This is a genomic window from Streptomyces sp. NPDC048636 (assembly GCF_040650655.1).
GTDB lineage: Bacteria > Actinomycetota > Actinomycetes > Streptomycetales > Streptomycetaceae > Streptomyces.
This window is the reverse complement of sequence record NZ_JBEZHR010000019.1, coordinates 57,672-115,342: the sequence shown is the minus strand read 5'-3', so window position 1 is coordinate 115,342 and position 57,671 is coordinate 57,672. Positions and strand designations below refer to the sequence as shown.

44 protein-coding genes and 1 pseudogene (2 of these 45 cut by a window edge) are annotated in these 57,671 nt (G+C 73.4%); 28 read left to right on the top strand and 17 right to left on the bottom strand.

The annotated features are described in order from the left end of the window. Nucleotides 1–1,016, top strand: the 3' portion of a protein-coding gene (locus tag AB0C66_RS33120) for a TerD family protein (RefSeq protein WP_362447302.1). Its footprint begins 349 nt before the window's first position; the window shows 1,016 of its 1,365 coding nt (coding positions 350–1,365); its start codon lies beyond the left edge, outside the window; its stop codon occupies nucleotides 1,014–1,016. A gap of 23 nt (nucleotides 1,017–1,039) precedes the next feature. Here the strand turns inward: AB0C66_RS33120 and AB0C66_RS33115 are convergent, their stop codons facing one another. Continuing rightward, entirely contained in the window at nucleotides 1,040–2,239 is a 1,200-nt protein-coding gene (locus AB0C66_RS33115; RefSeq protein WP_362447299.1) for a glycosyltransferase, read from the bottom strand. A gap of 80 nt (nucleotides 2,240–2,319) precedes the next feature. Between AB0C66_RS33115 and AB0C66_RS33110 the strand changes: the two genes are divergently transcribed. Together AB0C66_RS33110 and AB0C66_RS33105 are read left to right on the top strand one after the other, a co-directional pair. Further along, nucleotides 2,320–3,117, top strand: coding sequence for an aspartate/glutamate racemase family protein (locus AB0C66_RS33110; RefSeq protein ID WP_362447219.1), 798 nt, complete (start codon nucleotides 2,320–2,322; stop codon nucleotides 3,115–3,117). Between the two features lie 75 nt (nucleotides 3,118–3,192). Continuing rightward, nucleotides 3,193–3,756: a hypothetical protein gene (locus tag AB0C66_RS33105; protein WP_362447216.1), complete on the top strand. Its 564-nt coding sequence runs from the start codon at nucleotides 3,193–3,195 to the stop codon at nucleotides 3,754–3,756. 81 nt (nucleotides 3,757–3,837) lie between these two features. On the opposite strand, the gene AB0C66_RS33100 is transcribed toward AB0C66_RS33105, so the two are convergent. Beyond that, on the bottom strand, nucleotides 3,838–4,860 hold the full coding sequence (locus tag AB0C66_RS33100; RefSeq protein ID WP_362447213.1) for an O-antigen ligase family protein: 1,023 nt from the start codon (nucleotides 4,858–4,860) through the stop codon (nucleotides 3,838–3,840). Nucleotides 4,861–5,058: 198 nt separating this feature from the next. Between AB0C66_RS33100 and AB0C66_RS33095 the strand changes: the two genes are divergently transcribed. The 3 genes from AB0C66_RS33095 (at nucleotide 5,059) to AB0C66_RS33085 (ending at nucleotide 8,555) form a co-directional block, all read left to right on the top strand. Next, on the top strand, nucleotides 5,059–5,547 hold the full coding sequence (locus AB0C66_RS33095) for an NUDIX domain-containing protein (RefSeq protein ID WP_362447210.1): 489 nt from the start codon (nucleotides 5,059–5,061) through the stop codon (nucleotides 5,545–5,547). 114 nt (nucleotides 5,548–5,661) lie between these two features. Beyond that, nucleotides 5,662–6,459, top strand: coding sequence for a 3-hydroxybutyrate dehydrogenase (locus AB0C66_RS33090; RefSeq protein ID WP_362447207.1), 798 nt, complete (start codon nucleotides 5,662–5,664; stop codon nucleotides 6,457–6,459). A gap of 116 nt (nucleotides 6,460–6,575) precedes the next feature. Further along, complete coding sequence (locus AB0C66_RS33085) at nucleotides 6,576–8,555, top strand: GAF domain-containing protein (protein WP_362447204.1); 1,980 nt, start codon at nucleotides 6,576–6,578, stop codon at nucleotides 8,553–8,555. Between the two features lie 78 nt (nucleotides 8,556–8,633). Here AB0C66_RS33085 and AB0C66_RS33080 read toward each other — a convergent pair whose 3' ends face one another. The 8 genes from AB0C66_RS33080 to dhaK all read right to left on the bottom strand — a co-directional run bounded on the left by AB0C66_RS33080 (nucleotide 8,634) and on the right by dhaK (nucleotide 17,143). Further along, nucleotides 8,634–10,088, bottom strand: coding sequence for an MFS transporter (locus AB0C66_RS33080; protein ID WP_362447296.1), 1,455 nt, complete (start codon nucleotides 10,086–10,088; stop codon nucleotides 8,634–8,636). A 122-nt stretch (nucleotides 10,089–10,210) separates the two neighbouring features. Next, nucleotides 10,211–10,894, bottom strand: a complete 684-nt coding sequence (locus AB0C66_RS33075) for a helix-turn-helix domain-containing protein (RefSeq protein WP_362447201.1) — start codon at nucleotides 10,892–10,894, stop codon at nucleotides 10,211–10,213. A 204-nt stretch (nucleotides 10,895–11,098) separates the two neighbouring features. Continuing rightward, on the bottom strand, nucleotides 11,099–12,457 hold the full coding sequence (locus AB0C66_RS33070; protein ID WP_362447199.1) for a cytochrome P450: 1,359 nt from the start codon (nucleotides 12,455–12,457) through the stop codon (nucleotides 11,099–11,101). A gap of 23 nt (nucleotides 12,458–12,480) precedes the next feature. Beyond that, nucleotides 12,481–13,404, bottom strand: coding sequence for a terpene synthase family protein (locus tag AB0C66_RS33065; RefSeq protein ID WP_362447196.1), 924 nt, complete (start codon nucleotides 13,402–13,404; stop codon nucleotides 12,481–12,483). Further along, nucleotides 13,401–14,480: a polyprenyl synthetase family protein gene (locus AB0C66_RS33060; protein WP_362447193.1), complete on the bottom strand. Its 1,080-nt coding sequence runs from the start codon at nucleotides 14,478–14,480 to the stop codon at nucleotides 13,401–13,403. The genes AB0C66_RS33065 and AB0C66_RS33060 overlap by 4 nt, the downstream gene beginning before the upstream one ends. 564 nt (nucleotides 14,481–15,044) lie before the next feature. Beyond that, the gene (gene dhaM / locus AB0C66_RS33055; RefSeq protein ID WP_362447190.1) at nucleotides 15,045–15,461 is read right to left on the bottom strand and encodes a dihydroxyacetone kinase phosphoryl donor subunit DhaM; all 417 of its coding nucleotides are present in this window, start codon (nucleotides 15,459–15,461) and stop codon (nucleotides 15,045–15,047) included. Beyond that, nucleotides 15,458–16,090 (bottom strand): dihydroxyacetone kinase subunit DhaL, encoded by a 633-nt coding sequence (gene dhaL / locus AB0C66_RS33050; RefSeq protein ID WP_362447187.1) that lies wholly within the window; start codon nucleotides 16,088–16,090, stop codon nucleotides 15,458–15,460. Before dhaL ends, dhaM begins: the two co-directional genes overlap by 4 nt. 60 nt (nucleotides 16,091–16,150) lie before the next feature. Further along, entirely contained in the window at nucleotides 16,151–17,143 is a 993-nt protein-coding gene (gene dhaK / locus AB0C66_RS33045; RefSeq protein WP_362447184.1) for a dihydroxyacetone kinase subunit DhaK, read from the bottom strand. Between the two features lie 142 nt (nucleotides 17,144–17,285). Between dhaK and AB0C66_RS33040 the strand changes: the two genes are divergently transcribed. From AB0C66_RS33040 to AB0C66_RS33005, 8 genes and pseudogenes are all read left to right on the top strand, one after another. After that, nucleotides 17,286–19,574, top strand: coding sequence for a pyridoxamine 5'-phosphate oxidase family protein (locus tag AB0C66_RS33040; protein ID WP_362447179.1), 2,289 nt, complete (start codon nucleotides 17,286–17,288; stop codon nucleotides 19,572–19,574). A gap of 438 nt (nucleotides 19,575–20,012) precedes the next feature. Continuing rightward, nucleotides 20,013–21,191: an acyl-CoA dehydrogenase family protein gene (locus tag AB0C66_RS33035; protein WP_362447176.1), complete on the top strand. Its 1,179-nt coding sequence runs from the start codon at nucleotides 20,013–20,015 to the stop codon at nucleotides 21,189–21,191. 69 nt (nucleotides 21,192–21,260) lie between these two features. Further along, entirely contained in the window at nucleotides 21,261–22,277 is a 1,017-nt protein-coding gene (locus tag AB0C66_RS33030; RefSeq protein ID WP_362447173.1) for an oxygenase MpaB family protein, read from the top strand. After that, nucleotides 22,259–24,526: a serine/threonine-protein kinase gene (locus AB0C66_RS33025; protein ID WP_362447170.1), complete on the top strand. Its 2,268-nt coding sequence runs from the start codon at nucleotides 22,259–22,261 to the stop codon at nucleotides 24,524–24,526. Before AB0C66_RS33030 ends, AB0C66_RS33025 begins: the two co-directional genes overlap by 19 nt. Nucleotides 24,527–24,635: 109 nt before the next feature. After that, complete coding sequence (locus AB0C66_RS33020; RefSeq protein WP_362447167.1) at nucleotides 24,636–25,739, top strand: nitronate monooxygenase family protein; 1,104 nt, start codon at nucleotides 24,636–24,638, stop codon at nucleotides 25,737–25,739. Between the two features lie 30 nt (nucleotides 25,740–25,769). Next, entirely contained in the window at nucleotides 25,770–27,329 is a 1,560-nt protein-coding gene (locus tag AB0C66_RS33015) for an acyl-CoA synthetase (RefSeq protein ID WP_362447164.1), read from the top strand. A gap of 30 nt (nucleotides 27,330–27,359) precedes the next feature. Beyond that, a complete protein-coding gene (locus AB0C66_RS33010) occupies nucleotides 27,360–28,049 on the top strand; it encodes an alpha/beta hydrolase (RefSeq protein WP_362447161.1) in 690 nt (229 codons plus the stop codon). A 106-nt stretch (nucleotides 28,050–28,155) separates the two neighbouring features. Further along, nucleotides 28,156–28,317: pseudogene (locus AB0C66_RS33005) on the top strand (chorismate mutase); the annotation flags it as partial. Nucleotides 28,318–28,399: 82 nt separating this feature from the next. Here AB0C66_RS33005 and AB0C66_RS33000 read toward each other — a convergent pair. Continuing rightward, nucleotides 28,400–30,022, bottom strand: a complete 1,623-nt coding sequence (locus AB0C66_RS33000) for an acyl-CoA synthetase (protein WP_362447158.1) — start codon at nucleotides 30,020–30,022, stop codon at nucleotides 28,400–28,402. Nucleotides 30,023–30,184: 162 nt separating this feature from the next. Here AB0C66_RS33000 and AB0C66_RS32995 point away from each other — a divergent pair, with 162 nt between their 5' ends. From AB0C66_RS32995 to AB0C66_RS32975, 5 genes are all read left to right on the top strand, one after another. Continuing rightward, nucleotides 30,185–30,991 carry a crotonase/enoyl-CoA hydratase family protein gene (locus AB0C66_RS32995; protein ID WP_362447155.1) on the top strand — a complete coding sequence of 269 codons (807 nt, stop codon included), beginning with the start codon at nucleotides 30,185–30,187 and terminating at the stop codon, nucleotides 30,989–30,991. A 74-nt stretch (nucleotides 30,992–31,065) separates the two neighbouring features. Further along, nucleotides 31,066–32,034, top strand: a complete 969-nt coding sequence (locus tag AB0C66_RS32990; RefSeq protein WP_362447153.1) for an OB-fold domain-containing protein — start codon at nucleotides 31,066–31,068, stop codon at nucleotides 32,032–32,034. Continuing rightward, nucleotides 32,035–33,096, top strand: a complete 1,062-nt coding sequence (locus AB0C66_RS32985) for a thiolase domain-containing protein (protein ID WP_362447151.1) — start codon at nucleotides 32,035–32,037, stop codon at nucleotides 33,094–33,096. Next, entirely contained in the window at nucleotides 33,093–34,259 is a 1,167-nt protein-coding gene (locus tag AB0C66_RS32980; RefSeq protein WP_362447148.1) for a thiolase domain-containing protein, read from the top strand. Before AB0C66_RS32985 ends, AB0C66_RS32980 begins: the two co-directional genes overlap by 4 nt. Before the next feature lie 82 nt (nucleotides 34,260–34,341). Next, the gene (locus AB0C66_RS32975; RefSeq protein WP_362447146.1) at nucleotides 34,342–34,587 is read left to right on the top strand and encodes a DUF397 domain-containing protein; all 246 of its coding nucleotides are present in this window, start codon (nucleotides 34,342–34,344) and stop codon (nucleotides 34,585–34,587) included. A gap of 109 nt (nucleotides 34,588–34,696) precedes the next feature. Here AB0C66_RS32975 and AB0C66_RS32970 read toward each other — a convergent pair whose 3' ends face one another. Next, complete coding sequence (locus tag AB0C66_RS32970) at nucleotides 34,697–35,851, bottom strand: isoafricanol synthase (RefSeq protein ID WP_362447143.1); 1,155 nt, start codon at nucleotides 35,849–35,851, stop codon at nucleotides 34,697–34,699. A 250-nt stretch (nucleotides 35,852–36,101) separates the two neighbouring features. Between AB0C66_RS32970 and AB0C66_RS32965 the strand changes: the two genes are divergently transcribed. Then, nucleotides 36,102–39,023, top strand: coding sequence for an AAA family ATPase (locus AB0C66_RS32965; RefSeq protein WP_362447140.1), 2,922 nt, complete (start codon nucleotides 36,102–36,104; stop codon nucleotides 39,021–39,023). Between the two features lie 139 nt (nucleotides 39,024–39,162). Next, nucleotides 39,163–39,663, top strand: a complete 501-nt coding sequence (locus tag AB0C66_RS32960) for a hypothetical protein (RefSeq protein ID WP_362447137.1) — start codon at nucleotides 39,163–39,165, stop codon at nucleotides 39,661–39,663. Nucleotides 39,664–39,725: 62 nt separating this feature from the next. Here the strand turns inward: AB0C66_RS32960 and AB0C66_RS32955 are convergent, their stop codons facing one another. Together AB0C66_RS32955 and AB0C66_RS32950 are read right to left on the bottom strand one after the other, a co-directional pair. Beyond that, entirely contained in the window at nucleotides 39,726–41,747 is a 2,022-nt protein-coding gene (locus AB0C66_RS32955; RefSeq protein WP_362447134.1) for a peptidoglycan recognition family protein, read from the bottom strand. Between the two features lie 151 nt (nucleotides 41,748–41,898). Continuing rightward, nucleotides 41,899–43,002: an aminoglycoside phosphotransferase family protein gene (locus AB0C66_RS32950; protein WP_362447131.1), complete on the bottom strand. Its 1,104-nt coding sequence runs from the start codon at nucleotides 43,000–43,002 to the stop codon at nucleotides 41,899–41,901. Nucleotides 43,003–43,247: 245 nt separating this feature from the next. On the opposite strand from AB0C66_RS32950, the gene AB0C66_RS32945 reads away from it, so the two are divergent. After that, entirely contained in the window at nucleotides 43,248–44,771 is a 1,524-nt protein-coding gene (locus tag AB0C66_RS32945) for a hypothetical protein (protein ID WP_362447129.1), read from the top strand. Nucleotides 44,772–44,813: 42 nt separating this feature from the next. On the opposite strand, the gene AB0C66_RS32940 is transcribed toward AB0C66_RS32945, so the two are convergent. Beyond that, nucleotides 44,814–46,328 carry a SpoIIE family protein phosphatase gene (locus tag AB0C66_RS32940; RefSeq protein ID WP_362447126.1) on the bottom strand — a complete coding sequence of 505 codons (1,515 nt, stop codon included), beginning with the start codon at nucleotides 46,326–46,328 and terminating at the stop codon, nucleotides 44,814–44,816. 308 nt (nucleotides 46,329–46,636) lie between these two features. On the opposite strand from AB0C66_RS32940, the gene AB0C66_RS32935 reads away from it, so the two are divergent. The 6 genes from AB0C66_RS32935 (at nucleotide 46,637) to AB0C66_RS32910 (ending at nucleotide 56,605) form a co-directional block, all read left to right on the top strand. Beyond that, complete coding sequence (locus AB0C66_RS32935; RefSeq protein WP_362447123.1) at nucleotides 46,637–48,061, top strand: HEAT repeat domain-containing protein; 1,425 nt, start codon at nucleotides 46,637–46,639, stop codon at nucleotides 48,059–48,061. Nucleotides 48,062–48,414: 353 nt separating this feature from the next. Then, the gene (locus AB0C66_RS32930) at nucleotides 48,415–49,581 is read left to right on the top strand and encodes a glycosyltransferase family 1 protein (protein ID WP_362447119.1); all 1,167 of its coding nucleotides are present in this window, start codon (nucleotides 48,415–48,417) and stop codon (nucleotides 49,579–49,581) included. Continuing rightward, a complete protein-coding gene (locus AB0C66_RS32925; protein ID WP_362447116.1) occupies nucleotides 49,578–50,924 on the top strand; it encodes a glycosyltransferase in 1,347 nt (448 codons plus the stop codon). Before AB0C66_RS32930 ends, AB0C66_RS32925 begins: the two co-directional genes overlap by 4 nt. Nucleotides 50,925–51,130: 206 nt before the next feature. Beyond that, the gene (locus tag AB0C66_RS32920) at nucleotides 51,131–52,423 is read left to right on the top strand and encodes an SGNH/GDSL hydrolase family protein (RefSeq protein WP_362447113.1); all 1,293 of its coding nucleotides are present in this window, start codon (nucleotides 51,131–51,133) and stop codon (nucleotides 52,421–52,423) included. Next, nucleotides 52,420–56,022 carry a hydantoinase B/oxoprolinase family protein gene (locus tag AB0C66_RS32915; protein WP_362447110.1) on the top strand — a complete coding sequence of 1,201 codons (3,603 nt, stop codon included), beginning with the start codon at nucleotides 52,420–52,422 and terminating at the stop codon, nucleotides 56,020–56,022. Before AB0C66_RS32920 ends, AB0C66_RS32915 begins: the two co-directional genes overlap by 4 nt. 280 nt (nucleotides 56,023–56,302) lie before the next feature. Then, on the top strand, nucleotides 56,303–56,605 hold the full coding sequence (locus AB0C66_RS32910) for a WhiB family transcriptional regulator (RefSeq protein ID WP_362447107.1): 303 nt from the start codon (nucleotides 56,303–56,305) through the stop codon (nucleotides 56,603–56,605). A 14-nt stretch (nucleotides 56,606–56,619) separates the two neighbouring features. Here AB0C66_RS32910 and AB0C66_RS32905 read toward each other — a convergent pair whose 3' ends face one another. Next, nucleotides 56,620–57,513: a biotin-dependent carboxyltransferase family protein gene (locus AB0C66_RS32905; protein ID WP_362447104.1), complete on the bottom strand. Its 894-nt coding sequence runs from the start codon at nucleotides 57,511–57,513 to the stop codon at nucleotides 56,620–56,622. After that, a protein-coding gene (pxpB, locus tag AB0C66_RS32900) for a 5-oxoprolinase subunit PxpB (protein ID WP_362447101.1) crosses the window boundary here: on the bottom strand, nucleotides 57,510–57,671 show its 3' portion. 504 nt of this gene lie beyond the right edge of the window; 162 of the gene's 666 nt are visible here — the last part of the coding sequence; its start codon lies beyond the right edge, outside the window; its stop codon occupies nucleotides 57,510–57,512. Before pxpB ends, AB0C66_RS32905 begins: the two co-directional genes overlap by 4 nt.

The following is a 57,671-nucleotide window of genomic DNA, read 5'->3' as shown; positions in this document are numbered from 1 at the left end:
GTGCGGAGCTCGCCCGCTTCGACAGCCAGGACGCCTCCGTCGAGACGGCCTTCGTCCTCGGCGAGCTCTACCGCAGGCAGGGCACCTGGAAGTTCCGGGCCGTGGGCCAGGGCTATGGCAGCGGGCTCGCGGGGCTCGCCACCGACTACGGGATCAGCGTCGACGAACCCCAGCAGGCCGCCGCCCCGGCCCCCGCGGCGCCCCCGGCCCCGCCCGCGTCCCCGTACGCCGCGCCCCCGGTGCCGCCCGCGCCGCCGTCCGGCCCGCCTGCCGGTGGCTACCCGCCGCCCCCGCCGCCCGGCGGCGGCGCCCCGGCCTTCCCGCCGCCCGCGCCCCCGGCGCCGCCCGCTCCGGGCCCCGCGACCCCCGGGGCGCCGGTGAACCTCCGCAAGGTCACGCTGACCAAGGAGGCGCCCTCGGTCTCGCTCACCAAGCAGGGCGGCACCGGCGGCGCGATGCGGGTCAACCTCAACTGGCAGGTGCACAAGCAGTTCAAGGGATGGGGCGCCAAGCTGGGCAAGGCCATCGCCATGCACGGCGACCTCGACCTGGACCTCGGCTGCCTCTTCGAGCTGTCCGACGGCAGCAAGGGTGTGGTGCAGGCGCTCGGCAACTCCTTCGGCTCGCTGCACCAGCCGCCGTTCATCCACCTCGACGCGGACGACCGCACCGGCTCCCGGTCGGCGGGCGAGAACCTCACCATCAACCTCGACCACAAGGACGTGTTCCGCCGCATCCTGGTCTTCGTGACCATCTACGAGGGCGCGCGCAGCTTCGCCAACCTCAACGCCACGGTCACCCTCCAGCCGCAGTTCGGCGCGCCCGTCGACTTCTCGCTCGACGAGTGCACCGTCCCGTCCCCGGTCTGCGCCCTCGCCCTGATCACCAACACCGGTGGTGATCTCATCGTCCAGCGCGAGGCCCGCTATCTGGTGCCGGAGCGCGGGGTCAGCCCGCAGCGCACCCTGGACTACGCCTACGGATGGGGCATGAACTGGACGCCCGGCCGTAAATGAGCCGTTCGCGGGCGGCGGCGCCGTCAGGGCGCGGCGCTGGGACGGGCGTACGTGCGCCCCTTCCAGGCCGCGCCCCGCCCGCGGTAGTGCCGCAGCGCCGAGTCCACGGTCATCAGCAGATAGAGAAAGGCCGTCAGGGGCAGCAGCGGCGCCAGCCACAGGGTCTGCCGGTAGTAGCGCAGCATCGGCACATACGTCCCGGCCATCAGCGCCCACGCCGCCGCGCCCACCGCGAGGAGGACGGCGTTCCCGGTCAGCACCCCGGCGCAGACGGCGGCGGGCGGTCCGAGGTACACCACCGCCAGCCCGCCGACCGTCGCCGCCAGCAGCAGCGGATTGTGGCGCAGCTGGGCGTACGCGCTGCGCGCCACCATCCGCCAGAGTTCGCCGAGCCCCGGGTACGGCCGGACGCTGTCGACCCGTTCGGCCAGCCCCAGCCAGATGGCGCCGCCGGACCGCTTGACCGCGCGGGCCAGTGCCACATCGTCGATGACGGCCTGCCGGATCGCCTCCGGGATCCCGGCCCGCTCGGCCGCCTCCCGGCGCAGCAGTACACAGCCGCCCGCGGCCGCCGCGGTACGCGCCCCCTTCCGGTTCACCCACCTGAAGGGGTACAGCTGACAGAAGAAGTAGACGAACGCGGGCACGATCAGCCGTTCCCATCCGGTCGTCACCCGCAGCCGGGCCATCTGGGAGACCAGGTCCAGCCGGGCCGTGGTGGCCGCCCGCACCAGCTCCCGCAGCGAATCCGGCTCATGGGCGATATCCGCGTCCGTCAGCAGCAGATACTCGGCGGCACCGGCCCCGGCCCGCTCCCGCGCCGCGGCGAGCGCCATCCCCTGGCGTACCGCCCACAGTTTGCCGGTCCAGCCGGGCGCCGGTTCACCGGGGGAGCCGACGGTCAGCGGCAGTCCGCCGTACCGGTCGGCCAGTTCACGGGCGAGTTTGCCGGTGCCGTCCGAACTCCCGTCGTCGATCAGGAAGATCTCGGCCGGTCCCGGGTAGTCCTGGGCCAGCAGCGAGGGCAGGCTCACCGGAAGCACGGCGGACTCGTCCCGGGCGGGCACCACGACGGCCACTGAGGGCCAGTAGCCCGCTTCCCCGGCGGAGGCTTTGGACTCCGGCGGGCCGGTGCGGGGCAGCCGGACGTCGGTACGCCAGAAGAACCCCTGGCCCAGCAGCAGCCACAGCCAAGCGGCCAGCGCCGCGGCGGCGATCCACATCAGCTCGCTCACCCGCCGCAGTCTGCCCCAAGCGGTGCCCGGACGCCGGGCCGACGGGACCGATCCATTAAAGTGACCGGGTGAAGATCGCGCTTATGGACTCCGGACTCGGCCTGTTGGCCACCGCCGCCGCGGTGCACCGTCTGCGGCCCGACGCCGATCTCGTCCTCTCCTCCGACCCCGACGGCATGCCGTGGGGGCCGCGCACTCCCGAGGACGTCACCGAGCACGCGCTGGCCTGTGCCCGCGCCGCCGCGGCCCACCGCCCCGATGTGCTGATCGTCGCCTGCAACACCGCGACCGTCCACGCGCTGCCCGCGCTGCGCGCCGAGCTGGAGCCCGCGCTGCCGGTCATCGGCACGGTGCCCGCGATCAAGCCCGCGGCGGCCGTGGGCGGTCCGATCGCCATCTGGGCCACGCCCGCCACCACCGGCAGTCCTTACCAGGAGAACCTGATCCGGGAGTTCGCGGCCGGGGTCGAGGTGACCCCGGTGGCCTGCCCGGGGCTCGCCGACGCCGTCCAGTACGCCGACTCCGCCGCCATCGACGAGGCGGTGGCGGTCGCCGCGGAGCGCACCCCGCGCGAGGTGACGACCGTGGTCCTCGGCTGCACCCACTACGAGTTGGTCGCCGACCGCATCCGGACGGCCGTGCAGCAGCCGGACGCCCCCTCCCTCGTCCTCCTCGGATCCGCCGGGGCCGTCGCCGCCCAGGCACTGCGCCGGATCGGCGCCGATCCGCTGCCGACCGACCGGCCCGCCCCGGCGCGCGGTGGGCTCACCGTCCTGCTCAGCGGCCGCGAGGAGGAGCTGCCCCGGGAGGCGCTGGCGTACCCCGAGGGCACGCTGCTGGCGCCCGTCAGCACAGTCCGCGGCTGATCGAAAACCCGCTCTCACCGGCGGAAACGGTGTGATCTGGTGCCGTGGTAGCGGAACGTGAGTACCCTGCCATCTATGAGGCACCACCACCAGCAGCACGGGAAGCAGACCCTGTCCGGGGAGCCGCCCGCGGTCTGGACCGGGCGTGCGCACAACCGTGTGCAGTGGGTGCTGGCCGCCGCGGGCGCCGCGTGTCTGGCGCTCGGTGTCGACCTCGCCGTCGCGTCCCCCTGGGGCTCCGGTATCGCCCCGCTGCTGATGTCGGTGATCGGCTGTGTCGCCGCCGGACTGCTGATGCTGTTCGGCACCATCGCCTTCGTCCATGTGGCGGTCCGGATCGACGCGGAGACGCTGGAGATCCGCTGCGGCCATATGGGGCTGCCACGGCGCCGCATCCCGCTGAGCGATGTGGTCCACGTCGATGTCGCGTCCCGGGTCACGCCCTGCCAGTGGGGCGGCTGGGGCTACCGCTGGCGGCCCGAGAAGGGTACGGCGGTGGTGGTGCGGCGCGGTGAGGGCCTGGTGGTCCGCCTCGGGGACGGACGCGTCTTCACGGTGACGGTGGACGAGGCGGAGACGGCGGTGTGGGTGATCCGCCAGCGGCTGCGCATGATCGCGAAGCCGCCTTCACAGGTCTGACGCCCGCCGGCGTGCGCACCCTGGCCCGCTCCTGGTCCTTCCCGGGCGACTGTCCGGCCGTCCTGACCCCGTCCTGACCCGCTACGGAGGCGGCGCCGGGGCATGGTCCACGCGGCTTGCCGTGGCCAGTCCGGCGAGCAGTCCCGCACCCGCCGTCACCTGCGGAAAGCTCAGCGCGTTGCCCAAGGACGCCTCGACGGCCAGGGCCGTCAGCGCCGCCGCGGCCGTGAGCACGACCGGGGTGGACCGGGGTGAGCGCCACAGCGCGTAGAGCATCCAGCCGAAGGCCGCGCCCAGCAGGGCCACCCCCGGCAGCCCCTCACCGGCGGCCTGCTGCAAGGGGGCCGAATGCGGGGTGGTCCGCGGATCCGGCGCCGCCATGGCGGTGGGGCTCAGCTCGGTGAAGCGGTCCGGGCCCGCCCCGCGTACCGGGTTCTCCCCGGCGATCCGGGCGGCGTCCTGCCACAGCCCCACCCGGTGCTCGGTCAGCTGCGCCCGCAGCGCGGGCGGCAGTCCGCCCGGGACGGCGTTGGTCGCCACCGCCCAGCAGCCACCGACGGTGACCGCGGCGACAAGACCCAGACCGGCCAGACCCAGCAGCCGGTGCCGCAGCCGGGCGGCGGTGACCGCGCACAGCAGGACGGCGGCGGCCGCCGCCCCGCCCGCCGTTTTGCCGCCCACCACGGCAGTGACCGTGATCGCCAGGGCCAGCAGCCAGAGAGCCGAGCGCAGCAGGACCGGCCGCGCCGCCCAGGCCGCACAGCAGGCCGCACCGGTGGCCAGGGTCCACTGCGCGGCGGCCGCGCCCTCGTGGCCGGGCAGCCCCTCCAGCGTGGTGCAGGCCAGACCGAACCCCGCGAGCGCGGCGCCCGTCGTGGCCGCGACCGGCAGCAGCGATCCGGCGATCCGGCCGCACGCGTATCCGGCGGCCACCGCCAGCACGGCGAGCAGCACCCCCTCGGGGCGGGCCATCCGTCCCATGGACGCGATGAGTGCCCATACGGCGCAGCCACCCAGGACCGCCGCGCCCGCGATATCGGATGTACTGCCGCGGGCCGGTCTCTCCTGCCCCTGCACGACCGGTCCCAGCACTGAAGACGTCATTCCGCCGACCCCCCGTCGTAACGGCACCGCCGCCGCGGCCGGAGACCGGGCGCGGGCCATCACACCGGGAACGGTAGCGCTTGTACTGAGGTATGTGTATATCGTGCGCAGAAACCATGTGTCAGTGGTGAAGCGGACACCGTACGCGGGGGTGTGACCGCCGGGGCGTCGCCCCCGTTCGCCCGATACCCTCGGCCCATGGCGATCCCCGACTTCATCCGTGACCTCCGGGCCACCGCGGGCCGACAGCTGCTGTATCTGCCGGGCGTGAGCGCGGTCGTCTTCGACGACGAGGGCCGGGTGCTGCTGGGCCGCCGCGCCGACAACGGCCGCTGGGTGATCATCTGCGGTATCCCCGAGCCCGGCGAACAGCCCGCCGAAGCCGTGGTGCGCGAGGTGTGGGAGGAGACCGCGGTGCGCTGTGTGCCCGAGCGGATCGTTCTCGTCCGCACCCTGGCTCCGGTGACCTATCCCAACGGCGACCAGTGCCAGTTCGTGGATGTCTGCTTCCGCTGCCGGGCGGTGGGCGGCGAGGCGCGGGTGAACGACGACGAGTCGCTCGAGGTCGGCTGGTTCTCGCTCGACGCGCTGCCCCCGATGGAGGACTTCTCCATGACCCGGATCAAGCAGGCGCTGGGTGACGGACCGACCTGGTTCGAGCCCGTCGCCGCGGAGCGACCGGAGTAGTGACCGGAGCGATCGGGGCGACCGGGGCGATCGGGGCGATCCCCATCGGCGGGCGCCGAAGTATGTGGCCCCGCCACATCGGTCCGGGCGCGGACGCTGTCTAACCTGCCGCGTATGAGCGCCGCCACCCCCTCAGCTCCGCCACCCGCCGTTCTCGATCTGACCGGGCGTACCGCCCTGGTCACCGGCGCCGCCGGGGGCATCGGCCGGGCGTGCGCGCTCCGGCTGGCCGCCGCGGGCGCCACCGTGCGCGCCGTCGACCTGGACGCCGAGGGGCTGGCCCGGCTGGTGGCCGCCGCCCCCGCCGGGCCCGGCACCGTCGAGGCGTGGGCCCTGGACCTGACCGACCTCGACGCCGCGGAACGGTCCGCCGCGGGCAGCGACATCCTGGTCAACAACGCCGGGCTCCAGCTCGTCCGCCCCATCGAGGACTTTCCGCCCGAGGTCTTCTCCCGGGTGCTCACGGTGATGCTGGAGGCCCCGTTCCGGCTGGTGCGGGGCGCGCTGCCGCATATGTACGGACAGGGCTGGGGCCGTATCGTCAACATCTCCTCCGTGCACGGCCTGCGCGCCTCCCCGTACAAGGTGGCGTATGTGGCCGCCAAACACGGGCTCGAGGGGCTGTCCAAGGTGGCCGCCCTGGAGGGCGCCGCCCACGGGGTGACCTCCAACTGCGTCAACCCCGGCTATGTGCGCACCCCACTGGTCGAGCGGCAGATCGCCGACCAGGCCGAGGCCCATGGGATCTCCCCGGAGCGCGTGGTCAGCGAGGTGCTGCTCGCCGACGCGGCGGTCAAGCGGCTCGTCGAACCGGAGGAGGTCGCCGAGGCCGTCGCCTATCTGTGCGGGCCGCACACCTCCTTCGTCACCGGCGCCTCGCTCACCATGGACGGCGGATGGACCGCCCACTGAGCGGACGTCCGCCCACCGGGCTCCCGTCCGCAGCGCTCCCCTCCCGGCCGCCGGAGGGCCGTCCGGTACGTCCACCCGCTGGCGCGGCCGCACCCGGCGGGAGTATCCCTGTGACCATGGCCGACGATCAGCCGGAGAACCCGTACCTGGAACTGCTGGCGCGTGGCGCGCCCGCCGAGGCGTATGAGCGCCCGGTGCTGCGGGCCCGCGCCGACAAGGCCCCGGCCGAGCGGCTGGCGGCCCTGGAGCGTGCCAAGCTGCTGGCCCTCCGCGTCCGCGGTGAGCTGGAGGGACGGCGCCGCCGCGAGGCCGAGCTGTCCGCGCTCTTCGAGACCGCGCACGACCTCGCAGGGCTGCGCGATCTGGACGCGGTGCTCCAGGCCATCGTCCAGCGCGCCCGCTCGCTGCTGGGTACCGAGGTCGCCTATCTGACGCTCCACGACCCGACCGCCGGGGACACCTATATGCGGGTCACCGACGGTTCGGTCTCTGCCCGCTTCCAGCAGCTGCGGCTGGCCATGGGGGAGGGACTCGGCGGGCTGGTGGCCCAGACCGCCCGCCCCTATGTGACCGACAGCTACTTCGACGACCCGCGTTTCCAGCACACCCACTCCATCGACGCGGGGGTCAAGGACGAGGGGCTGGTCGCCATCCTCGGGGTGCCGCTGCTGCTCGGCAGCGGTGTCATCGGGGTGCTGTTCGCCGCCGACCGCCGGGCCCGGGTCTTCGAACGGGAGCAGATCTCGCTGCTCGCCTCGTTCGCCGCCCACGCGGCCGTGGCGATCGACACGGCCAATCTGCTGGCCGAGACCCGTACGGCGCTGGCCGAGCTGGAGGCCGCCAACGAGATCATCCGGGACCGCAGCGGGGTCATCGAGCGGGCCTCCGACGTCCATGACCGGCTGACCGAACTGGTGCTGCGCGGCGGCGGGGTGCACGATGTCGCCGACGCGGTGGCCGAAGTGCTCAGCGGGACGGTGGAGTTCACCGAGGCCGACCGGGCGCCCGCGGCCGCCGTGGACCGGTCACGGACCGACGGCCACGCGGTCCGGTACGGCGAGGACTGGATCGCCGCCGTCTCCGCGGGCGGCGAACTGCTCGGCGCGCTGGTGCTGCACGGCCATCCCGGGCTCGACCCGGTGGACCAGCGCACCCTGGAACGGGCCGCGATGGTCACCTCGCTGCTCCTGCTCGCCCGGCGCTCGGCGGGCGAGGCCGAACAGCGGGTGCGCGGTGAACTGCTGGACGACCTGCTCGACGCCCCCGACCGCGAGCCGCGGCTGCTGCGCGAGCGTGCCATCCGGCTGCGGGCGGATCTGGACGCGCCCCATGTGGTCCTCGCCGCGGGCCTCGACACGCCCGCCGCGCCCGCCGCGTCCGGTACATCCGGTACATCCGGTACATCCGGTACATCCGGTACGGATCCGGGCGGTGACGCGCCCGCCGACGAGGCCGCCGACCGGCAGCGCCTGGTGTCCGCCGCCTCCCATCTGGCCGCCACCGGGCACGGTCTGGCCGCCGCCCGCGACGGCGGCACCGTGCTGCTGCTGCCCCTGGCCGAGGGCGACACCGCCGACGCGCTGGCCCGGCGGACCGCCCGCCAACTGGGCACCGCGCTGCACGCTCCGGTCACCGTCGGCGCCTCCGCGCCGGTGGCCGGACCCGCCGCCCGCCCCGCCGACGTCGCCTCCGGCTACGCCGAGGCGCGCCGCTGTCTGGCCGCCCTGCGAGTGCTCGGCCGGGCCGGACAGGGCGCCGCCGCCGAGGACTTCGGCTTCCTCGGACTGCTGCTGGGCGGTACCCGCGACGGCGCTCCGGACGCCGCCCGGGTCCAGGACTTCGTCCACCGCACCATCGGCGCGGTCCTCGACTACGACACCCGCCGCGGCACCGACCTGGTACGCACCCTGGACGCGTACTACGCGAGCGGGATGAGCCCGGCCCGGACCAAGGACGAGCTGCACGTCCACGTCAACACGGTCGCCCAGCGGCTGGAACGGGTCGGGCGGCTGCTCGGCCCCGACTGGCAGTCGCCGTCCCGCGCCCTGGAGATCCAGCTCGCGCTGCGGCTGCACCGGCTGATATCGGCCCGCTGAACGCGTCACGCGACGCACGCGACGCACGCGACGCACGCGGGCCCCGGAGCCGCCGGGGCCCGCGTCCGTACGCCCGCCCTACGGCGCCGGGGCCGAACGGGGCGTGCGCTCGGCGGGGTCCGGCGCACCCGGGGCGGCGCGCGGTCCGCCGGGTGTGGTCGGCTCGATCCGCGCCAGGTCGCGGTCCCGGGTCTCCTGGGCCACGCCCACCGCCACCAACGTGACCAGCGCCGCCGCGATGACATACAGCGCGATGGGGGTGGCGCTGTCGTAGTCGGCCAGCAGCGCGGTGGCGATGAGCGGGGCGGGGGCACCGGCCGCGACCGACGAGAACTGCGCCCCGATCGACGCCCCCGAGTAGCGCATCCGGGTCGCGAACATCTCGGAGAAGAAGGCCGCCTGCGGCGCGTACATCGCCCCGTGGAAGACCAGCCCGACGGTGACCGCGAGCAGCAGCGCCCCGAACTCCCGGGTGTCGATGAGGAGGAAGAACGGGAAGGCCCAGGCGCCCACGCCCGCCGCCCCCAGCAGATACACCGGACGCCGTCCGATCCGGTCCGACAGCGCGCCCCACGCCGGGATCACCGCGAAGTGCACGGCGGACGCGATCAGTACGGCGTTGAGCGCGGTCTGCTTGCCCAGGTCCACCTGGTCGGAGGTGGCGTAGACGAGTACGAACGCCGTGATCACGTAGTAGCTGATGTTCTCGGCCATCCGGGCGCCCATGGCGATCAGCACATCCCGCCAGTGGTCGCGCAGAACGGCGACCAGCGGCAGCTTCTCGGCCGCGTCCGGCCGCTGCCCGTCCGCCGCCTCGCGGGCAGCCGCCTTCCGGGTCTCCGCCTTCCGGGCCTCCGCCTGGGCCAACGCGGCCTGGAAGACCGGCGATTCATCGACAGAGAGACGAATCCACAAGCCGACCAGGACCAGCACGCCCGACAGCAGGAACGGCACCCGCCAGCCCCAGGACTCGAACGCGGCGTCCGACAGCAGCGCGGTCAGCGCCGAGAGCACACCGGTGGCCAGCAACTGCCCGGCGGGCGCGCCGGTCTGCGGCCAGGACGCCCAGAACCCGCGCCGTCGCGCGTCGCCGTGCTCGGACACCAGCAGCACCGCGCCGCCCCACTCACCGCCGAGCGCGAACCCCTGGACCAGCCGCAGCGCGGTCAGCAGCACCGGCGCGGCCGAGCCGACCGTGGCATGTGTCGGGAGCAGCCCGATGGCACAGGTGGCCCCGCCCATCAGCAGCAGACTCAGGATCAGCAGTCTCTTCCGCCCCAGCCGGTCCCCGTAGTGGCCGAAGACCAGTGCTCCCACCGGCCGCGCGGCGAAGCCGACCGCGTAGGTCAGGAACGACAGCAGGGTGCCGACGAGCGGATCGGAGTCCGGGAAGAAGAGCTTGTTGAAGACGAGTGCGGCGGCCGATCCGTAGAGGAAGAAGTCGTACCACTCGATGGTGGTGCCGATGAGGCTGGCGGCGACGATACGGCTCAGTCGGGCGGGGGCTGGCGGAGCGGGCGCGGCCATGGACACCACTTCCGTAACGGTGGGCGGGGACGTCGATATCGCCACACCGTAGGAAGGCGCAGGTCAGGGGCGTATGTGGTGGGACACCACAGTTCGCCGCCGGGATGTGCGCCCGGCGGACATGACGGCTAGTGGTCGGTGCGCCCCTGGCGGGGGCGGCGGGGTCGGCCCAGATGGCTGACGGCGGTCGCGAACTGCTCCGGGGTGAGCGACGACGCCGGGAGGGGCCCGGCCCCCTCGGGGCGCAGCCCGTCGAGGAGCATGGCCAGATAGCGACGCCAGGCCGAGGGGGCCGCGGCCGCGGCGCCGGGGATCGTACGGCCCAGCATGATGGTGAGGAAGAGGAAGTCCTCGGCGGTGATGTCGTCCCGAACCGCCCCTTCCTTCTGGGCGCGCTGGAGGAGGAGGCTGATGGTCTTGCGGTGCTCCGACCGGAGGCTGTCGAGCGAGGGGACGCCCTGGACGGCCGTGGTCATCAGGTCGTTGGTGCCCCGGTCGGTGACGAGCAGGGTGAAGATGCGCTCGAGGTAGGCGGTGAGCCCGCCCCAGGCGTCGACACTCTGCCGGGCTTCCAGCGAGGCCCGCAGTATGTCCCTGAGAGACTCGCCGAAGACGGCTTCGATGAGCTCGGCCCGCCCGGCGAACCGGCGGTAGAGGGTGGCGCTGCCGACTCCGGCACGCCGGGCTATGTCATCGAGCGGTGCGTCCACGCCCTGATCGGCGTAGATTTCCCGGGCCGCTGCGATCAGCATCTCGCGATTGCGCTGCGCATCCCTGCGCAACGGAGTCGCCTTGTTCACACGGTCGCCCATGAGCGGAAACCCTAACACTAAGCGGGGAATTCTCTCCGGTTCATGTTTGAATTCGCGGGAATGGGGAACCGCCCCCATTTGCCATGGCCGGAGAGGGAAGTCGGAAAGGGAAGTCGGAGAGTTAAAGGGGAGGGGAAGGAGCCGGATCGCGGCAGGGGCCCGCCGCGGCCCGTGAGATGGTGCCAGCCCGTTGTCAGCCCGTTGTCATCGCGGCTCCGGAACCATCGCGAGCGGGCCGGGGGTGAGACTCATCTGCGGCCGCGGGCGGAGCCTGGTGCCGGGCACGGGGCGCAGCCGCCAGCGGCGGGCCACGGTGGCCAGCGCGAGCGTCGCCTCCGTCATACCGAAGACATCCCCGACGCACTTGCGGCTTCCGGCGCCGAACGGCAGATAGGAGCCGCGCATCAGGTCCTTGGCCCGCTCCGGCAGCCAGCGGTCGGGGTCGAAGCTCCCCGGCCGGGGGAACACCCGGGCGTCGCGGTGCAGTACGTAGGGGCTGATCAGCACATCGGACCCGGGTGGCAGCAGCCGCCCGGCCAGTTCCGTGCTCTCGGTACTGGTGCGGGTGATGATCCAGGCGGGCGGGAACAGTCGCAGCGCCTCGATGAACACCCGCTGGGTGTGGGCCAGTCGGGGCACATCGGCATGGCCCGGGGTCCGCTCGCCCACCACCGCGTCGACCTCGGCGTGCAGCCTGGCCTCCGCCGCCGGATCGCGGCCCAGCAGAAACCAGGTCCAGGTCAGGGCGGCGGCCGTGGTCTCGATCCCGGCCAGCAGCAGGGTCAGCACCTGGTCGTGGACCTCCCGCTCCGACAGCCGCTCCCCGGTCTCCTCGTCCCGGGCGGCGAACAGTGCCGACAGCAGATCGCCGCGGTCGCCGCCGGTGGCCCGGTAGTCGGCGATCAGCCGGCCGATCCGCCGGTGGAGCCGGGCCAGGGCCGTTTCGAAGGCGCGGTTGGCCGCGAGCGGCAGCCGGGCGACAAGTCCGGTGGGGTCGATCGCCCGGTGGTACGCGCCCTGGACGACGGTCCGCAGACAGTGCTGGACCTCGGCCACGGCATGCGGCGCCAGATCGGTGGTGAAGAGCGCCCTGGCGGTGATCCGGGTGGTGAGCGTCTGCATCTCCCGGCCGATGTCGATGGCCCGGCCCGCGGTCCACGATCCGGCCACCGCCGCGCACTCGTGCCGCATCACCTCGGCGTAGCCCTCGATCCGGGCGGTGTGGAACGCGGGCTGCACCAGCCGCCGCTGGCGTCGGTGGTCCGCCCGCCCGGCGGTGATGAGGCCATTGCCGAGGATCTGCCGGGCCTTGCCCTTCACCGGGCCGCCGCTGTCGTAGACCCGTCCGTTGCGCAGCACCCGCTGGACCAGCTCCGGATGGAGCGGGAGGTGGACGCGTTGCGGGCCCAGCCGGAGTTCCACCAGATCGCCGTGGGCGGGCAGGGAGGCCAGGAAGCCCAGTGGCCGCCGGGCCAGTTGTGCGGCGTGGCCGATCAGCGGGAGCCCGCCGGGGGCCCTCGCGACCCGCCAGTCGCGGGTGACCGTGCGCTGCGCGGTCCTCATGCGGAGTCCTTCCTGCGCGGGCCCTACTGGATACGCGAGTTGACGTGGTTCACGGCCGCCCGGTAGCGCGCGCTGCCGACGGTCCAGAGGAAGTTGCCGTACAGCAGATCCAGCAGGATGTCACGGCTGATCTCGTCGAACATCCCGATGCACCGGATGTCCTCGGCGATGTCGTCCAGCCGGTCCTGGAAGAACTTCTCGAAGGCGGCCGGGTCGGAGACGTCGCACAGCAGGAAGCAGTTGGCGATCTGTCCGAGGGAGACCTCGCGGTCATAGGAGTAGAAGTCGTTGACGACGGCGAGTCCGCGGGTGGTCATCCGGGCGGCAAGACCCGTCTTGGCGTGCTCGGTGAACTCCCGGTGCCGGTAGACGGGATAGGACATCCTCATCCAGAAGTCGACGCCGACGTCGGTGACCCGGAAGCGGAAGTACTGCTCCAGGGAGGTGCCGCAGAGCGCGGCCTTGAGCGGGGCGTCACGGAACATATGGTCGCTGGTGACGAAGGCGCGGGCGGCCTCGTAGGCGAACCAGGCGTCCTCCTCGGCGTAGTAGCGCTCACAGATTCGGCGCAGCCGGGGCAGGAACAGCTCGAAGTCGTGCAGGGCGGGGTCCATATCGTCCCAGACGAACGTCACGCAGTTCAGCACGCAGACGGCCTTGAACGCCTCCATGTCCCGCAGATGGCGGGTGCTCTGGGACCGGCACACCACCTCCAGATACGAGATCCAGCGCTCGTCCGAGACGGTCGCCCCCAAAGGGGCCACGGCCGCGTTGCACGCGGTGATGACCTCGCGCAGCTCGTCCGGGGTCAGTGCCCGGGGGACCGGCCGGTGGCCGATCCGCCCGGCGAACAGCTCGGCGAACCGGCGGGTGCAGTCCTCCCGGTACGGGCGCAGGCCGGCCGCGCCGAGGGCCGCGGGCCCGGGCTTCAGGAGGTCGGTGGTCATGAGGTCCTCACCGTGGCCAGCCGGGCCAGCCGCCGCAGCGCCGCGACCGCGTCCGGGGTGAACGGGGCGGTGTCCAGGGCGTCCAGGGCCGCTCTTCCGCGGTCCTCGATCATCCGCTCCACCGTCTCCCGGGCTCCGGTGGCGTCGAAGACGTCCCGGACGATGGCCGCCTGCTTCTCGTCCAGCAGTGGATCGCCGAGCAGTTCGCGCAGCTGGGCGTCCTGGACGGGGTCGGAGGCGCGCAGTGCCAGCGCGGTGAGGGTGGTGTTCTTGCCCGCGCGCAGATCGTCCAGCGGGGACTTGCCGGTCGACTCCGGTGTGCCGTACACCCCCAGCAGATCGTCCCGGAGCTGGAACGCCTCGCCGAGCGGCAGGGCGTAGCGGGTGAGGGCGTCCATGGCCTCGGGCCCGGCGCCCGCGACGGCGGCGCCGATGTGCAGCGGGCGCTGCACGGTGTACGTGGCGGTCTTGAAGCGGTTGACGGTGAGGGTGGCCTCGACATCGTCGGTGAGCACGCCGGTGGCCTCGAGGTCGAGGAACTGACCGAGCATCACCTCGGTGCGCATCGTGGACAGCGGTGGCAGAACGGCGGCCAGCTGTACCGGGGTGAGACCGGCGGTGTGCAGGATCTCGTCCGACCACAGCAGGGCGAGATCGCCGAGCAGCACCGCGCCGTTGACCCCGGACCGCTCGATTCGCTCCGGTTCCAGATGGGCGGCGCCCAGCGCGCCCAGGGTGCGGTGCATCGTCGGACGGCCGCGGCGGACCGGGCTGTCGTCCATGACGTCGTCGTGGAGGAGCGCGAAGGCGTGGAACATCTCCAGACCGGCGGCCACGCGTAACACCGGGCCCGGGTCGCCACCGCCGCCGACGGCCCGCCACCCGGTGACACACAGCAGCGGCCGAATCCGTTTTCCGCCCGACAGGAATTCCGCGAGCAGCCCGGAGAGCGAGGGCAGCCGGGGATGTGCCGGTCCACGGGACTTGGCGGCCAGAAAGTCCTCGAGTACGCGCTCCACCGCACCGCGCACGGCATCGGTGTCCAAGAAGTCGGGGCTGAGCGTGGGGGTGGTCACCAGGCCGGCTCCTCCACATCTGAATGTGAAATCGGGGGTCGAGGCAGCGGAAAGAAAACATGCGGAAGCCAGCGGAATCCGCGAATGGCGGTTCGCCGTACGGTCGGTGCCGGGCCCTGTTACGGACGCGCTGTTACCTGCCGCATTCCCCAGGGCGGCCGGTCATCGGCCGGAATGCCGCGTGCTGTTCGTGGCCGCTGGTCAGGCGCGTACGGAAACAGTTGGACCACCGTGGTCGCGACATTCTCGAACGCGGTGAGGGGGCCCACTGATATGCGCCCATGAATTCCCCTTGAGTGCCGCCGAACTGCCCACTCGGACGTGCGCATTCTAGTCACATCTTCGACAGAATCGGAAGAGTGTTCTTTCGGTTACGGCACCTTGGTGCTCAAAGCGGAGAGAAGTCCCCGGGTGTGGGAGGTAAAAGGAGACCGGCGCGCAAAAGCGCGCCGGTCGTCGGTGCGGCGCGGAGTGATATCCGGTCGTGCGCCGGTCGGCGCCCCCGGGCGCCGCGTGGCCCCCGGGGGCGCCGAACCGGGGGCGACCTCTCCCGATCCCGCGGTCTCAGACCTTGCGGTAGTCGTACGCCTCCGAGGCCGCCTGCGCGACCGCGTCCACATCCGCGCCGGTGGAGGCGGTGACCACCGCCGCGACCGCGCCCTCCACCAGCGGGGCGTCCACCAGCCGGGAGCCCTGCGGCAGTTCGTCGCCCTCGGCCAGCAGCGACTTCACGGCCAGCACCGCGCTGCCCAGGTCGACCAGGACCGCCACCCCCGCGCCCTGGTCCACCGCGTGGGCCGCCTCGGTGATCAGCTCCGGGCTGGTGCCCAGCCCGCCGTCCGGGTTTCCCCCGGCGGCGCGTACCGGGGTGTCGGCGCCGCCCGCCAGTCCGGCCGCCATCTCCGCTATGGATTCGGCGACCGCCGCGCTGTGCGAGACCAGCACGATGCCGACCCGCTTCTCCTGGGTCTCCTCGCTCATCGGGCGGCCTCCGTGAGGGCCGCGACGATCAGTGCCGACGAGGCGGCGCCCGGGTCCTGGTGGCCGATGCTGCGCTCGCCCAGATAGCTGGCCCGGCCCTTGCGGGCCAGCATCGGCGCGGTGGCCAGCGCACCCTTCTCGGCGGCCTCGGCCGCCGCCGCGAACGAGCCGCCCTGGGCCAGTTCCTCGACCGCGGGGAGGAGCGCGTCCAGCATCGTCTTGTCGCCGGGGGCGGCACCGCCGAGCTGGGCCACCGCATCCACCCCGGCCCGCAGGGCGTCCGTCAGCTGCTGGGGGGTGATCTCCTCGGCGTCGCCGAGCGCCTTGCCCGCCCGGCGCAGCAGTGTGCCGTACAGCGGGCCGGAGGCGCCGCCGACCTTGGAGATCAGCTGGCGTCCTGCCAGGACGAGAGCGGCACCGGGGGAGCCGGGCCGCTCCTTGTCCAGCGCCTCGGCCACGGCGGCGAAGCCACGCTGCATATTGGTGCCGTGGTCGGCGTCGCCGATCGCGGAGTCCAGCTCGGTGAGCCGGGCGGCGTCACGGGTCACGGACGCGGCCGCGGCGGTGAGCCAGCGGTGGAAGAAAGGGGTGTCGAGCACGTGTTCGACGGCGGGTTCACTGCTGGACACAGACGCCTCCTCGGTCGATAGCGAACGGCGACAGCGTACGTATGGGGGCCGGCCGGCCCGTCAGCAGCCCCACCGCAGTCCGGCGGTCCGTACGGGTGCGTCCCACAGCCGCAGCAGTTCCTCGTCGGCCTGGCAGAGGGTGATCGAGGCCCCGGCCATGTCGAGTGAGGTGACGTAGTTGCCGACGAGCGTACGTGCCACCGCGACCCGGCGCTCGCCGAGCACCCGGTGCACCTCGGCGGCGAAGCCGTACAGCTCCAGCTGCGGGGTCGCGCCCATCCCGTTGACGAGGAGCAGCACCGGGCTGTCCGGGCGCAGGTCCTCCAGCACCACGTTCACCGCGTAGTCGGCGATCTCGCGGGAGGTCATCATGGCCCTGCGCTCACGGCCCGGCTCGCCGTGGATGCCCACGCCCAACTCCAGCTCACCGGCCGGGAGGTCGAAGGTGGGGCCGCCCTTGGCGGGGGTGGAGCAGGCGCTCAGCGCCACTCCGAAGCTGCGGGAGAGCTCATTGACCCGGCGGGCGAGGGCCTCCACTCCCTCCAGCGGCATGCCCTCCTCGGCGGCGGCGCCCGCGATCTTCTCCACGAACAGGGTGGCGCCGGTGCCGCGGCGGCCCGCCGTATAGAGGCTGTCGGTCACCGCCACATCGTCGTTGACCAGGACCTTGGCCACCTGGATGCCCTCGTCCTCGGCCAGTTCGGCGGCCATGTCGAAGTTGAGGACGTCACCGGTGTAGTTCTTCACGATGAACAGCACGCCCTTGCCGCTGTCCACGGCGGCCGCGGCGCGCACCATCTGGTCCGGTACGGGTGAGGTGAAGACCTCCCCGGGACAGGCCGCGTCCAGCATCCCGGGGCCCACGAAACCGCCGTGCAGCGGCTCGTGCCCGGAGCCGCCGCCGGAGAGCAGGGCCACCTTGTCGGCGACCGGTGCGTCCCGTCGGACGATCACGCGGTTCTCGATATCCACCGCCAGCTCGGGATGGGAGGCGGCCATTCCGCGCAGGGCGTCGGAGACCACGGATTCGGCGACGTTGATGAGCATCTTCATGGGTGTGTCCGTCCTCCGCCGGGTGGGGGCTGTTCACCGCTCAAACAGCCTACGGATCCGGCGCTGACATGGCACCCCTTGGGCGTTGAGCCGAACGGCCTAATAGGCCGAAAAAGGTACATAGGCATCATATGGTGCGCGCATGGAGAATACTGCCGCACCGGCGGCCCTTGCCGCGCGCCCACGCCCGCATTCGCCTGAGCCGCCGCGGTACCGGCGCCGGGTGCCCTGGCTCGGTCTTGTGGCCTTCGGATACGCCGTGGTCCAGCTCGCCGTGGTCGTCCCGCACACCGGGCATGCGCTGGGCTGGGACGAGTCCGTCTACGTCTCCCAGGTGGACCCGCGCAATCCGCCCGCGTTCTTCAGCGCTCCCCGCTCGCGCGGCATCAGTCTGCTCGTCGCCCCGATCGTGGCCGCGACATCCTCCATCCCGGTGCTCCGGGTACTCCTGACGGTGCTTTCCGCGGTCGCGCTCTACGCCTCCTTCCGGGTCTGGACGAGGCTGCTGCCCCGGACCACCGTCGCCCTGGCCGCGCTGCTGTTCTCCGGACTGTGGATCACGATGATCAGCGGGCCCGCGGTGATGCCGAACCTATGGGTGGCGCTGGGCGCCGTGGCCGCCGTCGGATGGTTCCTGCGGGTCCCGGCCGACCGCGGCGCCCGCTGGTGGCTGGCCGCCGTCCTCGCGGGCGTCACCCTCGTCCGCACCCCCGACGGCGGCTGGCTCGGGCTGCCCCTGCTCATCGGGGCCATCGCCGTCCGCACCTGGCGGCCCGCACTGCCCGCCGTGGTCGGTGGACTCCTGCTCGGCGCCGCCCAGTGGATCGGCGAGGCGTACGACCGCTTCGGCGGCATCAGCCAGCGGCTGAACGTCTCCAGCGACGTCGAGGGCGGTATGGGTCTGCACTTCGCCGTCAGCGCCGCCCTGCGCAGCCTCAACGGACCACAGCTCTGCCGCCCCTGTGAAGTGCCGCTGCGCCACCCGGAGCTGACCCTCTGGTGGCTCGCGCTCCCGCTGCTCACCGCCGCCGCCGTCGTCGCCGCGCTGCGCGACCGTCACCAGCGGCGCAACCGCGTCCGCGTCGGCCTCGGGCGGCCCGATCCACGCCGCGTCCCCGGGCTGCCGTCCACCCTGCTGCCCGTCATCTGCGCGGGCGCGCTCGCCGTGCCCTATCTGCTGCTGATCGACTACGCCGCACCGCGCTTCCTGATGCCCTCCTACGCCCTGCTCGCGCTGCCCATCGCCGGGCTGGTGTTCCGCGCGGTGCGCGCGGCGAAGTCGCCCCAGCACATGGCCGTCGCGCTCGGGGTGGTCATCACCCTCCAGCTCACCAGCCAGTACGCGGTCCTCAGCCATGCCGCGAGCCAGTCCGACACCGTCACCGGGCGCTACCGCACGGCGGCCGGAGCGCTGGCCCGGCTGGGGCTGCGGCCGCCCTGCCTGGTGATCGGCGACCGCGCGCTGCCCGTCGCGTACCACGCGGGCTGCTCTTCCGCGCAGACCAGCGGCAACAACGAGTCCACCACCCCCGCCGCGCTGGTGCGCCGGGCCGCCCATGAACCCACCGCCGTGCTCACCAAGCGCAAGGGCGGCCGTCCGCCGTCCTACGCCCGTGACTGGGTCGCCTATCCACTGGCGGGCACCGAGTGGAACGCCCATCTGCCGGTGGAGCAGGCGCGGGAGCTGGAGGCCCGGAAGTCCGGACAGGAGACCTCCGGCAAGCCCGGGACCATGGGCGGTATGACGACGGACCCCACCGCCAACTGGTCCCGATTCCAATCGGAGGAGCCCGGGTTCGCCACCGCCGCCCAGGACCGCTTCGGGCGGTACCCCCACCCTGTGCTGGCCGCGGCGGGCAAGGACGGCGCCCCGCGGCTGACCCCGCTCGACGTGTCCTTCGGCGACGGAGAGCTGTGGCTGGCGATGACGCCGGAGTCGCGCAAGGGGCTGGATCTGCGCCACGATCCCCGGTTCTCGCTCCAGGCCAGCCCCGGTCCGCAGGAGGGAATGGCCGACGTTGACGTACGGGTCAGCGGACGGGCGGTCGAGGTGACCGACCCCGAGGTGCTCGCCCGTTACACGGAGGCGGTCCGGCCGCCCGGGCCGTTCCACCTCTTCCGCGCCGCGGTGTCCGAGGTGGTGCACACCTCGGTGGAGGGCTCCGAACTGGTGCTGCGCACCTGGCGCCCGGGCCAGCCGCTCCACACCGAACACCGCCCCGCCGCCTCCGCCCCCGCCCCCGCCCCGCAGCGGTCCGAGGACCCGCAGGGCGAAGCGGGCGCGCCGGAGCCGGGCCCGGGCCCGGAGACCGGCTCTGAGGCAGAGCCGGGCCCGGGCCCGGAGCAGGCCCCGCCGGGGGAGACCGGCCCCGCCCCGGCCGGGACCCCGTCGGGCACGTGGGCCGTATCCCCGGGCAGGGGCCGGGGCTGACGACGGGCCACCGACGGAGGCGGGGGTGCCGGCCCCGGGCCGGTCGGGCCGTATCGCGCGGCAGGGGCCGGGCTCGGGGCCCGGGTACGCGGCAGGGCCGGGCCCGGAGCCGGACGCGGCTCCGTCGAGCGCACCGGCCCCGCGCCGGTGGAGGCCCCGTCGGGCACTTGGGCCGTACCGGTCCGGCCGGGGCCGGGCCGACCACGGGCCACCGGCGGTGCCGGAGTCGCTGCGCAGCCCGCGGCGGCCGACGGGGCAGGTGTGCGCCGCCACCGGCCGGGCCGCGCTCCCGCCGGCCGGTCGGCAGCGAACTGACGGGGCGTCGGATCTTCCGGTCCCGGCCCCTTCCGTATTGGTGGAACACGTTCTACCGTGCCCCTCGATCCCAGGACGCTCCCAGGCCGCCGTCGCGGCGCACGTGAGACTCCAGGAGGGGCCGTGGACCTCGAATTCACCCCTGAGCAGCGGCGGTTGCGCGCCGAACTCCGGACCTACTTCACCGAGCTGGTCCCCGACAACGCCTATGCCCGCTACGCGGACCCCGCCGGGCAGAAGCGGTTCTACCGCGAGACCATCCGGCGGCTGGGCACCGACCGCTGGCTGGGCGTCGGCTGGCCCAAGGAGTACGGCGGACGCGGCCTCGGCCCGCTCGAGCAGTTCATCTTCTTCGACGAGGCGGCCCAGGCGGGCGTACCGCTGCCCCTGATGGCGCTGAACACCGTCGGGCCCACGCTGATGCGCTACGGCACCGAGGAGCAGAAGGCGTACTTCCTGCCGAAGATCCTCTCCGGCGAGATCGACTTCGCGATCGGCTACAGCGAACCCGACGCCGGGACCGACCTCGCCTCGCTGAAGACCCGCGCGGTGCGCGAGGGCGACAGCTACGTCGTCAACGGGCAGAAGACCTGGACCACCAACGGGGACACCGCCGACTGGGTCTGGCTCGCCGTCCGCACCGACCCCGAGGCCAAACCCCACAAGGGCATCAGCATCCTGTTGGTGCCGACCGGCGACCCCGGCTACTCCTGCACCCCCATCACCACCCTCGCCTCGCACGACACCACCTCCAGCTACTACGAGAACATCCGGGTGCCGGTGGACCGCCGGGTCGGCGGGGAGAACGAGGGCTGGCGCATGATCACCACCCAGCTCAACTACGAACGCGTCACCCTCGCCGCCCACGGCACCATGGCCATCCGTGCCCTGCGCGGCGTCCAGCGCTGGGCCGCCGACACCAAACTCACCGACGGCCGCCGGGTGATCGACCTCGGCTGGGTCCGCGCCCGGCTGGCCCGTACCCACGCCCGGCTGGACGCCATGAAGCTGCTCAACTGGCAGATGGTGGACGCCCTCCAGCGCGAGACCCTGACCCCGCAGGACGCCTCCGCCGTCAAGGTGTACGGCTCCGAGGCGCGCCGCGACGCCTACGCCTGGCTGATGGAGGTCGTCGGCGCGGCGGGCCCGCTCAAGGAGGGCTCGGCGGGCGCCGTGCTCCACGGCGAACTGGAACGCGGCTACCGCAGCAGCGTGGTCTTCACCTTCGGCGGCGGCAACAACGAGGTGCAGCGGGAGATCATCTCCTGGATCGGGCTGGGCATGCCGCGCGTACGGCGGTGACCCGCCCGCCCGGGGGCCCGGATCCGTCCCGGCGGGCCGCGGATAGCCTGGTCGCAGGAGGTGGTGGTCATGGCGGCCCCGGTGTCCGGCTCCCACGGCGTCCGCGGCACCGACGCGGGGCTCTACGGTCCGCGGTCGGTCACCTGGCAGATGCACGGTGACCCGGTGATGTGGATCGCGGGGGTGCGTGCGCTGTACCTCCAGGCGCTGCATCCGCTCGCGGTGCGCGGGGTCACCCAGAACTCGGACTTCCGCGAGGACGCCTGGGGACGGCTGATCCGCACCGCACGTTTCGTCGCCACCCTCACCTACGGCACCACCGAGGCCGCCGAGCGCGCCGGGGCCCGGGTCCGGGGTATCCACCGCAGGCTCTCCCTGACCGACCCGGCCGACGGTGCCCGGTACGGTGTCGACGAACCGGATCTGCTGCTGTGGGTGCACTGCGCCGCGATCGACTCCTACCTCCATGTGGTGCGGCGTTCCGGCTATCCGCTCACCGACGCGCAGGCGGACGCCTACGTCGCCGAGAACACCGAGGCGGCCCGGCTGGTCGGCCTCGACCCCGCCGCCGTCCCCGCCGACACCGGTGAACTGGCCGCCTACTTCGCCGCGGTGCGCCCCCGTCTCGCGGCCACGCCCGAGGCGCGTGAGGTGGACGCCTTTCTGCGCAGACCTCCGGTTCATGCTCTGCTGGTCCCGGCGCGTGAGGCGATCTGGGGGCGCTTCGCCGCGCTGGCCTATGCCTCCTTGCCCTCGTACGCCCACGCCCTGTACGGCCGTCCCGCCCCCGCGCCCGCCGTCGTCACCCGGCGGCTGAGGGCGATGGGAAGGGCGCTGCGCTGCATTCCGCCCAGGGTGCGCTGGCAGCTTCCGCCCAAACACATCCTGCGCGCCATGGAGCGACTCGGACCCGGCACCCGCCCCTCGCCCTACAAACTCCGCAGAAACGCGGCCATACTGGACAGTGCGGCCGGGCCGGGCGCGGCGAGAGGCGCGGCCGGTATCCACGGGGGCGGCATTCACGGGGGCGGTGGAGGGGAGCACCTTCCGCCGAAGGCAGGGGGAGAATGGCGGACACCAGGCTGATCAAGGACCGGTACCGACTGGTCGACTTGATCGGGCGCGGGGGAATGGGCGAGGTGTGGCGGGCGCGGGACGAAGCGCTCGGCCGTCGCGTCGCCGTCAAATGCCTCAAACCGCTGGGGCCGCAGCACGATCGGGCGATCAGCGATGTGCTGCGTGAGCGCTTCCGGCGCGAGGCGCGGGTCGCCGCGGCGCTCCAGCACCGCGGGGTGACCGTGGTGCATGACTTCGGCGAGGACGAGGGTGTGCTCTTCCTGGTCATGGAGTTGCTCGAGGGACGCGACCTCAGCCAGTTGCTGGAGGACAACAAGCACCATCCGCTGCCGGTGCCGGATGTGCTGGATATCGCGGGTCAGGTCGCGGCCGCCCTCGCCTACACCCATCAACAGGGCATCGTGCACCGCGATCTGAAACCGGCCAACATCATGCGGCTCGCCGACGGCAGTGTGAAGCTCTGCGACTTCGGCATCGCCCGCCCCGGCCATGACGCCGAGCTCAGCTCCCGGCTCACCGGGACCGGTGTGGCCATGGGCACCCCGCACTACATGTCGCCGGAGCAGATCGTGGGCGGCGCCGTCGATCACCGCAGCGATCTGTACTCGCTGGGCTGTGTGCTCTACGAACTGGCCACCGGGGCACCGCCGTTCGACCTCGGTGACGCCTGGGCGATCCTGGTCGGCCACCGGGACACCCCGCCCGCCCCGCTCAGACGTCACCGCCCCGAAGTGCCCGAGCGGTTCGAGCGGGTGGTGCTCGATCTGCTCGCCAAGACCCCGGAGCGCCGCCCGCGCGACGCCTCCGACCTCGCCGAGCGGATCGCGGTGGCGCGGACCGTCCGCTTCCCGCTGGCCGGGGCCGAAGCCGGGGTCGGGGTCGTCCGGGTGCCGGGGCCCCGGCTTCCGGCCTGGGCCGAGAGGATGACCACCGGCTCCCGGGCGGGCGGCCCGGACACGGTACGGCCCACCCCGCAGGAACCCCCCGCCGCGCTCACCGGCGCCTGGACCGGCCCCCGTGCCGTCCCACCGCCCGTCCCGCCCGGTCCCTCCGCGTCCGCGTCCGGGTACGGGCCCGCGTCCGCTTCCGGGTACGGGCCGGAGGCCGAACGGCTCGGTGAGCGCCACCAGTCCGGACTGCGCCTGGGCCGCCTCGGCCGCTGGCAGGAGGCGGCCGAGCTGCACGGCGCGGTCGCCGCGGAGCGCGAGCGGCTGCTCGGCCCCGACCACCCCGACACTCTGGCCAGCCGCTACGAGATCGCCTTCGCCCTGGGGCGCCTGGACCGCCCCGGTGCGGCGCTGCGCAGGTACGCCGAGGTCGCGACGGCCCGCGAGCGGGTGCTGGGCCCCGGCCATCCCGATACGCTCGCCGCCCGGCAGGAGACCGCGTTCTCCCTCGGCCGCCTCGGCCATCACACCGAGGCCCACCGGATCTACACCGCCGTGCTCGCCACCCGTGAGCGGACCATGGGGGCCGAGCATCCCGACACCCTGCGCTGCCGCCACAACCTCGCGTTCAACCTCGGCCGTCTGGGCCGCCATCAGGACGCCCACCGAATGGCGTGCGAGGTGGCCGCCGTGCGCGCCAGGGTGCTGGGCGCCGAGCACCCCGACACCCTGGTCACCCGCTCCGAGGTGGCGTACGCCCTCGGGCGGCTGGACCGCTGGGAGGAGGCGCTCAGCGGCTACCGCGAGGTGGCCGCTGCCCGCGCGCGGTCGCTCGGCCCGGACCACCCGGACACCTTCGCCGCCCGCTACGAGGTCGGCATCAGCCTCGGGCGGCTGCACCGCGCCCCGGAAGCGCTGGTGGTCTACCGGGCCCTCGTCGCCGACCGCACCCGCGCCCAGGGTCCGTCGCATCCGGAGACCCTGCGCGCCCGGCACGGGCTCGGCGTCAACCTCGGTCGGCTGGACCGCTGGCCGGAGGCGCTCGCCGAGGCGCGCGAGGTGTGCGCCCTGCGCGAGCGCGCGCTCGGCGCGGACCATCCGGACACCCTGGTCAGCGAGCGGGAGGTGGCCGTGGCGCTCGGCTGGCTCGGCCGCTGGTGGGACGCGCTGGCCGGATACCGCCGGGTCGCCCGGGTCCGGGCCCGGGTGCTGGGCCCCGACCACCCCGACACGGTGGCCAGCCGCGCCGACGAGACCCACTGTCTGGAACAGCTCGGCCGCCGCCCCTCGGCGCCCGACCCCCACCGGCCGGCCCCCGCCGAAGCCCCCCGCGAGGGGACGCGGCATGGCAGCAGGGAGCGGTGCGTGTGAGGCAGGGGGCATGCCTCAGCGCCGGTGACCGGTGAACCCGGGCAATTAATCTGACGTTCCGTCAGAAAAGCTCTTCCCTCGTCCGGATCCCTGCGGCATCCTGCCGCCCATGAGGACGGAGCTGAGCACACGGCTGGGCGTGGAACACGCCATCTTCGGCTTCACGCCGTTCCCCGCCGTCGCCGCGGCGATCACCCGGGCCGGTGGCTTCGGCGTGCTCGGCGCGGTGCGGTACGGCGCGGCCGAGGACCTGGCCCGCGATCTGGACTGGGTGGAGGCGCACACCGACGGGCTGCCGTACGGCCTGGACGTGGTGATGCCCGCCCGCCAGGTGGAGGGGGTGACCGAGGCCGATATCGAGGCGATGATCCCCGAGGGCCACCGCCGGTTCGTGGCGGACACCCTGGCCGGACACGGGGTGCCGGAGCTGCCCGAGGGCGAGGCGTCCGGCTGGCGGATCACCGGCTGGCTGGAGAAGGTGGCGCGCAGCCAGCTCGACGTGGCGTTCGACTATCCCGTCAAACTGCTGGCGAACGCGCTCGGTTCACCACCCGCCGACGTCATCGGCCGCGCCCATGACCACGGCGTCCTGGTGGCCGCGCTCGCGGGCAGCGCCCGCCACGCCCGCCACCACCAGGAGGCGGGGCTCGACGTGGTCGTCGCCCAGGGCTACGAGGCGGGCGGCCACACCGGCGAGATCACCACCATGGTGCTCACCCCCGAGGTGGTGAACGCCGTGGACCCGCTGCCCGTGCTCGCCGCCGGCGGCATCGGCAGCGGTGAACAGGCCGCCGCCGGGCTGGCGCTCGGCGCCCAGGGCGTCTGGCTGGGCTCGGTCTGGCTCACCACCGAGGAGGCCGGACTGCACTCCGCCGCCCTCACCCGCAAACTGCTCGCGGCCGGGTCCGGTGACACCGTGCGCTCCCGTGCCCTCACCGGTAAACCCGCCCGCCAGCTGCGCACCGCGTGGACGGACGCCTGGGAGGACCCGGACGGGCCGGATCCGCTGCCCATGCCGCTCCAGGGGCTGCTGGTCGCCGAGGCCGTCTCCCGCATCCAGAAGTACGAGGTGGAGCCGCTGCTCGGCACTCCGGTCGGCCAGATCGTCGGCCGGATGAACACCACCCGCAGCGTCCAGGCCGTCGTCGACGACCTGACCCGAGGATTCGAGCGTGCCATCGACCGCATCAACCGCATCGCCGGACGGGCGTGACCGGGCGGGCGTGAGGAGGGCCAAGGACCGATGAGCGAGATTCCGCACGGCTTCTGGGCGCAGGCCGCACAGGAGCCGGACCGTACCGTCCTGGTGGCCCCCGACGGCGAGGAGTGGACCGCCGGGCGGCTGCACACCGCGTGCAACCGGCTCGTCGGCGGACTGCGCGCCGCCGGGCTGCGGCGTGGCGACGCGTTCGCCGTCGTCCTGCCCAACGGGCCGGAGTTCCTCACCGCGACGCTGGCCGCCACCCAGGCCGGGCTGTACCTCGTCCCCGTCAACCACCATCTGGTCGGCCCCGAGATCGCCTGGATCGTGGCCGACTCGGCCGCCAAGGTGCTGATCGCCCACGAGCGGTACGCCGACCGCGCGACCGCCGCCGCGGACCAGGCGGGACTGCCCGCCGACCGCCGCTACGCGGTGGGTGATATCGAGGGCTTCCGCCCGTACGCCGCCCTGTTCGACAGCCAGTCGGGGGAGCCGCCCGCCGACCGCGAACTGGGCTGGGTGATGAACTACACCTCCGGCACCACCGGCCGCCCGCGCGGTATCCGGCGTCCGCTGACCGGAAAGCTCCCCGAGGAAAGCCATCTCGGCGGATTCCTCCGCTTCTTCGGCATCGTCCCCCGCGCCGAGGAGCCCGACAGCGTCCATCTGGTGTGCTCACCGCTCTACCACACCGCCGTCCTCCAATTCGCGGTCTCCTCCCTGCATATCGGCCATCCCGTGGTGGTCATGGACCGCTGGGCGCCCGAGGAGATGCTGCGGCTGATCGCGGCCCATCGCTGCACCCACACCCATATGGTCCCCACCCAGTTCCACCGGCTGCTGGCCCTGCCCGAGGACATCCGGCGCTCCTACGACGTCTCCTCGATGCGCCATGCCATCCACGGCGCCGCGCCCTGCCCCGACCACATCAAGCGCGCGATGATCGACTGGTGGGGCCGGTCTGTCGAGGAGTACTACGCGGCCAGCGAGGGCGGTGGCGCGTTCGCCACCGCCGAGGACTGGCTCAAGAAGCCCGGCACCGTGGGCAGACCGTGGCCCATCAGCGAGCTGGCCGTCTTCGACGACGACGGTGAGCGGCTCCCGGCCGGTGAAGTCGGCACCGTGTACATGAAGATGAGCACCGGCGGCTTCTCCTACCACCAGGACGAGGGGAAGACCCGCAAGAACCGCATCGGCGACCACTTCACCGTGGGCGACCTCGGCTTCCTCGACGAGGACGGCTATCTCTTCCTGCGCGACCGCAAGATCGACATGATCATCTCCGGCGGGGTCAATATCTACCCGGCCGAGATCGAGGCGGCCCTGCTCACCCACCCCGCCGTCGCGGACGCGGCCGTCTTCGGCGTACCGCACGACGACTGGGGCGAGGAGGTCAAGGCGATCGTGGAGCCCGCCGAGGGCCACGCGCCCTCACCCGCGCTCGCCGATGACCTGCTCACCCACTGCGCCCAGCGGCTCGCCGGGTTCAAACGCCCCCGGTCCGTGGAGTTCACCGCCGAGATGCCGCGCGACCCCAACGGGAAGCTCTACAAGCGGCGGCTGCGCGAACCGTATTGGGAAGGGCGCGAACGCCCCATGTAACCGCGAGTACGGAGCCGTATCCTCTGCCCCATGCACACACTTGACTCGGTCGAGGTGGACGGGATCGAACTGGCCTACCGGGTGTGGGGCCTCGCGGGCGATCCACCCGTTCTGCTGCTGCACGGCCTCGGCGAGGGCGGGGTCGACTGGCTCACCGTCGCGCCCCGGCTCGCCACCGGCCGCCGGGTGTACGCGCTCGATATGCGCGGACACGGTACGAGCGACTGGCCGGGGGACTACGCCCTGGAGACGGTGCGGGACGAGGTCGCCGGATTCCTCGCGGTGCTCGGCCTGGACGCCGTCACCGTGATCGGGCACAGCTACGGCGGGGTGGTCGGCTGTCTCCTCGCCCAGCGCCACCCGCGCCTGGTGGAACGGCTGGTGCTGGAGGACGCCCCGCCGCTGCTGCCCCAGGACCCGCCGCTCCCGGTGCCACCGCGCCCCGAAGGGCGGCTGGTCTTCGACTGGGCGATGAAGACGCAGTTCACCGAGGCGCGCAACGCCCCCGACCCCGGCTGGACCGAGGGGCTTTCGGGGATCACCGCCCCGACGCTGGTGATCGGCGGCGGACCGGCCAGCCATATCCCGCAGCGGCTGCTGGCCGATATGGCCGAGCGGATACCCGACTGCCGTCTGGTCACCATCGACGCGGGCCATCTGGTGCACCAGCGGTGCCCGGACGAGTTCCTGGCCGCCGTCGAAGCGTTCCTGGAGCCGTAGGCCCCTGGGGCCCATGCTGGGGCGCCGTACCGGACACCGCCCGGCCGCCGAGGGAGGTCCGCCCGTGCGACCGTTCCCGTGTGCCCCGCGCCGACAGCCGCTGATCGCGGATGAGGTGGCCGCCGCCCAATGGGGTACGGACAGCCCGATCGACGACCCCGCGCGGGAGCGGCGGGTACGGGACGACGTGGCCCGGCGGGCCACCGAGCTGGGCGCCGACCCCGCCGCGACTGTAGGGATCTTCCGCGACCAGATCGAGGCCAACAGAAGCGCTTGGACGCTCTGCGTACGGCGGCCCTTGGGCGGTCCCTGCCGTCGGTGTGTGCCCGCGCGGCGGCGGCAGGAACGCCTCAGCCGTCGTTCGTCGCGGCGGCGGCCGTCGCGCGTGCCCAGCGGTAGTCGGCCTTGCCGCTGGGGGAGCGCTGGATACGGTCGGTGAGGACCACGGTGCGCGGGATCTTGTAGCCCGCGAGCCGGGTGCGGCAGTGCTCCCTGACCGCGTCGGCGGTCAGGGACGTCACCCCGTCCCGGGGCTGGACGACGGCCGCGACGCGGTTGCCCCAGCGCTCGTCCGGGACCCCCGCCACCAGCGCGTCGTAGACGTCCGGATGGGCCTTGAGGGCCTGTTCGACCTCCTCCGGATAGACCTTCTCACCACCGGTGTTGATGCACTGCGAGCCGCGCCCCAGGACGGTGACCACCCCGTCCTCGTCGACCGTCGCCATGTCCCCGAGCAGCACCCAGCGTTCACCGCGCGCCGCGAAGAAGGTCTCGGCGGTCTTCTTCGGGTCGTTGTAGTAGCCGAGCGGCACATGGCCGCGCTGGGCGAGACGGCCGGGTACACCGGGCGCCGCGGGCTCCAGCGTCACCGGGTCGACCACGGCCGTACGGGCGTTGACCCGCAGCCGGTAGCCCTTCTCGGGGCCGGAGTCCTCGGTGGCCGTGCCGTTGAAGCCGGACTCCGAGGAGCCGAAGTTGTTGAGCAGCAGGGCGTGCGGCACCAGTTCGGCGAACCGGGCGCGCACGGTGTCCGACAGGATCGCGCCCGAACTGCTGACGGCGATCAGCGAGGAGTGGTCGATGTCCCCGAGGGGCCCGCTCAGCGCGTCGATCAGCGGGCGCAGCATCGCGTCTCCGACCAGCGAGACGCTGGTGACCCGCTCCTTCTCGATCGTCCGCAGCACCTCCTCCGGTGCGAACTTGCGGTGCAGGACCACCTTCTGCCCGAAGTGGAAGGCGATGAACGCGGTGAGGGTGGAGGTGCCGTGCATCAGCGGCGGGGTGGGGAAGAAGACCAGACCCTCGCCACCCGCGGCCACCCGCTCGGCCAGCTCCTCCGGGCGCCCGACGGGTTCACCGGTGGGCGCGCCGCCGCCGAGTCCGGAGAAGAACAGATCCTCCTGACGCCACATCACCCCCTTGGGCAGCCCGGTGGTGCCGCCGGTGTAGATGATGAAGCGGTCGTCCGCGGAGCGGGGTGCGAAACCGCGTGCCGCCGAGCCCGCCGCCTCGGCCTCGGCGTACGGCACGGCGGACGCCGGACCCGGATGGCCGCCCTCGCCCACCCGCAGGAGGTGGCGCAGGGTGTCGGTGCGCGGCACGGCGGCGGCCACCCGCTCACCGAACTCGGCGTCGAAGACCAGCGCGGCCAGGTCGGCGTCACGGTAGAGATGGACCAACTCCTCTTCGGTGTAGCGGTAGTTGACGTTCACCGGCACCGCGCGGATCTTCAGACACGCCAGTGTGGTCTGGAGGTACTCCACACCGTTGTACAGATGGAGCCCGACGTGTTCGCCCGGCCCGACCCCGCTGTCCCGCAGATGGTGGGCGATCCGGTTGGCCGCCTCGTCCAGCCCCGCGTAGCTGAGCCTGCGCTCCGCTCCGGTGCCGGGGTGGTCCAGGTGGACCAGGGCCTCCCGGTCGGGCACGGTGTCGGCGATCGACTCGAACAGGTCGGCAAGGTTGTACTCCACGGCTCCTCCTGACCTGGCACCGGGCGGGTCGGCGCTCATTACAGACCCGCGGGGGAGAGGTGGGAAGGGCCACGGCGGAAGAAATCTGACGAGACGTCAGCCAACTCTTGAAGTCGCTCCCCGCCTCCTGCAACCTGTTGACGTCGAGACGGGAGGACTGCCGTGACAAGCGGGACAGAACACCTCGTGGTGCAGCGCGTCGGCGCCACCCTCGTACTCACCCTCAACCGCCCCGAGGCGAAGAACGCCCTCTCGCTGCCGATGCTCGTCGGGCTGTACGACGGCTGGCTGGAGGCCGACGCGGACGACACCATCCGCTCCGTGGTGCTCACCGGCGCGGGCGGTGTGTTCTGCGCCGGAATGGACCTCAAGGCGCTCGCGGGCGGCGGTCGGCTGACCGGAGAGCACTACCGCGACCGCCTGAAGGACGACCCGGACCTCCACTGGAAGGCGATGCTGCGCCACCACCGGCCGCGCAAACCGGTGATCGCCGCGGTCGAGGGCCACTGCGTCGCGGGCGGCACCGAGATCCTCCAGGGCACCGACATCCGCGTCGCCGGGCGCGGCGCCACCTTCGGCCTCTACGAGGTGCGCCGCGGGCTCTTCCCGATCGGCGGCTCCACAGTGCGGCTGGCCCGGCAGGTGCCGCACACCCACGCCCTGGAGATGCTGCTCACCGGCCGCCCCTACGCCGCCGAGGAGGCCGCGCGGATCGGGCTGATCGGCCATGTCGTCGAGGACGGCACGGCACTGGACAAGGCCCTGGAGATCGCGGGGCTGATCAACGCCAACGGCCCGCTGGCCGTCGAGGCGGTCAAGGCGTCCGTCTACGAGACCGCCGGGATGACCGAGGCCGACGGCCTGCGGTCCGAACTCGAACGCGGCTGGCCGGTCTTCGACACCGCCGACGCCAAGGAGGGCTCCCGAGCCTTCGCCGAGAAGCGGCCGCCGGTCTACCGGCGGGCCTGACCAGCGGCCGCGCGCCCCCTGAGCGGTCCCGCCCCCGAGCGGGTCCGGACCGCCGGACAGAAGGAGACCCACCCATGCCCCCGGCTCCCTCCTCCGAGGCCCTCCGGGCCCCCCTGGTCGTCGAGTTCCCCTTCACCCGCTCCCTCGGCCCCGTCCAGAGCGCCTTCCTCACCGGGCTGCGCGAGCGCACCGTGCTCGGGGTCCGCACCACCGGCGGCCGGGTGCTCGTACCGCCCGTCGAATACGACCCGGTCACCGCCGACGAACTGCGCGACCTGGTCGAGGTCTCCGCCACCGGCACCGTCACCACCTGGGCCTGGAACCCCTCCCCGAGCCGCGGCCAGCCGCTGGCCACCCCCTTCGCCTGGGTGCTGGTACGGCTCGACGGCGCCGACACCGCCCTGCTGCACGCCCTCGACGCACCCGGGCCGGAGGCCGTGCACACCGGGCTGCGGGTACGGATCCGCTGGGCCGCGACACCAACCGGCGCCATCACCGACATCGCCTGCTTCACACCGGACACGGGCGACAGCACCGGGCCCAGGGCCGAACCCGCCCCGCACAGCGGCGAGTTCACCGACCCCGTACGCGGGATCGTGGCGCCCGCGCGCCTGGACTACACCTACGCGCCCGGCCGCGCCCAGACCCGCTTCCTGGCCGCCCTCGCCGGCCGCAGGACCGTCGGGGAGCGCTGCCCGTCCTGCCACAAGGTCTATGTCCCGCCCCGGGGCGCCTGCCCCACCTGTGGCGTCGCCACCGCCGAACAGGTCGAGGTCGGCCCGCACGGCACCGTCACCACCTTCTGCATCGTGAACATCAAGGCCAAGAACCTGGACATCGAGGTGCCCTACGTCTACGCGCATATCGCCCTGGACGGCGCCGGACTCGCCCTCCACGGCCGTATCGCGGGCATCCCCTACGACCAGGTGCGGATGGGGCTGCGGGTGGAGCCCGTGTGGACCGAGGACGGCCGCTACCCCGACCACTACCGGCCCACCGGCGAACCCGACGCCGACTACGACGCCTACAAGGAGCTGTTGTAGATGCGAGAGGTTGCCATCGTCGCCTTCGCGCAGAGCGACCACCGGCCCGACACCGCGGAGGTCTCCGAGGTCGAGATGCTGATGCCGGTGCTGAGCCGGGTGCTGGACGACGTCGGGCTCACCGCCGGGGAGATCGGCTTCACCTGCTCCGGCTCCTCGGACTATCTGGCGGGCCGCGCCTTCTCGTTCACCATGGCCCTGGACGGCGTCGGCGCCTGGCCGCCGATCTCCGAGTCCCATGTCGAGATGGACGGAGCCTGGGCGCTGTACGAGGCATGGACCAAACTGCTCACCGGGGATGCCGACACCGCGCTCGTCTACTCCTACGGCAAGTCCTCGCCCGGCGATCTGCGCGAGGTGCTGACCCGTCAGCTCGACCCGTACTACCTCGCGCCGCTGTGGCCCGACTCGGTCTCCCTGGCCGCCCTCCAGGCACAGGCGCTCATCGACGCGGGGGAGACGGATGAGCGCGCGCTGGCCGGGGTCGCCGCCCGCAGCCGCACCGCCGCCGAGGACAACCCGCATGCCCAGCGGGCCGGTTCGGACGGGCCCGAGCGGCTGCTCGACACCCCGTATCTGGTGCGTCCGCTGCGCCGCCACGACTGTCCGCCGATCGGCGACGGGGCGGCGGCCGTCGTGCTCGCCGCCGGGGACACCGCCCGTCGGCTGTGCCCCCGCCCCGCCTGGATCCGCAGTATCGACCACCGCGTCGAACCCCACGCCCTGGGCGTACGCGACCTCACCCGCTCCCCGTCCACCCGGCTGGCCGCCGCGCGCGCGGGCGCCTTCCGCACGCCCGTGGACACCGCCGAACTGCACGCGCCCTTCACTTCGCAGGAGGTGATCCTCCGCCATGAGCTGCGGCTCGGCGAGGGCGTCCGCGTCAACTCGTCCGGCGGTGCGCTGGCCGCCAACCCCATGATGGCGGCCGGGCTCATCCGGCTCGGGGAGGCCGCCGCCGCCATCCACCGCGGCGGCTCCGACCGGGCCCTGGCCCATGCCACCTCGGGCCCCTGCCTCCAGCAGAACCTGGTGGCGGTCCTGGAAGGAGACCCCCAGTGAGCAAGGAGCCGGTGGCCGTCGTCGGAATCGGCCAGACCCAGCACACCGCGGCCCGCCGCGATGTCTCCCTCGCCGGACTGGTCCGCGAGGCCGCCCTGCGCGCCCTGGAGGACGCCGAGTTGACCTGGGCGGACGTCGACGCCGTGGTCATCGGCAAGGCCCCGGACTTCTTCGAGGGCGTCATGATGCCCGAGCTGTACCTCGCCGACGCGCTCGGCGCGGTCGGCAAACCCCTGCTGCGCGTGCACACCGCGGGCTCGGTCGGCGGCTCCACCGCGCTGGTCGCCGCCGCCCAGGTGGCCGCCCGGATCCACCGGACCGTGCTCACCGTCGCCTTCGAGAAGCAGTCCGAGTCCAACGCCATGTGGGGGCTGTCCCTGCCGGTGCCGTTCCAGCAGCCGCTGCTGGCCGGGGCGGGCGGTTTCTTCGCCCCCCACGTACGCGCCTATATGCGGCGCACCGGGGCACCCGCCGGGACCGGCGCCCTCGTCGCCTACAAGGACCGCCGCAACGCGCTGCGCAACCCTTACGCGCATCTGCATGAACACGGGCTCACCCTGGAGAAGGTGCGGTCCTCCCCGATGCTGTGGGACCCCATCCGCTACTCCGAGACCTGCCCCTCCTCCGACGGCGCCTGCGCCATGGTGCTCACCGACCGCGCCGGGGCCGCCCGCGCGCCGCGGCCACCCGCCTGGATGCACGGCGGCGCCATGCGCAGCGAACCCACCCTCTTCGCGGGCAAGGACTGTGTCTCGCCGCGGGCGGGGCGGGACTGCGCGGCCGATGTCTACCGGCAGGCCGGGATCACCGATCCGCGCCGTCAGATCGACACCGTCGAGATGTATGTGCCGTTCAGCTGGTACGAGCCGATGTGGCTGGAGAACCTGGGCTTCGCCGCCGAGGGCGAGGGCTGGAAGCTGGTCGAGTCCGGGGTGACCGAACTCGACGGCGAACTGCCGGTCAACCCCTCGGGCGGGGTGCTCTCCACCAATCCCATCGGGGCCTCCGGCATGCTCCGCTTCGCCGAGGCCGCGCTCCAGGTGCGCGGTGAGGCCGGGGAGCACCAGGTCGAGGGGGCCCGCACGGCGCTCGGCCACGCCTACGGCGGGGGCTCCCAGTTCTTCTCGATGTGGGTGGTGGGGGACGTGCCGCCGACGGGGTGAGCGTACTTCTTTCGTGGCCTGTGCGGCACCGGCCGCGGTCGCTAGGGTGGGGCGCGGACGACGATCCGGGAGGAGCCAGGACGTGGCCGAGATCACCACCACCGAACACCCACTCACCTCCGGCCGGGAGAAGCCCGACCTCGATCTGACGGACGCCCAGTGGCGCTCCAGCAGCCAGGGGGTGGGCGATGTGGAGATCGCCTTCGTGGAGGGGTTCATCGCGATGCGCCACGGCCGGCGCCCCGAGGACCCGGCGCTGATCTTCACTCCGGCCGAGTGGCGTGCCTTCGTCCTCGGCGCGCGTGATGGCGAGTTCGACCTCACCTAGTCCCCGGTCCCTGAGCCCGTCACCGCGGCCGGGCCGCCCGAAGTGCTCGGGCGGCCCGGCCGATGGTGTCCGCTGGTGGTTCCGGTAGTGGTTCCGGTGGTAGTGCGCGTCAGCCCGTGGTGCGCCCCGCGCGCAGCAGGGCGTCCGACTCGGCCAGATACGCCCACGGCCGTTGACGGCCCTGGCTCACCGCTTCGATGCCCCGCTCGTCATAGCGGGCCGTCCGCAGCGACCACCCAAGATTGCCGCACATGACGTTCCGCATGCCGTCCACATAGGACTCCACATCCCGGCGTACCGGCGCGGCCACCCCGGCCCGGGAGAGCATCCTGGGCAGTCGGGCAGCGGTCTTCTCGAACCAGCGGTAGCGGGCGTTGGCGAGGCCGGCGATATGGCGTACGGCGTCCTCCAGGTCGCCACCCGCCCGTTCCCGGCGCACTATCACGCTGTTGTGGACGTCCCCGGCCGCCAACTCCTTGTCCAGGGAGGCGATGTCGTTGGTGAAGACCACCACATCGTCGGTGGCCTCCCGCATCGCGGCGAGTGGGCGGCCGCCGTGCAGCGCGTCGGGGAGGGTGTAGCCGCCGAAGGGCTCGTTGAGGTCCAGACACGGCTGTACACCGATGGAGTGGCGGCGCAGCGCGAGCACGGCGTCCACCGAGCGCGGCATCCCGCCACCGGAACCGGTGCGCTCCAGCGCCTCGCGGTGGTACGAGTGCACATACTCCAGCCAGTGGTGGCGGAAGCGCGCCCGCCACACCGGTGAGCGGCCGGAGTTGATCCGGCGCCACAGATCGCGGAAGCTGGCCAGCAGCGGCCCGCCCGGTCCGTCGTACCCGCCCCCGCCGTCGTTCCCGCACGCCTCCCGCGCGAGCGGGGCGCCCGGGGCGTTCAGGGGCTCCTCGGTGATCCGTACGACATCCGCCACCAGCCGCGCCACCGTCTCCGGGCGGTGGCCCAGTTCGCCGTCGAACTGGTCGTCGAAGACGAAGTACCAGCCGACCAGGTCATTGCCCAGATCCAGGTCGGCGCCCCTCGCCCCGGGGTAGAACAGTCCTGTCAGCACGTCGAACCGCAGCGCGTCGTACTCCGCGACGGCCTCGCTCCCCTCGAAGACACCGAACCGCGACAGCCACTGGACGGTGTGCAGTCTGGCGGCCTCCGCATCGGGGCTGAGGCCGGCGGAGGCCGGAAAGTCGAACAGGGCCGCCCGACGCAGCAGCGCCGACTGCCGGGCGTGAGACCGCGAAGCGCTTGTGGTCATGATGCGAAACCGCCCCCCTCCATGAAGTGGATCACCCGCACCGCACATACCACAGGGCATCACGGCACCGGGGCAACCCGATGAATCCGGCCATCCTCGCGTGCTGAACGTGCCATCGATAGAGGACGAGTTGAAATGGTGCGTGCCCGTGGCAATGCCATGGGGAAAACGCCGGTGCGAGGGCTACGGAGCGTGCCAGACGCGCTACGCTCGGCGTTACCTGCCGGAGGGGAAGAACGTGGCGGAGGACATGAGCCGACAGAACCAGACGCGCCTGACACTGCTGGAACGGGAGCTGGAACTCGGCGCGGTGGACGGTGCGTTGACGGACCTGTGCGGTACGCGTCCCGGTGAGGGCTCCGGGATGCGCATCGGCGGTGTGATCGCCTTCGCCGGACCGGGCGGTGTGGGCAAGACCGCCGTCCTCGCCGAGATGCGGCGCCGCGCCGCCGCCCGTGGCTGCACCGTGCTGTCCGCCCGCGGTGGCGAACATGAACAGGGCGCGGCCTTCCACGTGGTGCGCCAGCTCTTCCAGCCCGTGCTCGCGGCCACCGGCGAGGAGGAGCACCGCCGGATCCTGGGCGGCTGGTACGACATCGTGGCGCCCGCGGTCGGTCTGGTGGTCTCCGAGGGCGGTGGCGCACCCGATCCGCAAGGTGTCCGCGACGGTCTCGACTGGCTGGTGACCCGCTACGCGGTGGAACACGCCCCGGTCGTGATGATCCTGGACGACGTCCACTGGGCCGACCCCGAATCCCTGGACTGGCTCACCCGGTTCGCGCCGCGCGCCGCGGACCTGCCGCTGCTGCTCGCCGTCGGCTACCGCCCGGAGGACCTGTCCGCCGACGCCGCCGGGGTCCGCGGGCTCACCGGGCGCCAGGGCTCCCGGCCGCATGTGCTGGTGCCTCTCACCCCGAGCGGGGTCGGCAGGATCGTCCGCGATGTGCTGGGCGAGGAGGCCGACGACTCCTTCTGCCGCGAGTGCTGGGCGATGACCGGCGGCAACCCCTTCGAGGTCGTCGAGCTCACCGCCAAGATCCGCGACCGGGAGCTCAAACCGCAGTCGGAGAGCCTGCCCGCGCTGCGCGAGCTCGTCTCCTCGGCCAAGGACAGCGGACTCAACGACCGGCTGACCCGGCTCGGTACCGCCGCCGTACGCCTCGCCTGGGCCGTCGCCGTCCTCGGTATCGAAGCCACTCCGGCGCTGACCGCCAGTGTCGCCGGGCTCAGCGAGACCGAGGCCACCGATGTGGTCGGGCGGCTCGTCGACGCCCGTATCCTCGCCCCGCCGCGCGGCGGCCCGGGCAAGCAGCCGCTGGAGTACCTCCACCCGCTCATCGCCACCGCCATCTACCAGGCGATCCCCGGCGCACTGCGGGTGGCCATGCACGGACAGGCCGCCAATGTCGTGCTCGGCGCCGGACTGGGACCCACCGCCGCGGGCCGCCATCTGGTGGAGATGCACCCCGAGGGCGATCCATGGGTGGTGCGCCATCTGCGGGCCGCGGCCGGAGAGTATCTGCGCGCCGGGGCACCCGACGCCGGACGGCGCTGCCTGGCGAGAGCCCTGCGGGAGCCGCCCGCCCTCGAGGAGCGCGCCGCCGTCCTGTACGAGCTGGGCTGCTCCGCCCAGCTCACCGAGCCCGCCGTGACCATCAACCATCTGCGGGCCGCGCTGGACGAGCCCGCGCTCGACACCGATCTGCGCGAGGCCATCACCTACCGGCTGGCCCAGGCGTACGGCCACAGCGGGCGGATGGAGGAGGCCGCGGAGATCGTCGCCACCGAGGCCGGACGGGCCACCAGCGCCCGCACCCGGCTGCGGATGCAGACCGAGCAGTTCATGTGGAACATGTTCCGCGCCGACGAGAAGGAGTCGCCCGCCCGCTCCCGCAGACTCGCCCGGCTGGCCGACCACCTCACCGGCCGCGGTATGGCCGAGCGCTATCTGCTGGGACTGCGCGCCTGGGACGCGATGACCCGCGGCGAGCCCGCCGCCACCGCCCTGTACTACGCGGAGGAGGCCCTCGGCGACGGGCTGAGCTGGACCGACGACGACTGGGGCTTCGAGGTCCCGATCCTGGTCGCGCTGATCTTCCTCCACTGCGATCAGCCGGGACGCGCCGAGGAGCTGTTCAACAAGGGCATCGCGGAATGCGAGCGCAAGGGCTGGCGCGGCTCCCACCTGGCGTTCGGCATCACCCTCCTCGGCTACGCCCGCTACCGCCGCGGCGCGCTGAACGAGGCGGAGGAGCTGGCCCGCGAGGGTATGCGGATCGCCGATCTGGTCGGCGCCTCGACACCCGCCCACTGGACCGCCGTGGGCACCCTCATCGAGACCCTGATCTGCCGCGGCCGGGTCCAGGAGGCGCAGGAGTTCGCGGCCGGACACGGCGGGGAGATTCTGCCGCAGGCCGTGCTCTGCCCCGATGTGCCCGCGGTCCGCGGCGAACTGCTGCTCGCCGCCAATATGCACCGGGAGGCCCGGCACCAGCTCACCGAGGTCGGCCGGCGGATGGACGGCCGCGGTATGCGCAACCCGGCCTGGTGCCCCTGGCAGCTCCACCTCGCCCAGGCGCTGGCCCTCAGCGAACCGCGGCAGGCGGCCGAGGTCGCCGACGACGCGGTGCGCCGCGCCCGTCAGTTCGGCACCCACTCCGCCATCGGGCGCGCCCTGCACACCGCGGCGGCCGTGGCCCACGGAGCCGAGCGGATCAAGCTGCTGGCCGAGGCCGTCAGCCACCTCGAGCGCTCACCGTCCGCCTACGACCTGGCCATGGCGCTGGTCGACCATGGCGCCGCGCTGCGCCGTATCGGACTGCCCCAGGAAGCGGGCGACCGGCTCTACCGCGGTCTCGAGGGCGCGGTCCAGTGCGGCGCGGAGGCGCTGGCCACCCGGGCCCGCGACGAGCTGTCCGCGGCGGGGCTGCGCCCGATGCAGCTCCGCGTCGACCACACCAGCCCCCTCACCTCCCAGGAGCAGGCCGTCGCCGAGCGGGCCGCCCAGGGCTGGACGGATGAGCGGATCTGTACGGAGACCGGGCTGAGCGACCGCGATGTGGCCCGGCTGCTCTCCGGCGTCTACCGGAAGGTGGGCACCGACCGGACGGGGCTGGCGAAGCTGCTGGGCCCCGCCACCGCCACCCGTCCGCCGACCCGGGCCGAGCACTGACCACCGCGGCGGACCCGCCGTACGGGGCCGTCCGAGGCCGCTGAGCGGCCCCGGAGAGGCGGGTCGGCCGGGTCCCGGCGAGCCCGCTCCGGGCGTTCCCCGGCCGGGGGAACACCGCACGGGCACGTACCATATCCGCATGTCCTTCCTCCGCCGCCGCAGCGCCGCCACGCCCACCGGGCCGGACTTCGATGTCCTCGCCATGGACCCGGGGGACTGGCCCGGCGATCTCGGGGCGGGGCTGCTGCCCGCGCCGGACGGCAGCTGCCAGGGGGTCTTCCTCCGCTACGACCTGTTCGGCGGCCGCGGCCCGGCGATGATCATCGGCAATCTGCCCGAGGGCTCCCCGGCCCGCGAGGTCGCCGAGGGCCAGGTCCCCTTCGAGGTGACCCAGCTGCTCGCCGCCCTCGAGAACGAGGAGCCGGTGCATGTGGTCGACGTCGAGGACAACCCGGTGATGCACGAGGACAACCTGCTCATCGTGCGCCGGATCAAGGTCTCCGAGAGCCGGATCTCCTGCGCCCAGTTCGACCGCGACGACGGTGTGCTGGTCACCATCGCCAGCTGGGACCGGCCCATCACCGACGATCTCTACCGGCTGCTCAAGCCGCTGCCCGCGGAGATGTTCCAGCAGCGCTGAGCGTCAGCGCTCCGGGCGGGGCCCGGACGGGGCGCCGGCGGCGGCTGACGCCCCGTCCTGTCTCACTTCCCCGAGCGGCGGACCGTGACATCGGCGGCGCGGACGAACGCCACCCGGTGCCCGAACTGGATCTGGTAGTAGACGTCCTTGCCGCGCACCACCTTGTGGCCCGCCGGATCGAAGGTGGTCGCCCACAGATACTCCCCCGGTGTCCGCAGCCCCAGGGGGTACGACTGCCCGGCGAGCAGCTTGTACGGCAGCGGGGAGACCGCCTGCACCGGCACCTCCGCCGGATACGCCTCCTGCTCCGGATAGGCCCGGCCGTACACCGGAACCTCCGTGACCCCCGCCTTGGGCGTGACCACCAGACCCTTGCCGTACACCGCGGTGGGCCGCTTGCCGGGGTTGTGGAACCACGCCCGCTGGCCCAGGTACCAGATGGCCGTCCAGTCGCCCTTCCGCCCGGCGACCGCGAACTGCTGGCCGGTCGTGGCACGGGCGCCGGTGTCATTGACACCGGTCGTGGAGTCGGCGCCGTCCGGGCGCAGTCCGATGTCCTTGACCAGCGGTGCGTCATCGCCGGGCGCGGTGTGCAGCCGCACCGCGGAGGAACCGTGCGGCGTGCACGGCTGCCCCGCCTTGTCGCAGTCGGTGTAGACCGGCTGATGGGTGTCGTAGTCCGGGCGGATGGTCACCAGACCGCCCGAGGCGCCCGCGGTGCGCCGGAGGGGCGCGCCGAGCAGGGTGAAGTAGTGCGCCCAGTCCCAGTAGGGGCCCGGATCGGTGTGCATGCCCTTGATGGTGGCGGTGGTGGTGCCCGGGACGTTGTCGTGGCCCAGGATGTGCTGGCGGTCCAGCGGGATGTCGAACCGCCGCGCCAGATAGCGCACCAGCCGGGCCGACGCGCGGTACATCGCCTCCGTGTACCAGGCGTCGGGCGCGGTCAGGAAGCCCTCGTGCTCCAGCCCGATCGACTTGGCGTTGACGTACCAGTTGCCCGCGTGCCAGGCCACGTCCTTGAGCGGCACATGCTGGGCGATATGGCCGTCGGCGGACCGAAGGGTGTACTGCCAGGAGACATAGGTCGGGTCCTGGACCAGTTTGATGGTGGTGTCCCAGGGGCCCTCGGTGTCATGGATGACGATGTAGTCGATGCGCTGGGACTCGGGGCGGTCGCCCAGGTCGTGGTTGCCGTAGTCGTTGTCCCCGAACTGCTCGTAGGGTGCCGGGATCCACTCGCAGGACACGTTCTCGGGGGCCTCGACATGCGGATCGCGCGCGGGTGACGGCAGCCCGAGGGTGCGCAACTGCCGCCGGTCGGGGGCGATATCGGGCCGGGCCGTGAGCACCACCCGCTCACCGTCGCCCGTCGTCCGCGCCGCGCCGGTGCGGATCACCTCGTACACATCGTCGGCGAACACGGCCGCCGCGGTGGCGTTGTCCGCGCCCGGGTAGGCCGCCACCGCCGCGTACCAGTCGGCCGGTTCCTCGCTCAGCGGCAGCCCCAGCCGCTTCTGCTCGGCGGCCAGCAGGGCCGCGCCGCCGCGCACATTGGCGGTGGTATCGCCGCGCAGCTCCGCCGGGGGCAGCCCGGTCAGCTTGGCCGCGCGACTCAACGTCCTCAACCGTGCCGGGAGTTGGCGCGGCTCGGGCACCGTGGTCCGGGGCACCCGCAGTGGCCGGGCCAGGTCACCGCGCGCGTCCTCGGTGCCCTCGCTGTGGTGCGGTGCGCGGGACAGCGCGGTGTGCGCGTCGGTGAGGTGCATCGGACCATAGCCACCGGTGACACTGGGCGCGCCGCCATGGCCGTCCCAGCGCGACTGGAGGTACCCGACGCCCAGCAGCACGCTCAGCGGAACACCGTGCTCGTCGGCCGCCGCCGCGAAGGCGCGCTGAAGGCCGGAACCGCCGTCCGGACCGTCCGGCCGCCGCTGATCGGCACGGGCGGCCGGAGTCGCGGAGACGAGGGGGAGCAGAAAGGCGGCGGACGCCGCGGCACCCGCGGCCCGCACCGTGGTGCGCCGGCTGGGGCCGGACGCCGGTCTGTTCGAGTCGTGGGCGCTGTCCTGTGCGGATCCTGGCATGGCAGCCTCCTCATGGCGGGCCGGGCATGAGCCGGGCCACTCAGAGGTATCCGCTGCCAGGCCATCCGTCAATCAGATGCGCCCAGACGGGTGTTCGCATGTCAGCCGCCTACGGCGCGTCACCGGTCCAGACCGGTGACGCGCCCTTCGGCTACCGCGTACCGACCGCGGCCCGTACCGCTCGGCGGGCCATCGCACAGTCGTCGTGCAGCCGCCGCAGCAGCAGCCGCTGCTCCTCACCAGCCGGGATCGCGCCCGGCACCACGGGGGCGGGGTCGTGCATGGTGCGCTGCACGGCGGTCTCGTACTGGCGGATCTCCCGGGTCAGCACCAGCATCAGATTCACCAGGAAGGAATCGCGCGCGGCCGGACCCGCCGCCTGTGCCAGCTGGCTGATCTGCCGTCGGGCGGCCGGGGCGTCGCCCAGCACCGTCCACAGCGTGGCCAGGTCATAGCCGGGCAAATACCAGCCCGCGTGGTCCCAGTCGAGCAGCACCGCGCCCGAGGGGGACAGCATGACGTTGTTCAACAGGGCGTCACCGTGGCAGAACTGCCCGGGGGCATGGCGCCCGGGGGCGTGCGAGAGACCCAGCAGCAGCTTCTGGAGATCCCCCATGTCCCGGTCGGTCAGCAGCCCCAGCTCGTGGTAGCGCGACAGCCGGGCCGCGTAGTCGAGCGGGGTGTCGAACAGCTCGGCGGGCGGCCGCCATTGGTTGATCCGGCAGATGGCGCTCAGCGCGGCCCGGACATCGGCACGCGGTGGCGGTTCGGTGGGATGGCGCTGGGACGCGGCGATTCGGCCGGGCATCCGCTCGATGACCAGTGCGCAGTTGTCCGGGTCGGCGGCGATCAGCCGGGGCACCCGTACGGGCGGCCGCTGGCGCACGAACGCCCGGTACATCGCTATCTCCCTGCGGAACCGCTCGGCCCACGCCGGGGAGTGGTCCAGCAGGCACTTGGCGACCGCCGTGGCCCGGCCGGTGGTGCCCACCAGGAGCAGGCTCCGTCCGCTGCGCCGCAGCACCTGGACCGGATTGAAGTCCGGACAGATGCGCTGGACCGAGGCGATCGCGGTGCGCAGCTGCGCACCCTGAGGACCGGACACGTCGAGTCTCCCGCGGGGCGGCACTGGGCCGAGGGCGGTGGTCCGCCGGGCCCGTCCGCTGTGGGAGGGATCGAGATACGGCCCAGTGCCGGGCAGCTGCCGCCGGTACGGCCGGGGCGGGGCGGACACGGAGGACGATGCTGCGTACATGGGCGAGACAGATCCCTTCGCGTGCCGACGAATGCGTACGCTCCCGGCCCCGTGACGGGGCCGCACCCTGGGGAATGCGGTCGATTCCGCTCGATCCGCCACCGGGCCGGGTAACGCGCTTCTACATCACACCGGCGCGCGGGTGGCACACCATCTGGCGGACCCTGGCGAACCCTGGCGAATACTCGCACGGCCCGTGACGGGGCCGTTACTGTCGAGCCAGCCGAGGAACCTGGGGGCTTGACGTGACGAGGGAACCCAACACCCGTCTTGCGGACCTGTTCGGCCTGGCCGGCTGGTCCAAGGGAGAGCTCGCGAGGCTCGTGAACCGGCGGGCGGCGGCCATGGGCCATCCGCAGCTGGCGACCGACACCTCGCGGGTGCGGCGTTGGATCGACACCGGCGAGACGCCGCGCGATCCCGTGCCCAAGGTGCTGGCAGCCCTGTTCACCGAGCGTCTCGGTCGTGTCGTGACCATCGAGGACCTCGGGTTCGGACGTGGAGGGCGCGCGGGAAAGGGGCAGTCCGGCGATGGGCTGTGCTGGCCCCCCGAGTCCACGGCCGCGGTCCTCACCGAATTCACGGGAATGGACCTTATGTTCAACCGACGCGGCTTGGTGGGTGCGGGCGCCGCGCTCGCCGCGGGAACCGCCATCACCGGTGCCATGAGCGACTGGCTGCTCTCCGACCCCACCCTCGCCTCCGACGCCCCCCGTACCGACCAGCCCCTGTCCGCCGAACCGGCGGGCTTCGACCGCTATGAAGCCGCCCCCGTGGGCTCCCAGGAGATCGACGCGCTGGAGACCTCGGTGGAGGTCTTCCGTGCCTGGGACGCGGCCCGCGGCGGCGGCCTCCAGCGCAAGGCCGTGGTGGGCCAGCTCAACGAGGTGGGCGGGATGCTCGCCTATCACCACCACCCCGAGCACCTCCAGCGCAGACTGTGGGGGGTGGCGGCCAACCTGGCCGTACTGGCCGGCTGGATGTCCCACGACGTGGGTCTCGAACCCACCGCTCAGAAGTACTTCGTGATGGCCGCGCACGCGGCCCGGGAGGGCGGGGACCGCCCGCGCGCCAGTGAGGCGCTGTCCCGGGCCGCCCGTCAGATGGTGCACATCGGCCGCCCGCAGGACGCCCTGGAGCTGATGCGGCTGGCCAAGTCCGGTGCGGGCGACGAGGCGCTGCCCCGTACCCGTGCCATGTTCTGCACCATCGAGGCATGGGCGCAGGCGTCCATGGGCCACGGCCAGGCCGTCCGCCGCACGCTGGGCGAGGCCGAGGAGCTGTTCGTCTCCGAGCGGGACCGCGGACCGTCCCCGAGCTGGATGCAGCTGTTCAACGAGGCGGATATGCACGGGATGCAGGGGCTGATCTACCGCACCCTCGCCGAGCACGACCCCTCGGTCGCGTCCCTTTCACAGCGCCATGCCAAGGAGGCGCTGCGGATGCGGGAGGGCGGCCGTCAGCGGTCGCAGATCTTCGACCACATCTCCATCGCCTCGGCCTGCTTCATCGGTGACGACCCGGAACAGGGCGGCCGTCATGCGCGGCAGGCGCTGGACACCATCGAGCAGAACTCCTCGCACCGCACCTGGGACCGGCTGTGCGAGATGTACGGGCTCACCGCCCCGTACGCCTCCTCCGGGCCGATCCGGGAGCTGCGGGAGGAGATCAAGCAGGCCGTGCCCAAGGGCACCGCCGCCAAGGGAGCGAAGGGGGCGGGTCCTGGAGTGAAAGGGGTGGGCGGCACGGCCAGGAGCGCGACGGTCTAGCGGCCGTCGCGTCACCGGCCGCACGGGTGGAGGTGCTGATCGCTAGACGCCGACGCCTGCGATCAGCACACAGGCATCGCCCTCACGGCGCTCGTCGCCGAACGCCTCCACCACGGTCCGTACGCAGTCCTGTGCGCCCCGGGCGGCGGCGAACCGCGGTGCGAGGGCGAGCAGCCGCTCGGTGGCGGCCCCGGCGTCCTGGGCGAGTCCGCCGGTGTACATCAGCAACAGGTCTCCGGGCTCGAGCCGTTCCTCGGCCTGGGTGTACGCGGCGCCGGTGGTGGCGCCGAGCAGCACCCCGCCCGGCGGCGTCAGCGCGCGCCCCGTCCCGCCACGGAAGAGCAGCGGGGCGGGGTGTGCGGCCTGCGCCCACACCAGGGTGCGGCTGCGCGGGTCGTACCGGCCGCAGAGGGCACTGCCGAGCGCGGGCTGCGAGGAGACCCCGAGCAGCTGGTTGAGCCGACCCATGAGCGGTCCCGGATCGATCCCGGCGACCGCCATCCCGCGGACGGCGCCGAGCAGCATGGCCATCCCCGACGTCGCCGCGGCGCCATGACCGGTGAGGTCGCCGACGCTCAACAGGGTCTGCCCGTCGGGCAGTTCGAGCGCGTCGTACCAGTCGCCGCCGATCCGCGCGCTGGTCTCGGAGGGGAGGTAGTGCGCGGCCAGGTCAAGACCGGCGTCCCCGGCCACCGCCCCCGGGGCGCCGCTGTCCGGCAGCCGCAGCGAACCGCGCCAGGGCGGCAGTACGGCCTCCTGGAGCTCGACCGCCAGCCGGTGCTCGGTGCGAGCGGCGTACCGCTGGCGCTGGAGCGAGTCCTGGCTCTCGCGCACCGCCCGCTGGCTGCGCCGCAGCTCGCTGACGTCCCGGAGCACGGCCCACATGGACGCGGTGCTGCCGTCGGCGTCGAACACCGGCTCGCCCGCCATATGGAGGGTGCGGAGCGCGCCGTCCGCGCGCATCGCGCGGAACTCCCCGTCGATCGGCTTGCCGTCCACCAGGCAGTCGGTGACCATCCCGGTCAGCATCGGCTGGTCCTCGGGGGAGACCCACGAGGGCAGCTCGTCGAGGGTGAGCCCGCCGTCCTCGGGGGTACGGCCGAAGATCCGGCACAGCTCGTCGGACCAGACCACCTCGTCGGTGAGGAGATTCCACTCGGCGCTGCCGACCCGGCTCAGCAGTGAACCGCGCGCGGGCGGCTGCTCCGCGGCGGGCTCGTCCGCGGCCGGGACGCGGGTGCCGCCCTTTCCGGCCCGGGGCTCGGGCACGGTACGCCCGCCCGGACCGGACGGCTCCGGCTGGTCCACGGGCAGCCCCTCGCGGAGCTGGCCCAGATGCTGGCCGAGGTCGTCCAGATGATGGACGGCGAGATCGCACAGCGCGCGCTGCCAGCGCACCTCCGGATCGTGCCGCCCGTCCATAGGGTCCGCCGTGGTGTCGCGGCGGACGGCGTCGACCCTGCCGCGGAGCCGCTCGGTCTGCGAGATGAGGGCGTCGACCGCGCCGCGGCGGGGCGGCTGGACGGCGGGCTGGTCCGCGGAGCGGGGGGACGGCATGACGTTCTCCGATACGGGCGCGGCGGCCGGTTTCATGGGGCTGGACCGGTTACGACTGTTGCACAGGCTGCGACATCGCGTAACCGGTTTGGCAATACCCGATCCGGTGGTGCTTCTGGCATATGCCAGCGGCTTTCCTGGGACATTTCGCCCGCATGCGCCGGAAGAATCGGTTCCGGTAGGCTGCGGCGCTCGGGAATCCCTACAGTCCGGGCGTCCAGCAGGCATACCGCACCCGGACATCGGCAAGAATGCCGATCGACGGAAATCCCGTTGCCAGCGAACCTCCCGCACCGGATGCTGACCTCATGTTCGATCCAGACATAGCGCCCAGCGGCACCCTGCTCGGCCTCCTTCAGAGGGGCCGCGGCGACGGGACCCTGCACGCCCTCGCGGCGCCGCGGGCCGAGGCGCTCGCGGCACTGCACCACTGCGTGCTGCGCGACCCCCGCCGTGACTGGCAGGTAGAGAACCGCTCCCTCTACTACGCACGGCTCTGTCTCGATCTCGACGCCGAGCTCGACGCGATCGAACAGCACCTCTTCCACCCCGACGACCTGCTCGACACCGATGAGCAGCGCACCGGGCTGGCCCTGGCCGTCCTCGGCCACCTCGCCTCCTACGACCGGCCCGACGCCCTGCGGCTGCTCCGCCGCTACGCCGCGGCCGGGTCCAACTGGGAATGGGCCCTGGACGAGCTGGCCCTGCGCGACGACGACACCGGGCTGCGCGCGCTCGCCCCGGCGGTCCTCGCCCGCTTCCCCGACAGCCCCGAAGGCAACGCCGAACTGGCCACCGCCGTACGCGGCGCCTATGAACCCCGGCCCTGGCGGCTGTGGGCCGACGATCCGCGCTACGGACAGCGGGTGCGCGCCGCGCAGGAGCAGGGCGCCTTCGACCGCTGGCAGCGCCAGCTGCGGCCGGCCGGGCCGCGCCCCGGCTGGAGCGTCCACGACGTACTCCGCTGGGCCCAGCAGGAGCACGACCTGCGGCCGAGCGCCCGTACGCCGGACGCGGCGGCCCGCTGCCTCATCGCCGTCGCCGGTCCCGAGGACCGTCCCGACCTGCTCGCCGCCGCCGCGTCGGCCCCGGACGCGGCCCGCGCGGCCGCCCTGCGGCACCTCGCGGAGACCGGCGACCCCGAGGTGCTGGACCTGGTGGAGCGTGCCGTGACCGAGCCGGACGCCACCGAGCTGGTCTCCCAGGCGGCCCTCTCCGCCTTCGAGCGGATGCGCAGTATCACCGCCCTCGACCGCGCCCGTGTCTGGGCCCACCGCCCCGACGCCCTCGGCGACGCCGCCGCCGCGATGCTCGCCTGCCGCGGCGGCCAGTACGACGCCCCGCTCGTGCTCTCCGCCCTCCGCCGTACGGTCCGCGGCGACGGCCCCGACGCCCAGGCCCTGTGGACCCTCGTCGACGGCGCCGGACGCCTCGCGATCACCTGCGCCGCGCCCGTTCTGCGCCATATCTATCGCGAAACCGCCTCCTCCCACCTCCGCGGCCGCGCCGCCCGCGCCCTCGCCGTCACCGATCCGTCCTTCGCGGCGGGCTTCGCCGTCGAGTGTCTCTGGGACTGCGAGGAGACCACCCGCGAAGTGGCCGCCCACCACGCCGCCACCGCCGACGCCCGCGTCGTGGAGCAACTCCGCCGCCTGGCCGCGGACCCCGCCGAGGAGGCGGACGTCCAGACCGCCGTCCGCAGCCGTATCGGCCCCGACGCGGCGGGCGTCTGACCCACCCGGCGTCTGTCCCGGGCCCTCGCGGCTCCCGTCCGTCGTTGCCGGTGCCGACCGGTCTCCCCGCGCCGAGCGCGACGCCGCCCCACGCGGTCCGGGGCCGCGGCCGACGGCGCCTGCCGCCCGCCGGGCCGAATCCGCGTCCGGGGGCTCGTGAGTCGCCCCGCCCACGGCTGTCCGGGGCGCTCACCGGGCGGGCCGGTCCGGGGCCGGATTCGTCCGGGGATGGCGGGGCGTGACCGGGGTCGTCCACCCCGCCACGGGCCGCGAAGGCCAACGCTCATGGGACGTTCCACGGCGCGAAACGTGCTCGATGCCGGGGCCACCCTTCGTACGCCGACAACACCGGTATGCGAGTCGCCATCGTCACCGAATCCTTCCCGCCCGACATCAACGGCGTCGCCCACTGCACGCTCCAGACCGCCGACCACCTCCACAGGCTCGGTCATGAGCCGCTGGTCATCGCCCCCGCGGGTCCCCCCGGAGGCGCACCCGTCGCCTCCGGGGACGGGCCACCGGAGGACCAGGGGGAGGTCGACCGGTCGCATCCGTATCCCGTCGTCCGCGTCCCCTCGCTCCCGCTGCCCGGCTATCCACAGGTGCGCGTCGCACTCCCCAGCCGTCGCCTCGCCGCCGCGATCACCTCCCACGGCAGCGATCTCGTCCACCTCGCCAGCCCCTTCGTACTGGGGGCGCGCGGGATGACGGCCGCCTTGCGGCTGCGGATACCGGCCGTCGCCGTCTACCAGACCGACCTGGGCGGCTACGCCCGTACCTACCTCGGCGCCGGCGAGAACGCCGCGTGGCGGCGGATCCGCGCCGTGCACACCGCCGCCGACCGGACCCTCGCCCCGTCCACCGCCGCCGCCCGTGACCTCGAGGAGCACGGGGTGCCGCGGGTCCGGCTGTGGCCGCGCGGTGTGGACACCACGCGGTTCCACCCCTCCCGGCGCGACCCCGAACTGCGCCGCGCCCTCGCGCCCGGCGGTGAGCTGATCGTCGGCTACATCGGGCGGCTCGCCCCCGAGAAGAACGTCGACCTGCTGGCCCCGCTCTGCGCCCTCCCCGGCGTCCAGGTGGTCGTGGTCGGGGACGGGCCGAGCGAACCCGCGCTGCGTGCGGCGATGCCGCGGGCCCGCTTCCTCGGCCGCCGCACCGGCGATGAACTGGCCCGCGTCTTCGCGTCGCTGGACGTCTTCGCCCACCCCGGCGCGCAGGAGACGTTCTGCCAGACCGTGCAGGAGGCGCAGGCCAGCGGGGTCGCGGTGATCGCGCCCGCCGCGGGCGGACCGCTCGACCTCGTCCACCACGGACGGACCGGACTGCTGGTGCCGCCCGGCGACTCCGCGCGGCTGCGCGACGCCGTCTCGCTGCTGGCGGTCGACGACCGGCTGCGCGCGTCGCTCGGGCGCACCGCCCGGGACGCGGTCGAGGGCCGTACCTGGGGCGCCATCGTCGACCAACTGGTCGACCACTACGCCGAGGTGCTGATGGCGCGTACGGCGGTGGCGGCATGACCGACGACACCCGGAACCAGTCCCCGAACCGGCCCCGGAGCCAGGCCCCGCTGCGGATCGTCCGGCTCGCCAACTTCGTCACCCCCGCCTCCGGCGGCCTCCGCACCGCGCTGCGCGAGCTCGGCGCGGGCTACCGGGCCGCCGGTCATGAACCGGTGCTGGTGGTGCCGGGGGAGCGGGTCTCCGACGAACAGACCCGCCAGGGACGGGTGATCACCCTCCCCGGACCGTGCGTCCCCGGTACCGGCGGCTATCGCGTCCTCACCGACCGGCGGCGGCTGAGCGCGCTGCTGGAGTCGCTGGCCCCGGACCGGCTGGAGGTCTCCGACCGCACCACCCTGCGCTGGACGGGGGAGTGGGCGCGGCGCGCCCGCGTTCCCGCCGTGATGGTCTCCCACGAGAGCGCGGACGCCGTGCTGCGCACCTGGGGCGTACCGGGGGCGTTCGCCGAGGGGGCTGCCGACCGGCTCAACCGGCGGACCGCACGGGCTTACGCGCGGATCGTCTGTACGACGGAGTGGGCGGCGCGCGAGTTTGTCCGTATCGGCGCGCGGAATGTCGTACGCGCCCCCTTGGGCGTGGACCTCGACCACTTCCACCCCGCGCACCACGACCCCCGGCTGCGCGACCGCCACCGGGGCGACGCCGCGGTGCTGCTCCTGCTGGCCTCGCGGCTCTCACCGGAGAAGCGACCCGGCAGGGCCCTCGACGCCCTCGCCGAACTCCGGCGGCGCGGCGTCCCGGCGGCCCTCGTGGCCGCGGGCGACGGGCCGCTGCGCGGACGGCTGGAGGCCCGCGCCAGGGCGGAGGGGCTTGCGGCGGCCTTCCTCGGCCATGTCGCGGGCCGGACCGAACTCGCCGCGCTCCAGGCGAGCGCGGACGTCGTCCTGGCACCGGGCCCGGCGGAGACCTTCGGCCTGGCGGCGCTCGAGGCGCTGGCGTGCGGCACGCCCGTGGTGGTGAGTGAGCTCTCCGCCCTGCCGGCCATCGTCGGAGCGGCGGGGGTGACGGCGGCCGACAGCGGACCGGCGTTCGCCGACGCGGTGGAACGGATCCTGGACCGCCCGGAACCGCTGCGCCGCGCGACGGCCCGGGCGCGGGCGGAGCGCTACGGCTGGCCCGCCGCGGTCGACTCCTTCCTGGCCGCCCATGACGCACCGTCGGCCGACGGTCCGACGCCCGCGCAGGCGCCCGCGCAGGCGCCCGCGCAGGCGGAGACGGCCGACGTCGCCTCGCGTGACGCGGGTCAGGACCCGGCCGCGTCCCGGCAGGTGAACGGGGTGGTGGCGCACTGCCCCACGGCCAACCACCCCGCCCACCAGCCCATAGGCGGCGCGCGATGACCCCGCCCCGCACCGCCCGACCGCCGGACACCGAAGCCCCACCGTCCGCGACGGCCCCGGTCCTCCCGGGCAGGGTGCCCGGACGGAGCCCGGGACCGGCGCGGCGGGCGCCGCAGCCTCCCACCCGTGGCTCCCGCGCGCTGGATATCGGACCCGTCGCCGTCCCCGCGGGGGGCGACGCCGCCACCGCACCGGCCCAAGGCGTCATGGCCATCTGCCGGGGCGTCACCCGGCAGGTGTCGGCGCCCGCCGTGGTCGGGGTCCCCCCACAGGGGGTTCCGGGCGAGGCGCCGCCCGGGGCGGTGCGGTTCGCCGCGCTCGGGGACTCGCTGACCGAAGGGCTGGGCGATCCCGCCGCCGGGGGCGGATGGCGCGGATGGGCCGCGCTGCTGGCGGAGTCGGCGGGGCCGCGGGGCGGGGCCGAGGTGGAGCTGGTCAATGTGTCCCGCAGTGGCGCGCTGGCCGCCGACGTCGCCGAGGAGCAGCTCACCGCCGCCCGCCGGGCCCGCCCGCATCTGGCGTCCGTCGTGGTCGGTGGCAATGACACGCTGCGCGACTCCTTCGACATCCACCGCGTCGCCCGGGCCCTCGACCGCACGATCGGCGCGCTGCGCGCCGACGGCGCCGTGGTGCTCACCGCCTGTCAGCCCGACCCCGGGCGGATGCTCGGACTGCCGTCCGCGCTGGCCCGTCCGCTGGGGCGGCGGATGCGGGCGGTGAACACCGTGGTGCGCGCGCTGTCCGCACGGTACGAGACGGTCCATGTGGAGCTGGGCGACCACTCCTGGGTCGCCGACCGCGGGGCGTGGAGCGTGGACCGGCTGCATCCCAGCGAGCTCGGCCACCGGCTGCTCGCCAGGGAGTTCCACACCGCGCTCACCACGCGCGGCGTGGCCATGGGCGAGCCGCCGTCGCTCGTACTCGACGGCCCCGCCCCCTCGCCCGCCGCGGCCGCGTGGTGGATGGCGACCCGTGGCACCCGCTGGATCGCGGACCGCTGTACCGATCTGCTGCCCGGACTGCTCGCCCTCGCGGCGCTGGAGTGGCGCCACCGGCTGACGCGCACGGAGCACCTCCTCGACAGCCGGGACGAACAGGCGGCCCGCGCCGCCCTCGCCGCCCTGGACGCCGACCCCGGCCGCTCCGACGGTGACTCCCGCCACCCCGCCGCCGACCCCGGCCACGCTGGCTGCGACTCCCGCCACCCCGCCGCCGACCTCGGCCGCTCCGGCCGTGGCTCCCGTCATCCCGGCGGCGACCCCGGCCGCTCCGATGGTGACTCCCGCCACCCCGGCGCCGACCCCGGCCACCCCGGCTGCGACTCCCGGCACCCCGACAACGACTCCCGTCACCCCGGCGCCGACCCCCGCGACCCCGGCCACTCCGACGGTGACTCCCGTCGTCCCGGCGCCGACTCCCGGCACCCCGGCGAAGGCGCCGCACCGGCGCCCGGCAAAGCCCTGCCCACCCCTCCCCCCGCTGCGACAATGGTGGGATGACGGGTCGCTGGGAGTTCTGGATCGACCGTGGCGGGACCTTCACGGACGTCGTCGGCAAACGCCCCGACGGCCGTCTCGTCACCCGCAAACTCCTGTCCCACCACCCCGAGCGCCGGCAGGACGCCGCCGTCGCCGGAATCCGGCAGACGCTCGGGCTCGCTCCCGGGGAGCCGGTCCCGGCCGACCGGATCGCCGTCGTCAAGATGGGTACGACGGTCGCCACCAACGCCCTGCTGGAGCGCGCGGGTGAGCCGACCGTTCTCGTGGTCACCGAGGGGTTCCGGGACGCGCTGCGGATCGCGTACCAGAACCGGCCGCGGCTGTTCGACCGCCGGATCGTGCTGCCCGAGGCGCTGTACGAGCGGGTGATCGAGGTCCCCGAGCGGGTGGACGCCCATGGCGATGTCGTACGGCCGCTCGATCTCGGCGCCGCCACCGAGGCGCTGCGCGTCGCCCACCGCGACGGATTCCGCGCCGCCGCCGTCGTGTTGATGCACGGCTACCGTCACACCGCGCATGAACAGGCGCTCGCCACCGCCGCCCGGGAGCTGGGCTTCACCCAGATCAGCTGTTCCCACGAGGTCAGCCCGCTGATGAAGCTGGTGTCCCGGGGCGACACCACCGTGGTGGACGCGTATCTCTCGCCGATCCTGCGCCGCTACGTCGAGGACGTGGCCGCCGAACTGCGCGGTATCCGGCTGATGTTCATGCAGTCCAACGGCGGGCTGCGGGAGGCCGCCCACTTCCGCGGCAAGGACGCGGTGCTGTCCGGTCCCGCGGGCGGTGTGGTGGGCATGGCGCGGTCGTCGGAGGAAGCGGGGCACGACCGGGTCATCGGCTTCGACATGGGCGGCACCTCGACCGATGTGTCGCACTACGCGGGCGAGTTCGAGCGCGTCTTCGGCACCGAGGTGGCCGGGGTGCGGATGAGGGCGCCCATGATGAACATCCACACCGTGGCGGCGGGCGGCGGCTCGGTGCTCCACTTCGACGGACGGCGCTACCGGGTGGGCCCGGACTCGGCCGGTGCCGTACCCGGCCCCGCCTGCTACCGCCGCGGCGGCCCGCTGACCGTGACCGACGCCAATGTGATGCTGGGCCGGGTGCAGCCGGACCACTTCCCGGCGGTGTTCGGTCCCCACGCCGACCAGCCGCTGGACGCGGACACCGTCCGCGAGCGGTTCGCCCGGCTCGCCGAGGAGATCGCCGAGGCCACCGGCGACCGGCGCGGCCCGGAGGACGTGGCGGCGGGTTTCCTGGACATCGCGGTCCTCAACATGGCCAACGCGGTCAAGAAGATCTCCGTGCAGCGCGGCCACGATGTCACCCGCTACGCGCTCACCAGCTTCGGCGGCGCGGGCGGCCAGCACGCGTGCGCGGTGGCCGACGCGCTCGGCATCGGCACGGTGATCGTGCCACCGCTCGCCGGTGTGCTCTCCGCGTACGGAATCGGGGTGGCCGACGCCACCGCCATGCGGGAACACGCCGTCGAGACCGAGCTGTCGGAGGAGTCGCTGCCCCGGGTGCGGGAGCTCTGTGCGCGGCTCGCCGAGCGGACCCGCGCCGAACTGCTCGCCGACGGCGTCCCGGAGGAGACCGTGACCACCGAGGCCCGGGTCCATCTGCGCTACGCGGGCACCGACTCCGCCCTCCCCGTCACCCTGGACACCGTTCCCGCGATGGCCGAGGAGTTCATCCGTGCCCACCGCGCCCGCTACGCCTTCACCATGGACCAGCCGCTGGTGGCCGAGGCGGTGTCGGTGGAGGCGGTCGGCGCGGCCGGGCCCACCGGCGGCCACGCGGCGGAACAGCCGTCCCGGGAGGGCGCGGCGGCGCCCGTGGCCACCGTAAGGATGTTCACCGAGGGGAGCTGGCAGCGGACGGCGCTGTACGAACGGGCCAGGATGCGGCCCTCGGACCGGGTCACCGGCCCCGCGGTCATCGCCGAGGACGATGCCACCACCGTGGTCGACCCCGGCTGGCAGGCCGCCGTGGGCGAGCGCGGCCATCTGCTGCTCAGCCGGGTCCGGCCGCGGCCGCGCACGGTGGCGGTGGGCACCGAGGTGGACCCGGTGATGCTGGAGGTGTTCAACAGCCTCTTCATGGCCATCGCCGAGCAGATGGGGCTGCGTCTGGAGAACACCGCCCACTCCGTCAACATCAAGGAGCGGCTCGACTTCTCCTGCGCCCTGTTCGACGCCGAGGGCAGTCTGATCGCCAACGCCCCCCATATCCCCGTCCATCTGGGCTCCATGGGCGAGTCCATCAAGGAGGTGCTGCGCCGCAACGGGGACGCGATGCGGCCGGGCGATGTGTACGCCATCAACGACCCGTACCACGGCGGCACCCATCTGCCGGATGTCACCGTGGTCACCCCGGTCTTCGACGACGCGGGCACCGACCTGCTCTTCCTCGTCGCCTCACGCGGCCACCACGCCGAGATCGGCGGGATCACCCCCGGCTCGATGCCCGCGTTCAGCCATGTCATCGAGGAGGAGGGCGTGCTCTTCGACAACTGGCTGCTGGTGCGCGACGGGGTGCTGCGCGAGGCGGAGACCCGTGAGCTGCTGACCGCGGGGCGCTATCCGTCGCGCGCCCCGGACGCCAACCTCGCCGATCTGCGCGCCCAGATCGCCGCCAACGAGAAGGGCATCCAGGAACTGCGCCGGATGATCGGCCAGTTCGGCCTGGAGGTGGTGCACGCCTATATGGGCCACGTCCAGGGCAACGCGGAGGAGTCCGTCCGCCGGGTCGTCTCCGCGCTCGGCGACGGTGCGTACCGCTATGAGACGGACGGCGGCGCCGTCATCCAGGTCACCGTGACCGTGGACCGCGCGGCAAGGGGCGCCGTCCTGGACTTCACCGGCACCTCACCGCAGCGGCCGGGCAACGACAACGCGCCCAGCTCGGTGGTGATGGCCGCGGTGCTCTATGTCTTCCGGACCCTGGTGGCCGAGGACATCCCGCTCAACAGCGGCTGTCTCACCCCCCTCGACGTACGGATCCCGGAGGGCTGCATGCTGGCGCCGGTCCATCCGGCCGCCACCGTCGCGGGCAATGTGGAGACCTCGCAGGCCGTCACCGGAGCGCTCTACGCGGCCCTCGGGGCGCAGGCCGAGGGCTCGGGCACGATGAACAACGTGACGTTCGGCGACGACCGGGTGCAGTACTACGAGACCGTCGCCAGCGGCTCGGGCGCGGGCGACGGCTTCGACGGCGCGGACGCGGTGCAGACCCATATGACCAACTCCCGGCTGACCGACCCCGAAGTGCTGGAGTGGCGCTATCCGGTGCGGGTGGAGAGCTTCGGGATCCGGACCGGCAGCGGCGGCCGCGGCCGGTGGCACGGCGGCGACGGCGTCATCCGCCGCCTCCGTTTCCTGGCGCCCATGACCGTCGCCCTGCTCACCGGCCACCGCCGGGTGCCGCCGTACGGGATGGCGGGGGGCGCACCGGGCGGGCTCGGCGCGAACCTGATCGAGCGCGCGGACGGCACCCTCGAACACCTCGACGGCCGGGACACGGCGGAGGTCATGCCCGGCGACATCCTGGCGGTCCGCACCCCGGGCGGCGGCGGATACGGCCCCCCGGCGGACTGACACCCTCCGCGCGCTCGCAGAATTGCCCGAAGAACCCGGCGACCGGGGGGTTGCGGGAGCGGGCGCCGTGAGTAGGTTGATTCCCCCGTTGTGACGTATGGCGCGTTCAAGACCGTTTGCGGTGGCGGCCATCGGAAACCCGACTCGTATCGACCCCGCCCGGACGCGCCACGCGTGACCGGAGGGCGCCCGCCCCGCGGAGAGTGCGCGGCGAGCCGAGGGCGGGTCGCCGTAACGGAAATTCGGACGCATAAGACCGCAGATATGGAAAGGGGCAGCCATGGCGTGGTGGCAGAACGCCGCATGTACGGACGAGGACCCCGAACTCTTCTTCCCGGTGGGGATCGCGGGACCCGCCGCCCAGCAGCAGGAGGCCCGGGCCAAACAGATCTGCGAACGCTGCCCGGTGGCCCAGGCGTGCCTGGAGTACGCGCTGGAGACCGGGATGACCCACGGAGTGTGGGGAGGCACGGGTGAGGAGGAGCGCCGGGCGCTGCGCCGCCGGGGACAGCGCCGGGCCAGGAAGGACGCCGACCGGGAACGGGCCGTGGCACACGCCGGTGGCCGCCGCGCCGCCCGCTGAGCGGCCGCGGCGGGCTACGCCGGTGCCGGTCGGCCCCAGGAGACCCGGCCCAGCGGGGTGAACCGCACCGGGGTGCCCGGCACCGCCTGGGCCGCGGCGGCGAGCCACCGCTCCGGGACGACGCCCACCACCGGGTAGCCGCCGGTCGTCGGGTGGTCGGCGAGGAAGAGCACCGGACGGCCGTCGGGCGGCACCTGGAGGGCGCCGAGCGCCATGCCCTCACTGGGCAGTTCACCCTCCCGCGCCCGCTCCAGGCCGGGGCCCTCGGTCCGCAGCCCGATCCGGTTGCTGGCGGCCGAGACGCGGAAGGCACCGGTGGCCAGGGTGTGCAGCCCGGCTTCGGTGAACCAGTCGTCGCGCGGACCGAGCATCACCGGGAGCACCAGCTCCCGTGGCACACCCCGGTGGGGGACCACCTCCACGGCGGGCGGCGCGCTTCCGGCGGGCCCGAGTCCGAGCACCGCACCGTCCGCGAGCGGAGCCGGACCGAGTCCGGAGAGCACATCGGTGGCGCGGCTGCCGAGCACCGGTTCGGCCCCGATCCCGCCGTCGAACGCCAGATAGCTGCGTACGCCGTGGGTGGCGGCCCCGAGCTCCAGCAGCGCACCGGCCGGTACGCGTACGGCCGCGCCCCATGCTGCCGGGCGGCCGTCGACCGTGACGGGACAGGGCGCGCCGGTGACGGCCACGGTCGCCGCCCGGCGCGGCCGCACCGCACAGCCGGTCAGTGTGGTCTCCAGGGTGGCCGCCTCGTCGGCGTTCCCCACCAGGCGGTTGGCGAGCCGGTGGGCGGGCTGGTCGAGGGCGCCGGAGCGGACCACGCCGAGGTGGGCGTGGCCGGTCCGGCCCAGGTCCTGGACGGTGGTCAGGGCGCCCGCCCGTTCGACCGCGAAGGCGCTGTCGGTCATGTCCCGTCCCCTTCGCCCTCGGTCGGCCCTTCCTGGACATAGGACTCAGAAGGGGTGAACCGGACGCGGGTACCGGGGGTGAGCAGCGCCGCCGGTTCGCGCGCGGCGTCCCACAGCACGGTGTCGGTGGTGCCGATGAGCTGCCAGCCGCCGGGGGA

Bases quoted from the DNA above. Each gene is read 5' to 3' on its own strand.
- AB0C66_RS33115 (WP_362447299.1), bottom strand. From the start codon at position 2,239: ATGTGGATCGCCGCCGCGGCGCTGGCCGCTTGGCTGTGGCTGCTGCTG.
- AB0C66_RS33105 (WP_362447216.1), top strand. From the start codon at position 3,193: ATGAGGCACCACCACCAGCAGCACGGGAAGCAGACCCTGTCCGGGGAG.
- AB0C66_RS33100 (WP_362447213.1), bottom strand. From the start codon at position 4,860: ATGACGTCTTCAGTGCTGGGACCGGTCGTGCAGGGGCAGGAGAGACCG.
- AB0C66_RS33095 (WP_362447210.1), top strand. From the start codon at position 5,059: ATGGCGATCCCCGACTTCATCCGTGACCTCCGGGCCACCGCGGGCCGA.
- AB0C66_RS33090 (WP_362447207.1), top strand. From the start codon at position 5,662: ATGAGCGCCGCCACCCCCTCAGCTCCGCCACCCGCCGTTCTCGATCTG.
- AB0C66_RS33085 (WP_362447204.1), top strand. From the start codon at position 6,576: ATGGCCGACGATCAGCCGGAGAACCCGTACCTGGAACTGCTGGCGCGT.
- AB0C66_RS33075 (WP_362447201.1), bottom strand. From the start codon at position 10,894: ATGGGCGACCGTGTGAACAAGGCGACTCCGTTGCGCAGGGATGCGCAG.
- AB0C66_RS33070 (WP_362447199.1), bottom strand. From the start codon at position 12,457: ATGAGGACCGCGCAGCGCACGGTCACCCGCGACTGGCGGGTCGCGAGG.
- AB0C66_RS33065 (WP_362447196.1), bottom strand. From the start codon at position 13,404: ATGACCACCGACCTCCTGAAGCCCGGGCCCGCGGCCCTCGGCGCGGCC.
- dhaM (WP_362447190.1), bottom strand. From the start codon at position 15,461: ATGAGCGAGGAGACCCAGGAGAAGCGGGTCGGCATCGTGCTGGTCTCG.
- dhaK (WP_362447184.1), bottom strand. From the start codon at position 17,143: ATGAAGATGCTCATCAACGTCGCCGAATCCGTGGTCTCCGACGCCCTG.
- AB0C66_RS33040 (WP_362447179.1), top strand. From the start codon at position 17,286: ATGGAGAATACTGCCGCACCGGCGGCCCTTGCCGCGCGCCCACGCCCG.
- AB0C66_RS33030 (WP_362447173.1), top strand. From the start codon at position 21,261: ATGGCGGCCCCGGTGTCCGGCTCCCACGGCGTCCGCGGCACCGACGCG.
- AB0C66_RS33025 (WP_362447170.1), top strand. From the start codon at position 22,259: ATGGCGGACACCAGGCTGATCAAGGACCGGTACCGACTGGTCGACTTG.
- AB0C66_RS33020 (WP_362447167.1), top strand. From the start codon at position 24,636: ATGAGGACGGAGCTGAGCACACGGCTGGGCGTGGAACACGCCATCTTC.
- AB0C66_RS33015 (WP_362447164.1), top strand. From the start codon at position 25,770: ATGAGCGAGATTCCGCACGGCTTCTGGGCGCAGGCCGCACAGGAGCCG.
- AB0C66_RS33010 (WP_362447161.1), top strand. From the start codon at position 27,360: ATGCACACACTTGACTCGGTCGAGGTGGACGGGATCGAACTGGCCTAC.
- AB0C66_RS32990 (WP_362447153.1), top strand. From the start codon at position 31,066: ATGCCCCCGGCTCCCTCCTCCGAGGCCCTCCGGGCCCCCCTGGTCGTC.
- AB0C66_RS32985 (WP_362447151.1), top strand. From the start codon at position 32,035: ATGCGAGAGGTTGCCATCGTCGCCTTCGCGCAGAGCGACCACCGGCCC.
- AB0C66_RS32970 (WP_362447143.1), bottom strand. From the start codon at position 35,851: ATGACCACAAGCGCTTCGCGGTCTCACGCCCGGCAGTCGGCGCTGCTG.
- AB0C66_RS32965 (WP_362447140.1), top strand. From the start codon at position 36,102: ATGAGCCGACAGAACCAGACGCGCCTGACACTGCTGGAACGGGAGCTG.
- AB0C66_RS32960 (WP_362447137.1), top strand. From the start codon at position 39,163: ATGTCCTTCCTCCGCCGCCGCAGCGCCGCCACGCCCACCGGGCCGGAC.
- AB0C66_RS32955 (WP_362447134.1), bottom strand. From the start codon at position 41,747: ATGCCAGGATCCGCACAGGACAGCGCCCACGACTCGAACAGACCGGCG.
- AB0C66_RS32950 (WP_362447131.1), bottom strand. From the start codon at position 43,002: ATGTACGCAGCATCGTCCTCCGTGTCCGCCCCGCCCCGGCCGTACCGG.
- AB0C66_RS32940 (WP_362447126.1), bottom strand. From the start codon at position 46,328: ATGCCGTCCCCCCGCTCCGCGGACCAGCCCGCCGTCCAGCCGCCCCGC.
- AB0C66_RS32935 (WP_362447123.1), top strand. From the start codon at position 46,637: ATGTTCGATCCAGACATAGCGCCCAGCGGCACCCTGCTCGGCCTCCTT.
- AB0C66_RS32930 (WP_362447119.1), top strand. From the start codon at position 48,415: ATGCGAGTCGCCATCGTCACCGAATCCTTCCCGCCCGACATCAACGGC.
- AB0C66_RS32925 (WP_362447116.1), top strand. From the start codon at position 49,578: ATGACCGACGACACCCGGAACCAGTCCCCGAACCGGCCCCGGAGCCAG.
- AB0C66_RS32920 (WP_362447113.1), top strand. From the start codon at position 51,131: ATGGCCATCTGCCGGGGCGTCACCCGGCAGGTGTCGGCGCCCGCCGTG.
- AB0C66_RS32915 (WP_362447110.1), top strand. From the start codon at position 52,420: ATGACGGGTCGCTGGGAGTTCTGGATCGACCGTGGCGGGACCTTCACG.
- AB0C66_RS32910 (WP_362447107.1), top strand. From the start codon at position 56,303: ATGGCGTGGTGGCAGAACGCCGCATGTACGGACGAGGACCCCGAACTC.
- AB0C66_RS32905 (WP_362447104.1), bottom strand. From the start codon at position 57,513: ATGACCGACAGCGCCTTCGCGGTCGAACGGGCGGGCGCCCTGACCACC.